This is a genomic window from Flavobacterium aquidurense, assembly GCF_001404985.1.
GTDB classification, from domain to species: domain Bacteria; phylum Bacteroidota; class Bacteroidia; order Flavobacteriales; family Flavobacteriaceae; genus Flavobacterium; species Flavobacterium aquidurense_B.
Genome location: NZ_JRLF01000004.1, coordinates 1 through 57,671, shown reverse-complemented (window position 1 = coordinate 57,671; position 57,671 = coordinate 1). Strand labels below are relative to the sequence as shown.

Genomic DNA, 57,671 nt, shown 5'->3' with positions numbered 1-57,671 from the left:
AATAAACAAATTGGCTCTTTAACCGGATCTTCTATCCCAAAAGCAGATACTTTTGATGTTGTAACCTATAACTTAGAGTTTTTTGGTACAGCTGTAAAAGGTACAGACGGAGTTGAATTTGGACCGACTGATAATGCGCTTCAAATTGAAAATGTAGCCAAAGTAATGAACAAACTAAATGCAGACGTTTATGTTGTTCAGGAAGTATCAGATGAACCTGCTTTAGATGCTTTAATTCAAAAGATAAGCATCAATGGAAAAACATTTGATAAAACAATTTCAACTTCATGGTCGTATTCATTTAATGCACCGGATCCTAATTTTCCTCCTCAAAAATTAGTAGTAATTTATAATACCCAAACAGCAACAGTAACAGATACACGTGTAATGTTTAAGGATTTATATGATGAGGTACGTGCCGGAACCACGACTTTACCAAATTATCCGGGTGGTAATGGCGCAAGCTTTTTCTCATCAGGCCGTTTGCCTTATATGGTACAAATAGAAACGAATCTGGGCGGAGTAAAAAAACTGCTTAACTTAGTAGATGTTCATGCACGTGCAAACAGCGGAACAGATATCGCCAGATACAATATGCGTAAATATGACTCGCAGGTATTAAAAGATAGTTTGGATCTTTATTATGCAAATTCTAATTTAATTATTTTAGGAGATTATAATGATGATGTAAAAGCATCTGTTATTACGCCAAATCCTTCTTCATATAAAATGTTTGTAGATGATACTGTAAATTATAATGCCCTTACTTTAGGAATTAGCCAGGCTGGAGCTTATAGTTATTTAAGTTCAAGTGGATTTCTGGATCACATTATGATTTCTAATGAATTAAATGATCAATACATACCAAATTCAATAGCAGTTTATGATCCTCGTAATGATATTGCAAATTATACCAATACAACGTCTGATCACGGACCTGTAATTGCGCGTTTTGAGTTAAAATCTTCAACATTGTCTACAATAGATTATGAAACCAAGAACGGTTATTTTGTTCAGGCATTTCCTAATCCAAGTACAGATGTTTTGAATATTGTTGTTAAGACAAATAATGATAAGAAACTAAAATTAAACCTGTATGATATTTCAGGTCATTTAGTTGCAAATCCTATTCAGATAAACGCAACACAAGAGGTGAGCACAACAGCAATTCCGGTAAATTATTTACAATCGGGTATCTATGTTTATACTTTGACAGAGAATAATAAGGTTGTTTATAAAAACAAGATTATAAAGAAATAATAATTATTACATGTTTTAAAAGAGGCATCCGTGTTTGTGGATGCCTCTTTTTTTATGTTTAAAATAATGCTTTAAACTTATTCAAATCAAGATCAGGAGATATTGCATAAAAATAGTCTAACTGCCATTGTTGGGTTTTCTGAGCCTGTTTACTCGTTGTTTCATCCCAAGGCGGATAAACTCTCGTAGCTCTTTTTCCTTCTTTTGTTGCAGTAGAAAAGATTGCTTTTTCCAGCAGAATATTTTTAGGAAAAATAAATTGTCCAAATAAATCATTTTTTCGAACACTGATAATGACAAAATCTATTGCGTCAGAAAAATCAAAAGGTTCTATGATTCCGTTTTTATTCCGTTTCCATAAGGTTACAAACTGACCTGTTTTTGTAGGCGTTATTTTTGCTGTTCTGTAGCAAATATAATTTCCGTTCTGGTAAAAATTGTAAGCATCATAATCATTACTTTCAGCTTCCTGTTGAGGTTCTGTAACTTCAAAATCGCAGTAATCATAAACTAATTCTTTGGCAATAATTAAATCTTCGGGTAATGATTTTTTATCATTCCAATTGTTTTTGATTGTCATTTTAATGGGATTTCTATTCAGTTATTTCGTAAAAATACCACAAAAAGAACTTTAAAAAGAAACATTTAACCCAAAATTTAATCCCCACTGAAACTGATTAAACGATTGATTACTCAATGGATTTATATAATAATTTACTGCAGGTTCAACAAAAACATTGGTCTTTTTATACACACGATATTGCAAAGTACTACTTAAGGTAGAACCATATACGTAATCATTTGCGTTTATATTCTGACCAAGCGAATTGCCATCTAAAGCTACATTGTTAGAAATCAATTTACCAACAAAACCTCCCGTATTTAAATTGATACTGGCTTTGTTTTTACTAAAAACAGAATACGAAACTTCTAACGGCATTTCGATATATCGTAAATTCTGATCCAGATTTCCGGTTTGAATATTGTTGCTTTGAATATCGTTTTCTTTTATCGCATTTGTAGTTGAGTTAGGAACAAATACATAATCTGCATTAGTCGTAATTTTTGGTGCGGCAGCTGTCGTATTTAAGTTAAAATAATCATTAGAACTAAAAAAGGCAGCATTTTTTGTACTCAAATAAGAAACATTTGCAACGCTCTGTCCTAATTCATTAATTTTAAAACCAGAACCCACAGCCCATTTTTTGTTGATTTTATATTTGGTTTTTACTCCGTAAGTACTGCTTTGTTTAGAATCATTTGTATTGCCAAAAGTTTTGTCATTTTTATAATTTTCAGAACTTGCAACACCGGCAAAAACTTCGACAGCCCATTTTTCACCTTTAGCAATCTTTTTGTCTTCCTTTTCGTTTTTTGTTTCAGGAGTTAAGATACCTTTTTCTAAATTTTGAAGCTCTGCTAATTGAACAGAGTCTTGTTTGCTCAGCGCATTATTAAATTTAGAATTGCTTTTTTGATTGCTCGCTAGTTCTTTACTCAGCAAAATGCGATCATTATCTTGTTTTACTACACTTTCATTAATAACACCAGTATTGTTTTTTGAAGCTGATTGCTCTTCAAAAATAGATTTCGATAATTGATTTTTTGTATTTGGATTAAATGGATTTGCATTTCCGGCAACAAAAGTTTTTTCGGATAAAATTTTATCAGAAGATTTTTTATCTGTAGTTATAAACTGATTTTTTGATGCTGAATTAAAAGAATTTGTTTTAGCAGAAACCATAGCTTTTTCAGCTAAAATTTGGCTGGAAACCTTTTTATCTGCATTTGCAATTTGATTTTTTGAAGTCGGATTAAGAGCATTTTCTTTACCGGAACTAATATTTTTTTCTGTTACAGTTTGGTTAGAAACTTTCTTATCCGTGTTTGTCATTTGACTTTGTGTGCCTGAATTAAATCCGTTTTTTTGTTCTGTAACTAATGTTTTTTCGGCTACAGCCTGATTGTTATTTTCCTTTACTTTATTTGGTTTTAAGTTTAAGTCATCAGTATTAGAATTATTGGAGCTTTTAGCATTTGTGTGAGCAACTGCCGTTTTTTGATTTTGATTTTTGGGAGAATGATTAAGTTGATCAGATGTGTTTTTTAAAGAAGAATTATCTTTAGAATTAACAGATTGATTTTCTAGTGTAATTTGCCCGGAATTATTGTCCTGAGTTGAGGTTGCTTTATTTGAGTTTAAATTATCTTTTTGTTCCTCAAGAACAACATTGTTTTTTTCCTGAGCATCACCTTTTATCGTTTTGATTCCTGAAGTAGAGCTAAAATGTAAAACAGAAGGAAGTAATAAGCCTAATAATAAGCATGCTGCAGCCGACCACCAAAGAATAGCTCTTTTTTTCTTTTTTGGTTTGTCTAATTTCTCCTCAATCTGACCCCATAATTCCGGAGGTGGAACACTTGAAAAGTTTTCCATTGATGAAAAAATATCTTCTATATCTTGCTTTTTCATGCTATTTTAAAATTTTTTATGCTCAGTATTCTTTTCTGCAAAATGTGCTTGGCCCTGTTTAAATTTGATTTTGATGTTCCTTCTGAAATCTTTAGTAATTCTGCGATTTCCTTGTGTTTCATTTTTTCAAAAACATATAAGTTAAAAACTGTTCGGTATTGGTCGGGTAAATCCCTTATATATTCCAATAGTTTTTCTTGTTCTATAGGCACAATATCCAGTTCTTCTTCCTCGACAAAATCAGTATCAGGATCAAAAACATCTAAAAAGAAACTTTCTTTCTTCTTTTTATTTAAGGTTTCAATTAGCTTATTGATGAAAATACGTTTTAGCCAGCCTTCAAAACTTCCTTCAAATTTATATTGGCTTATTTTTTGAAAAACGATTACAAATGCCTCCTGAAAAACATCTTTAGCATCGTCTTCATTTTTCATATACTTTAAGCAAATACCATATAAAACAGGAGAGAACAACTGATATATTTTCAGTTGTCCCTCCCTGTCATTTTTTATGCACAGCTTAATGTATTTTTCTAAATCGTCTTTCAAAAAAGTGGTATTGTTTGGTTTTGCAAAAATAGTTCTTAAATGCTTATAAAACTATCTTTTATAAATAGTACGGGTTGCATCCTGGTTGTTGCTAACAATTGTTAGGTTTTGATTGTCAAGCTTTTCTATGATATAAGTCTTGCCTTCAAAAGTAATCAGATCATTTTCTGACTGATCAAAAATACTAATGCCTTTTGCTATCTGATATGCACTATTTCTAATTTCTACATCATTTTTGTAAGTGATCACACGCCCTTCAGGAGTAAAAATCACCTTCTTTGTAAATCCAATAGTTTTTGGGGTTGCAGTATAAGGACTGCTGCCTCCTCCAATCGATTTTTCCCAAATCCAGGTATTCACAATAGAACCGGACTTTACGGCTGTTGATTCTAGTGAATATGCACTAGAAAACAGACAACACACAACAATAAAAAATAAGAATTGTTTTTTCATAATCTTAGATTATTTTAAAGCTGTAATTTTATCCTGAACCACTTTTTTGAAAGCTTTTACTTCTGCACTTTGATCTGCAGTATCTACATTGTCAATAATAACCTTTGTTGTTACGGTACCTTGACGAATTTCAAAATATACACCACCATGATTTGCTTCATCAGGAGTTCCGTAAGTTTTAGTTTGTCCTTTTAAGTTTAAAATTTCAGTTGGTATCTCTTTTAATAAAAGCGTATAATCGCCTTTTTTAGTCGTTGCAGTATATCTGTACTGATTAAAATCATAACCTCCGGCAACTACATTTTGGAATTTTAAAATATTGAAATCATTAATCTGAAAGAATTTTTGGCAATCAGCCCCAGTACATTGTTTGCTAAAAGTTCCCACAACAATATTATCTGTATTCTCTGTGACTTTGTTAAAAAGAACAGCTTTTGAACTTCTTGGGATTAAAATAAAATCTGACGGATAACTTGGTGCAGAAACAAGAGTTTCACCAGCCTGAGGTGCTTTTTCGTAATAGTTAATTAAAATTTCGCATTTGTTTTCTACAATTGTCGTTATTTTAATAGAGTATCCGTTTGTTGGTTTTAGACCTGCAAAAATACCAACCAGCATATCTTTAGTGAAATCTATAGGAGTGTCAGTAGCATTTGGACAAGAATTTTCATGCTTGGTAAAAAGAGTTTTCATTTTTTCTTCTGACCCAACTAAAATTGCATTTGGATTAGTAGGTAAAGTATTGATGCTGTATGAACATAAAAGTGGAAATCCTGTAAAAGCTTTGTCTTCACTAGCTCCACAATCGACTTTTAAATCGTCATTATTAAGAGAGCAGGCACTGAATCCAAAAGCTATAAACAAGCTTAACATTAATTTTTTCATGATAATTTTTTAATAGGTTTATATACTGTAGATGAGCATCTTTTGAAATGGTTGCGTGAAAAAAAATATTTTTTAGTTAATTTTAAAGCAGAAGAGCTACTCAAAATGGTTATTAAATTTTGAATAAATGTTAATTCGTGAAATTTTGATTTTAAAATTAAGTACTACGTATTATTGCTTACTTTTACTTTAAAAATAAAATTTAATTATGTTTGATTTTCTTCCCTGGTTACTGGCTTTTGTTGTGGCACTGATCTTAGGTGTATACTTAGGTAAGTTGTTGTTTGTGACGAGATCTCAGTCAGAGAAAGTAAGTTTAGAAGAGCGATTGAATGCTAATATCAATCAATTGCAATTGCAAAAAGAGCAATTTGAAAGAGAACGGATTAATTTTGAAAAACAGCTTCATTTTATTGCTTCTGAAAAAGAAAATATCAGAACTGAGAAAGATAGTCTTGCCATCCAGCTTTCTAAGAAAGAAGTTGACTTTGAGAATTTATGGGAACGCCATAAAGAACAAAAAATTGAAGTAACCGAATTACAGGAAAAATTTACCAGAGAATTTGAGAATTTAGCCAATAAAATCCTGGAAGAGAAATCAGCAAAATTTACAGAGCAAAATAGTGTAAACATGAAAAATATCTTGCTGCCTTTGCAGGATAAAATTCAGGGTTTTGAACAAAAAGTAGAACAAACACACAAAGAGAGTATTGATTATCATGCGGCACTTCGTCAGCAAATTCTTGGGTTAAGCGAAATGAACGCACAGATGAGCAAAGAAACACTGAACCTTACTAAAGCTTTAAAAGGCGATAATAAAATGCAGGGAAACTGGGGAGAACTGGTTTTGGAACGTGTTCTGGAAAAATCAGGTTTAGAAAAAGGACGTGAATACGAAGTACAGCAAAGTTTTACCAATAATGAAGGCAACCGGGTTTTTCCGGATGTTGTAATCAATTTGCCTGATGGTAAAAAAATGATTGTCGATTCTAAAGTTTCTTTGGTAGCATATGAAAAATGGATCAATGAAGAATCAGAAATTCTTAAAGTTGATTACCTGAAAGAGCACGTAAATTCTATTAAAAGACACGTAGAACAACTCGGGAATAAAAATTACCATGATCTGTATCAAATAGAAAGTCCTGATTTTGTATTGCTTTTTATCCCTATAGAACCGGCATTTGCGATAGCATTAAATGAAGATTCGGCCCTTTATAACAAAGCGTTCGATCGTAATATTGTAATTGTTACACCAAGTACTTTACTGGCTACTTTAAGAACAATTGATAGTATGTGGGCAAACCAAAAACAACAGGAAAATGCTTTTGAAATTGCCAGACAGGCAGGAGCATTATACGATAAATTTGAAGGTTTTGTGACAGACCTGGTACGAATTGGAAATAAAATTAAAGACACAAAAACCGAATATGAAAGTGCTATGAGCAAACTCGTAGATGGTAGGGGAAATTTAATTTCAAGTGTCGAAAAATTGAAGAAAATGGGAGCTAAGGCAAAAAAGTCACTCCCTGAAAATATCGTTGCAAGAGCATCGAATACAGATGATGATAATACGTTATTGAATTAAATTTTCATCTTAATAATATAATCAATAACACCAAAAATAAAAACATGACTACAGATTTTAAACCGGTTTCATCATCAAAAATTAGTATTTCCGAATTAATGCTGCCTTCGCATACCAACTTTAGTGGTAAAATTCACGGTGGTTATATCCTGCAATTACTGGATCAGATTGCTTTTGCTTCGGCATCAAAATTTTGCGGAAATTATTGTGTAACAGCTTCTGTTGATACAGTAAATTTCCTGAAACCTATAGAAGTTGGAGAATTGGTTACGATGAAAGCCTCTGTAAATTACGTGGGAAGAAGTTCTATGATTGTGGGAATTCGCGTTGAGGCCGAAAATATACAAACCGGTGCAATTAAACATTGTAACTCCTCTTATTTTACAATGGTTGCCAAAGACAAAGAAGGAAAAAGTGTTCAAGTGCCGGGATTAATTTTATCTAATTTAGATGAAGTTCGTCGTTTTAGAAAAGCAATCAAACATATTGAACTTCGTAAAGAAGTTGAAGAACACGAAAAAATTACCAATGTAAACTCCATTGAAGATTTAGCAAGCTTAGATAAGTATAATGTGTTATTAGAGATTAGTTAAAATAGTTATCAAATTAAAAATTTAGAATTATGGTAAAGTTTGGATACACCATTTTATATGTTGAAGATGTAGAAAAATCAATTTCATTTTATGAAAATGCATTTGGATTTTCCAGAAAGTTTGTAACACCAGAAAACGATTATGGAGAATTAATCAGTGGTGAAACAACTATTTCATTTGCTTCAAAAAAATTAGCAGCTCAAAATTTAAGTGAAGGTTTTATCGAAAGCAGTTTAGAAGATAAACCTTTTGCGATCGAGTTGGGTTTTATTACAGATAATGTTGGCGAATTAGTACAAAAAGCCACTTCATTTGGTGCAATACTAATAAAAGAACCTACACAAAAACCGTGGGGTCAGATTGTAGCATATGTACGTGATCTTGACGGTTTTTTAATTGAGATCTGTACAGAAGTGCAGGGGTAATTTTTTTTAATACGGATGTTTAATTCCTAACGGAATTTTAAAGCAATAAGTGATTAGTAGTATTTGTTAATTAATATTTTAATTTAGAATATCTCGGATAGATTATATTGGCATAATTTTGTGTAGTCCCTATGGGACATCTTTTGGTATCCTTTTTTTTTACTTTTTCTACCAATATTTAATTCCTAACGGAATTTAATAGTATTTGTCAATTAATATTTTTAATTTAGAATATCTCGTAGAGATTATATATTGGTAGAATTGGTAGCATAGAATTATAAATAACAAATTGTCCCGTAGGGGACAAAATATTCTATAAACAAAAATCATTGTTACAAATAACATTTTACATTTTACAGCCAAAAAACATTTCACAAATATTTAGGATATATAAGTAACTGTGTCCGTGAAAATTTCGTAACTTTAAGTATAATGATTGAGTTATTATTTTTTCACGGAATACTGCCATTCTATTTTTAAATGTATTATTAAGTCCAGTTTTTTTCTCTTCTTAAAATAAAAAATCGAATGACATAATTGTTTAATTGCTGACGATTATGAAAAAAATTACTGTATTAATTTTACTTTTTACTGCCTTTCCAATACTTGCCCAGGATAAATTTAAAACAGCTGCGGCAATCGTAAATTTTGAAGCTTCTGTTCCTTTTTTTGAAGAGGTAAAAGCAGTAAATAAGCTCGGGACTATAGTTCTTGAACCTTTAAGCAGCACCTTAATATGTGCTGTTACTATAAAAGATTTTCGTTTTAAAATGGATTTAATGGAAACACATTTCAACGAAAATTATTTAGAAAGTAATCGATATCCAAAAGCTGTTTTTAAAGGCAAAATCGAAAAATTTGATTTGAAAAATGTCGATGCCGTCGAAAAAGAATATGATGTAAAAGGGAAGCTTTATCTTCATGGAAAATTTAAGATCATAGATTTTAAAGCTTTGATAAAAAGAGTTCCTGAAGGTTTACAGATTATTTGTAATTATCCAATATCCATCGCTGATTTTAATATTGCAATACCAAGTGTGGTGGCAAGTAAAATTTCGCAAACTGCCAATACTACTTTAATTGGAGTTGTGCGAAGTGAGGAAATAATGTATCTTACATTAAAATAAAGTTTATTTCAAGCAGCTTACCAACGTGCGTTCTAAATCTGTAAATTGAAATTCAAAACCCGTTTTCTGCATTTTTTCAGATGAAACTCTTTGTCCTTCTAAAACGGCAACACTCATTTCGCCCAAAACAATTTTAAGAATGAATTTGGGTGCTTTAGGAAGCCAGATAGTGTATCCAAATATGTTTGCCAATGTTTTTGATAAACTGGCATTTGTAGTATTATCAGTTATGCAGGCATTATAAGGACCATGCATTTCGGAGTTTACTATTGCTTTTAAATAAATGTTACATAAGTCTGAAATATGGATCCAGGGAACATATTGTTTACCGGTACCTAAAATTGCACCAAAACCAGATTTAAAACTTGGAACAATTTTTTTTAGGAAACCTTCGTCTCGGCCTAAAACGATTCCTGTTCGCACTTTGACAGTTCTAATTCCTAATGTATTTATTTTGTCGACAGCTTTTTCCCATTCCTGGCACGTTTGTCCTAAAAAGTCATTGGCTGGGGGCATATTTTCAATACAAATTTTATGAGTAGTAAAAGCACCGTAAATTCCAACTGCTGAGGCAGAAACGAATGCATCTAAAGGTTTATTGTTTTTTTCTAAAACAGAAAAAATAAGATCGATAGGTTTTATGCGACTTTCAAGAATCGCTTCTTTCCGTTTTTTTGTCCATCGTTTCTCTACAATTCCTTCGCCGGATAAATGAATGATATAATCTGCTTTTAAGACAGCTTGTTCATCAATATAATTGTGGTCCGGGTCCCATTTATAATATTGGATTGCAGAAGTGTTTTCTTTAGGAGAACGCGTAAAAACAGAGACAGAAAAACCATTCTCGATAAGCAAATCAGTTAAGTTTTTGCCTATAAAGCCAGTTCCTCCGGTTAGTAGTATATTTTTAGCCATGATAGTTTATAATATATTTAACAGCGTATTCTGTTTAACGATAAGTAAAGATACTTAAACATTGCTTACCTTTAAGGCAAAATTTAAATTTTAATAAGATGGCAGCTAAAAATAAGATTATCAGCAAAGAAGACATCGTTTCGATATATATGGAAGAGGTTTTGGAAAAAGGACAAAAACCAAAATCAGTTTATCATTTTGCAAAAGAAAATGATTTTACCGAGGCGGAATTTTATGCTTTTTTTGGAACATTAGAAGGTTTGGAAAAAGAAATATTCAGATTGTTTTTTGTCAACACAATCGATTTGTTGCATAAAAACACAGATTACTTAGAATATGATATGAAAAACAAAATGCTGAGTTTTTATTTCACTTTTTTTGAAAACTTAACTGCCAACAGAAGTTATGTTTTGCAAGCATTAAAATTTGACAGGAATCCGCTAAAAAACCTTGTGCAGCTTAGTTCTCTTCGAAATAGTTTTAAGGAATATGTTTCAGAAATCCTCACTGACGATTATAGATTAGAACAAGAAAAGTTACAGAAATTTCAGGAAAAAGGAATTCAGGAATCGGCCTGGCTGCAATTAATGTTAACGATAAAATTCTGGGTTGACGATGAGTCACCTGCATTTGAAAAAACAGATATTTTTATCGAAAAATCAGTAAATGCTTCATTCGAGTTAATGAATGTTGCACCACTGAATCATCTTATAGATTTGGGCAAATTTTTGTTCAAAGAAAAAATATACAGCAAACAATGAAAACGATCGATTATATCCCAACATCAAAAATAGAAAGAGCCAGTAAATTGGTACAGACAGGAGCAAAAATAGGCGTAAACTATGTTAAGCATTATGCTGAAAAAATGGTTAATCCTGATTTAACTCGTGATAAACTCAACGAAAATAATGCTGAGGATATTTACGACGGCTTAAAAAGCCTGAAAGGAAGTGCCTTAAAAGTAGCTCAAATGCTTAGTATGGACAAGAATTTCTTGCCTCAGGCATATGTCGAGAAATTTTCTTTGTCACAGTTTTCTGTTCCGCCACTTTCGGCTCCATTGGTTTTAAAAACTTTTAAAACTAATTTTGGAAAAACACCTTATGAAATTTTTGATGAATTCAATGCCAACTCTGTAAATGCTGCCAGTATTGGTCAGGTGCATCTTGCTGTAAAAGAGGGTAAAAAATTAGCCGTAAAAATTCAATATCCCGGAGTTGCCAACAGTATTTCATCTGATTTAGCTTTGGTAAAACCAATTGCAATTAGAATGTTTAATCTTCAGGGAAAAGACTCTGATAAATATTTTAAGGAAGTTGAAGATAAACTCATCGAAGAAACCAATTATTTACTGGAATTAAAACAAAGCCAGGAAGTAGTTGAAGCCTGCGATAAGATCGAAAATTTACTTTTTCCAAGATATTATCCTGAATTTTCGTCAGAGAAAATTATCACAATGGACTGGATGACTGGAATTCATCTTTCTGAGTTCACAGCAATAAACACAGATAAGGAAGTTGGCGATAAATTAGGACAGGCGCTTTGGGATTTTTATATGTACCAAATTCATATCCTTAGAAAAGTACACGCAGATCCACATCCCGGAAACTTTTTGGTAGACGATCAAAAACGTTTGATTGCACTTGACTTTGGATGCATGAAGATAATTCCCGAAGAGTTTTATGTGCCTTATTTTGAGCTAATCAATAAAAATGTGATTACAGATAAAGCACTTTTTAATCAAAAGTTATTCGAATTAGAAATTCTTCGTCCGGATGATTCACCTCAAGAAATTGAATATTTTACAGAGATGTTTCATGATTTATTATCACTTTTTACAAAGCCATTCCAGAACGAAACTTTCGATTTTGCCGATGAGACTTTCTTTGATAGCATTGCGAAATTAGGAGAACGTTTTTCTAAAGATACCAATCTTAAAAAAATGAACGGAAATCGTGGTTCAAAACATTTCATCTACATGAACCGTACTTTCTTTGGTTTGTATAATTTAATGTTTGATCTAAAAGCGAAGATTGTCGTTAGTAATTATTTGAAGTATTAGGAGCTATTTCCTGCTATCCGCTATATCTTTTGTGGCGAACCACGCCACAAAAGGATACCGCTTCTATCAGGGCTAGGGATTTAGTCTTTATAAGAAATATTTTTATTCATAAAGCAGCACAAAGTATTTATCCTGACCAAGGAAAGATTGATTGTTTTAAATTTCTCTTTATTAAAATAACAAACCCGACAAGTTTTAAAAACCTGTCGGGTTTAATTTTATAATGGAGTTTCTGGTGTGATTCTTCTTTAGTTAGGAAAAGATTGTGCAGGAAACTTTAATAAAGGTTTTTAAAGATTGCGAAACTTTAAATGTGAAACAAAAAGAATTATTTCAAAATTCCCTTTTTATAAGTTTCAATCGCACGATCTCTCGCAAAAGCATGATTTATCATTGGTTCGTTATATCCCAAGTCAAATTCAGGAATCCATTTGCGAATGTAAATTCCTTTTTCGTCGAATTTTTTTTGTTGAATTTCCGGATTAAAAACCCTGAAGTATGGCGCAGCATCACAGCCAGTTCCCGCGGCCCATTGCCAGTTTCCTACGTTTGATGCTAGTTCAAAATCCAGTAATTTCTCAGCGAAATAAGCTTCGCCCCATTGCCAGTTAATGAGCAAATGTTTGCATAGAAAACTTGCAACAACCATTCGTACGCGATTGTGCATATATCCGGTTTCATTAAGTTGGCGCATTCCTGCATCGACCATAGGGTAACCTGTAGTTCCGGAACACCAGCGTTTAAAATCGTCTTCGTTGTTTCGCCACTGAATGCCGTCGTAAGCCGACTTGAAATTGTGATTTACACAATTTGGGAAGTTAAACAGAATCTGGATAAAGAATTCTCTCCAGATTAATTCACTCAAAAAAGTTTGGTTTTTCTTATTGGCCCAATTCACTAATTTACGAATACTAACCGTACCAAAACGTAAATGCGGCGAAAGATAAGAGGTTCCGTCCAAGGCTGGAAAATCTCTTGTTTCTTTATAATTGCCAATTTGTGTTAAGTTATAAGGAAGTACTTTTATGATGCTTCTTTCAAAACCAATTTTTGATAATTCTGGAAAAGTGAAATTGTTTTTGGAAAAATTTACAAACAAAGGTTTTGTGTCATATTCATGAGCTTGTCCGGAAAGTTGGTATTTTTCCAGCCATTTATTTTTGTATGGCGTATATATTGTATACGGAAGTCCATCTGCCTTTGTGATTTCTTTTTCTTCAAAAATTACGTGATCTTTAAAGGACGATACTTCGATATTATTTTGCTTTAATAAGTTCAAAACGGCGATATCGCGTTTTATAGCGTACGGTTCATAATCTTTATTAAAGAAAGTCTGCTGAATATCAAACTCTTCTAAAAGTGATTTCCAAACGTCAAAAGTTTTTCCTTTTTTGATTAATATAGAAGAATCAATTGCCTGAAGTTGTTTATTTATAGCTTCGAGCGAATCGTATATAAAACTAACGCGCGCATCATCTTTAGGAAGATTTTCTAGGATATCTTCATCAAAAATAAATAACGGAATCACTGGAAAATCAGATTGCAGCGCATTGAATAACCCAATATTATCATCCAGACGTAAATCACGTCGAAACCAGAAAAAAGTAACTTTTTGTTTTGTCATTATATTAAATTCCGTTTTGCGGGTATTTTTTATGCCACAGATTAAAAAGATTTTGAATCGGTATTAATCTGAAACGTGTATCAAAATATTTTTATAATAATTATGGTTTTAAATTGAATATTTCTTCGATTTTATTACGACGATATTCAAAAATGGATTTCAGTTTGTTTTTGACCATTATTTTATTTGCGATTTGTCCTAAAAAGCCAAATGGCAAAGCATAATGTACCACGTCGGTCATTTTTGTACCGTTTTCTGTAGGTTCAAAAAAATGTTTGTGATGCCATAATGCGTATGGGCCAAAACGTTGCTCATCTACAAAATATTGGTTTTCTGAAGAAACGGTTATGATCGTCATCCAATTGATTGTAATGCCTAAAAGTGGTTTTAAAGTATAAGTAATCACTTGTCCGGGATACATGCGTTTGCCATCAAAATCCTGAATAACAAAACTCATATCGTCAGGTGTTATCGTTTTAAGGTTTTGCGGACTCGAAAAAAACTCCCAACATTTTTCGATACTGGTGTTTAAGTGTTGTACGGTTTCTAACTTATATACTTTCATAAAATCGATTATTACAGATGGTTCTTTAAATACGTTTGCGTTAGGGGTTGAAGTGGAGCTCTCCCGATTTTTCATCGGGAAGCGGGAACGGAAAGCCCGACCCTTGGGTAACGCCCAAATACTGCTACATTTTATAATATTTAAAAGGAACGAATAACATTCCGAAACATTCTCCGTGTTCTTTTCCTAAATGTTTGTGGTGTATTTTATGCGCTTTTCTAAGACCAATTAAATATTTGTTTTTGGTGTTTTTGAACCATTTAAAACGCTGATGAATTAAAACATCGTGAATTAAAAAATAACAAGCGCCGTAACAAGTAACTCCGCAAGCAATAAAAAACAAATAATTGAATCCGCCCTGAACACCAAAATAAAAAAGTAAAATACTAGGAATGGCAAAAATGGCAAAGAATATGTCGTTACGCTCAAAAGTATGTTCGTATTTTGGCTGATGGTGATCTGCATGAAAATACCACATAAGCCCGTGCATAATGTACTTGTGCGTAAGCCAGGTAACACATTCCATGAAGAGAAAAACGCCTAAAAAGATTAAGAAAGAAATCATTTTTTATGTTTTGAATTGTTAAATTATATTTGTTTTCAATCTTGTCATTTCTAGTTACAATAAATCTTCGTTGTTATATCGACAAAGTTTATTGCTTTGCTTTGCGGAATTTCTTGCAGAGATTTTTCGTCCTCGAAATGACAAAGATTGCGGGTAAAGCTAGACTACTAGTTTTAATTTGTATGTTACAAATGATTGCGCTAAAAGCCCGGCTTTTGTGTAATTTGAAACTCTGATTCTGGAGCTTCCAATTTCATAATAAGGAGTGTTCTTTAGTTTTTTTAGTAGTTTTTTGTAATAGATGTACGCTGTGTAAACTCCAAATTTTGCTTCTATAGGCAATTTTACAATTCCTTGATAAGCAACTTTAAAATCTTCTTCGATTTCATTGATGATCGTGTTTTTAGCATTTTCATCGAAAGAATTTAAATCGACTCCGGGAAAATAGTTTCTGTTTAAAACTAAATTATCATCTTTTAAATCTCTCAGGAAATTTACCTTCTGAAAAGCTGATCCCAATCGCATCGCTTCATTTTTTAGCTGCTGGTATTTTTGCTCGTTTCCTTTTACAAAAACCTTGAGGCACATTAAACCTACAACATCTGCAGATCCATATATGTAATCCTCATATTCAGTTTGGGAATTGTATGTTGATTTAATGAGATCCAGTTTCATGCTCTTTAGAAAAGCCTGAATCTGATCATCTGTAATGTTATATTGTTTTACGGTATGTTGAAATGAGTTGAGAATAGGGTTGAGGCTAATCCCGAATTCAATGGCTTTGTAATATTCTTTTTCAAAATCATTGATAAGGTTTTCTTTGTCGTACTCATGAAATGAATCGACAATCTCGTCAGCAAAGCGAACGAATCCGTAAATGCTGTAAATTGCTTCGCGAATGCTTGGTGACAGCATTTTTACAGCCATCGAAAAGGAAGTACTGTAGTGTTGGGTGACCAATTTGCTACATTTGAAAGAAACGGTATCGAATAGTGATTTCATTTTTTTTAAGATCTAAAAGATTTTTGAATTAACCCGGCTACTAGTTTTCCTGAAATTAAAGCAGGCGGAACACCTGGACCAGGAACAGTCAATTGTCCTGTGAAATATAGATTACGGACTTTTTTACTTTTTAGTTTTGGTCTTAAAAAAGCCGTTTGCAATAATGTATTAGCCATTCCGTAAGCATTTCCTTTGTAAGCATTATAATCTGTTACAAAGTCGTTTTTACAAAATGATCTTTTAAATATAATATTTTTTTTAATTTTTTGCTGTGTAATCTGCTCAAAACGAGTAATAATTTTTTCAAAATATTCTTCTCTAAGTGCTTCACTATCATTTATTCCCGGTGCTAAAGGAATTAGAAAAAAGCCGCTTTCCATACCTTCCGGTGCTGCTGTTTTATCTGTCTTTGAAGGGAAATTGGCATAAAATAAAGGAGCATCAGGCCATTTTGGATTGTCGTAAATATCAATCGCATGCTGATCAAAATCTACATCAAAAAATAAAGCATGATGAGAAATATTTTCTATTTTTTTATCGAATCCAATAAAGAATAGAAGTGAGGATGGAGCGAAAACTCTGCTTTCCCAATATTTTTCAGAATAAGCGCGATATTCTTTGTCCAATAAGGTTTCGGTATGATGGTAATCTGCACCGCTTAAAATAATATCTGCCTGAATTGTTTTTCCGTTAATTACAATTCCGGTTGCGGTTTTATTTTCTACGATTATTTTTTCTATTGCACAATTGGTTTCAATGGTAACTCCTAGTTCTAATGCCAGTTTTTCGATTCCGCGAACAACATCGAACATTCCGTTTTTTGGATGCCATGTTCCTAAGCCAAAATCGGCGTAATTCATGAAATTATAGAAAGATGGAGTTTTGGATGGTTTTGCGCCTAAAAATAAAACGGGAAATTCCAGAATCTGGATAAGTTTTTTGTTTTTGAATTTTTTACGGATATCGTTACTTACCGTGCTTAAAAACTGATTGAGTTTTAAAGTCGTTTCAAGCGTTATTAACTCAAGAGGAGAAACTCCGGGACGATAGACCAAATCTTTTATAGCAATATCATAATTGCTTTTAGCTTGTTTGATAAAAGCTTCGAGTTGTTGACCGCTTCCTTTTTCAATGGTTTCAAAAGTGGTTTTTATTTCTTCGAGATTATCATAAATATTGATAAAATCATCTGCTCCAAAATAAACCCTATAAGCAGGATTTAGTTTTATAAGCTCGTAATAATCGGTTGTTTTTTTATCAAAATCCAGAAAGAAACGTTCAAAAACATCTGGCATCCAGTACCAACTTGGTCCCATATCAAAGGTGAAACCTTCTTTTTTAAATTGTCTGGCCCGCCCGCCAATAGAATCATTTTTTTCATAAATAGTCACCTTGTTGCCTTGCTTTGCAAGGTAACATGAAGCGGCTAAAGATGAGAAGCCTGACCCTATTATTGCTATTGTTTTTTTCATTTGTTTAACAAATGTACAAAAACTTTAAACAAAATAATATTATAGCATACTAATTGTTTCTTCCATAGAATTGAAAATTTGTATTCTTTCAGATAATATTTTCGGATCAATGTGTTCGACCATGTTACCCATAAGCCAAATTTCATTATTTTTTTGAAGTAATTTTTGTCCCATAGTTTTTACATACTGGTTGATAACGCTTCTGTCCGGCTGAATTGTCATGAAAGATACAAACGTAATGTTCTCAAAATGTTTGGTCAGATCATGTAGGTTTTCTATTGGCATGCTTTCTCCCAGATATATGGTTTTATACCCGTGAGACAAAATTTCGTATTGCAGGTATAATAATCCTATTTGGTGAATTTCATTTAGAGGCAGCGAAAGCACAAAAATTCTATTGGTTTTTGTTGGTTTTTGTATTTGAAGGCTTTCTGTGTAAATTAATATTTTTTGTTTGATCAAATGACTCATAAAGTGTTCATTTGCCGGAGTTATGGTTTCTGATTGCCATAATAGTCCCAGCTCTTTCAACAAAGGGAGAAAATGATCTTTGAAAACTTCTTTGAATGATTTTTCAGAAATAAGCCAGTCAAAAGTATTAAAGAATATTTCCTGATCAAAATTCATCATTGCCATCTTAAAAGAAGTTATAGCATAGTTTTGAGAATTTCTTTTTGAAATGATTTCACGAACTAACTGAGGGATTTTTTCTTCTGGATAGGTTGCTATTTTAGAGATTTTATAACCGTATTCGTGTAATAAAGTAATATTTAAAAGCTTCTGTAAGTTTTGCAGGTTATACAGCCTGATGTTGGTGTCAGTACGCATTGGCTCCAGGATGTTGTATCTTTTTTCCCAGATACGAATGGTATGTGCTTTTATTCCTGATAAGTTTTCGAGATCTTTTATGCTGAAAACAGTTTTAATATTGTTTATCATTTACTGGCTATTTGGTGAACAAAAATAGGATAAAATCCGAAAATACGTTTACAACTTGATTAAAATGATAGATTGCTAGAAGTTTACGGATTGATAATGGTTTAATTTGTCTAAATGCAGGATCGTTTTAGAGCCATCTTTACTACGATTATACATGGTTTCGAATTTTGCCCCATAAATAATTTCGCCAAAAGTATAAGATGTTCTCGCAGCAACTGTATTGCTGTACATATTGTCAAAAGTGGTAATGAATACGAGTATTTCGCCTTGTACTTTTTTTAAGTCTTCCTCGCTAAAATTGTACAAAGGGCTCTCTTCGGTAATGGGGTGTACTAAGGTCCAGCTTAATGTAAGGGCATTTATCTTGCCTAGTTCAAGGTCCAGGTTGTAAAACTTAATAGTATGTTCGCCGTTATCTTCTACGCTCATTCCTAACATGACTTTAGCGCTAGCATCTGTAAAGTTGGTGTTTTTAAAAGGAACAACGCGTATCATAAGTCCTTTTCCTTCTTTATAGGGTGAAATTAAGGCGTTGTCTGCAAATTTTAAAAATGCTGTAGGTTTGCTGAATCTTCCAAAGAATAAACCTGTTGCAATGGCAAAACTTAATAAACCAATTAATGCTTCGGCAGAGGAAAGGGCACTTGTCAAAAAACCGGTTGGACTAATATGTCCGTAACCCACAGTGGTAAAGGTTTGTGCACTAAAAAAATAAGCCTGGCCAAATTGGGTTAGTATACTTTGAGATTGTGCAATGCCGTCAAGATGTTCAATCCCGATTGCATAATAAATAACAGCAAAAATAAAATTAATGACAATGTAAAAAATAAACAAAATAGACATGAATTTCCAGTTTGGCATATCTATCATAGTGTGATACCAGCTAATGCGGCGAAACAAATGCATACCTCTTTTTTCTACATTAGCTGTTCCGTCTTTGTTTACAAATCTTCCTCCGTAACTGTTTGCATTAGTTCCAAAACCTGAATTTTTATCAGTTTGTGCCTTTTGGTTTATTGTTTTTATAAGTGCCATTAAGATTTGGTTTAAGGGACAAAGTTAAGGATAAGTATTAGATGAAATTATAGCTGATTCTAATAAAAAAAAGCAATCTGTAAAATAGATATTTACAAATTGCTTTCATATTTAATAGCTTTAATTTTGTTTATTTACAAAACGTGGCTCTATTTTTAATGGCGCTCTGACTGCCTAATTCTATCGCTTTAGAAAAGTCTTTACATGCATTTTTGTTGTCTCCCATTTTATTATAAGCTAAACCTCTCAGGTTGTAAGCAATATAATCTTTTGGGTTTAAACCCAGTGATGAGGTGCAATCTTGTACAGTTTCCTGAAAGTTGTTTAGTTTGTAGTTTACATTTGCTCTGCCTGTAAATGCATCTGCATTCATGCTGTCTAAATCGATTGTTTTGCTAAAATCTGCCTGAGCACCTTTTAGGTCGTTTAGTTTAAATTTTGCAACGCCGCGATTTTGATATGCCTCTACAAATTTAGAATTCATGCCAATTGCTTTTGTATAATCAGCAATAGCGCCTTTGGTGTTACCTGCTTCGGCTTTTTTCATGGCCGTGTCAAAATAACCAGTTGCAGATTGAGCCCATGTAGAGCAAGTTATCATAATAAATGATACGAGTAATAAATTTTTCATAAACCAATTTGGGATTAGTTAGTAGGTTGATTAATTATGAGACGAATTTAGTAAAGTTTTGTTTTGCAACTCCTATTCTTTTGTAAAATAATGGTTAGTAATTAATTTTTTTTATTGACTAGATCCGGTCTTTTATTTAATTCATTTTCGGGTATAATTTCTTTTCTGCTGTAATATTTTGTGTAAATTTGATAGTATCTGGTTGCAATACAATATTATAATCAGTTAATTAAAGTATTGAAAATGATGTTTTCCTGTAATGAAACTTTTTAGTTATTAACCCCAAATTATTCAAAGGAATGAAGAAAAATTTTGCGATCGCATTTGGAGCTTTATATATGTTGTTTTTTGCAATTCCTTTTCCAATGCTTATATATTATGCTGTAAATAGCGAATTTGATGTCAATACGCTAAAGGATAAAAATCCCTGGCTCGCTTTAAGCATCCTTTCCATATCGGTTGTTCTTTGGTTAATTGTTTTGATTGGATATTTCAGAAAATGGATTGTTCAAATTTTTATTTCAAAAAGAAACATTGAGCAGTTAAAATCAAAAGGAATTGTTAAGGAAGCAAAAATTTTAAGCGTTGTTAAAACTTCTAAACCAGATGCGAAGTTTTCTACTTATGAGCTTGAATTGTTGTTTAAAAATCTGGCAGATACTGAAATTACAAGCAAAACAAGTATTACCGATGCTAAACCTCATGAACGACGTTTTGAAGTTGAAAAAAAAATAAATCTAATACTTAACAGAGATGCAGAAAAAGCTCCTCACTTTATTATTTCAACTACAGAAGTAGGTATAAATGGAATAAGGGTTTTAGGAATAGTATTGGGATGGTTGCTGTTTGTTGCTGCCGTAATTGGATATTATGCGTATTCATATCAAACGGAAAGTTTTGGTATGGGCTGGCGTTTTATCAGTTTTGGACATCCGTTGTTTGTTTGTCCTTTGGTTCTTTTGTTTTTTAGATATATTTTGAAATTTATTTACAGTAAACTAACGGATCTAAGCGGAGGCTCATCGCTGATTAAATTTAAAGGTGTAAAAACCTGGGCAAAATTAATTAAGGTGAGTCAAACCGGAATTTATATTAATGACCAGCCAGAAGTTCGTTTTGAACTCGAATACACAGATAATAAACAGGATGTTCATCGTAATAGTTTAAAGAAAGTTATTGGTTTGCTTGAACTCGATATTACAAAGCAGGAACAAATAGAAATTTTTTATCTGCCGGAAAATCCAAGTCAAATTGCTTTTTTTAGTGATTTAGAAAATATAGAGTAACGATGAAAAACTATGATTTTTATTTTAAGATTGCCGGCAATAAGTAATCGTGAACTATTTTATCAGCCTGAGGATGTCCGTAAGGTTTATTAAAAGCTTTTGAGGTAATTATAATAACAAGAGGTAAATCTTTGAAAATTATAAATTCATTTCCTCCATTTCCTGCGCAATAATAAGTTTCGTAATTTTTGTTGTTATAAGTAACAGTTTTGTTCCAGAATAAATAGCTGTAAAATTGATTGTCTCTCTCTGGAATCTTAATTTGCTTTGTAAAAGTTTTTTCTATCCATAATTTTGGGACTATTTGTTTGCTGTTCCACACACCGTTGTTTTTGTATAATTGAGCATATTTTGCATAATCCAGTGAGGTCATTTGTAGGCTTCCTGCTGTATTTACTACTTTTTGTGGTGTATATTGCCACTGATAATTTGTAATATTTAATTGTTTAAAGAGTTTTTGATCCGCATATTTTTCTAATCCGTCTGGGACATTTTTATCCAGGATATCTCCTAAAAGGATAACGCCTGCTGTAAAGTAATCCCATTTACCTCCATTTGTTTTTGTTGGGTCTGTAGGGAGATCCAGCGTAAATTTTACCCAGTTATCTGTAGGATACATGTTCTCCTCATTTCCGGGTGAATCGCTACGTGCATCAGAACCTTCAAATGAAGAACTCATACTGAGCAGGTCTTTTATTTTTATACTGTCTTTTTTCGTATCGTAATTTGTATATTGGCGTAAGTTATAAAACGAACTAAGTGTTTGGTTTTCGTTTTTAATATATCCGTCATTTATAGCGATGCCCATAAGTGTAGATGCAAAAGATTTTCCTGCAGAGCGAGTATCATGCAAAGTATTTCTGCCGGCATCATTAAAATATTCCTCTATCAAAAGTTTACCATCATAAATGGCAACGACGCTTGTTATATCTTTTAGATTATAAGAGGCTATTTCCTTGTTTAACATTTCGATTTTCTGACGATTAATTTCAAGATTAGAAATCTCCCATCCGCTATTGGGTAATATAGTCTGTATTGCGATTTGCTCTGCAGTTACTACAGGTGTTTTTATTATGAGTTTAATTTCTCCTTTGGCAATTAGATCTCCGGTTTTAATATCATTAATTTGATTAGTAATGATATAAGGTCTGATTTCAATTCTTAAAGTATGTGTTCCGTTTGTTAATGCCGTTTCGCCACCATTAAGTTTAAAACGATCCCACATATGCAATGCCCAGAGATTTTCAGGTTTAGAACTGGTAAGCGGAATTCTTAATGTTGTTGAGGTGTTTTTGCTGCTGCCGGATCCAAAATTACATCCTGAATTAATGTTGTCTTTGTATATAAATTTATTATCAATATAAAAAGAAAACTGAAGATTGCCCATTTTTATAAGTTCTTCAGCTGATAAATTGGGTTCCAGTTGATGTAAATAGTTTGTTATTGAGTTATCAAGAAAAATCCTGATATTAAGATTTGATTTGTATGTGAGATTGAAAGATCGAAGAAAATCAGATTTTTTATATTGCTCTAACGGAATGTTTCCATCCATGAAAGTGACTTTTCCAATGTTTGATTTATGTAGTTCGTTCGTTATTTCCTGAGGTTTAAAAAGATTAGTGGTCTGACCTGAGGCAATCAAATAAAAAAGGTTGATTATTAATAGAGATAATGTTCGCATCATTTTTTGATTAATAAGATTAAAAAGCAAAATTATTTGATAACCGGGATTAAAAATTGTACAGGATTAACATTTACATTATTTCATTAAAAGTAATTTTAAATGCGCAGAAGGATTTAATCCGTTTACCTCCCTGAAGCATCTCGTAAAATGGCTTTGATCTGAGAATCCGCATTCATAAGCGATTTCTGTTAATGATTGCTTTTGTAAAGACAGGAGGGAAAGCGCTTTTTCTACTTTTAACTTTCTCCTGTATTCGCTTAAAGTACAGCCAAAGTATTTAGAAAAATCCCTTGACAGGTGAACAGGGTGTATTCCGGCTATTTTAGATAAATAATCCAAAGAGATTGTATCTCCGGTCTGATCATGAAGAATCTCATCAATAAGCTGTACCCATTTTGGGTTTTTATAAAGCGATGTATTATTTTGTGTATTTAGTTTTGATAATATTTCTATTAGCAAAGTTTGTGCTGAAAAATCTATTGCAGAACCTTCAATTTTAGCAGCCCTGAAGATTTTATACATTAAAAACTTAATTTCCGGTTTAGAGATGTTAATGCTGCCTTGTAAATTATCATCTTTTAATGCTATGATGTCGAACCAATGTTTTTCGATTTCGAGATGAAAACCTCTTGTGAATCCGTCTGGTTTAATGTTGTAATGAGGTTCCTGCCAATTATGAAAAAGTAAACTTCCGGGAGTACAATTGTAGATTTCTTTTTTATTGCCCTCGATAACATTGCCTTCAAGAATAAAAGTAAAATAGGCATTCTCATGATAATGCCAATCTACCTTGCTGTGTGTGTAGACAGTATCTGTCAAGGTAATTCCGTCGAGAATAATTGTCTGATTGGTTTGTCCGTAAAATGTACCTTTTTTTAAATGTTTCATACAATCGCATTGATTTCCTTTTTGTGGGCAAGGATATTAAGTTCATTGTATTCGTTATAATGAATACAATGAACTTAATAACTATTAGATGTAATAAAATGAAAAATGTTACAGGAAAGATATGGATTTAATTAGTTTCGATCAGGATCGATAAAACCATCGGTTCTTGTTATACGATTGTCTAAAATAATAGGAAATATGAAAAAAGATAAAAAACACATTTTGTATTCTAACTTTTTGTTATCAAAGTGTGATTTGAAACTAATAAAATGTAAAGAATTCTCTAAAGAAGTTAAGTCTGCTGGTTCTGTATATAGTTAAAATAAAAAAAGGTCAAGTAAATGAATACTTGACCTTTTTTGTGACCCGACTGGGGCTCGAACCCAGGACCCCATCATTAAAAGTGATGTGCTCTACCAACTGAGCTATCGAGTCATTATTATTTTTCTCTGGTGACCACGGTGGGATTTGAACCCACACGCCCTTACGAGCACCACCCCCTCAAGATGGCAAGTCTACCGTTTCTCCACGTGGCCTAAAATGAAAAAGGTCAAGTAAATAAATACTCGACCTTATGTGTGTGACCCGACTGGGGCTCGAACCCAGGACCCCATCATTAAAAGTGATGTGCTCTACCAACTGAGCTATCGAGTCTTGCTATCAAGGAAAGTATTTTGTTAATCACAAATTTTGTGACCCGACTGGGGCTCGAACCCAGGACCCCATCATTAAAAGTGATGTGCTCTACCAACTGAGCTATCGAGTCATATTCTTTCCTTGAATGCGGGTGCAAATATAAGGAGTTATTTTTGATATTTGCAAGCTTATTTATTATAAATTTGTCTTTTTTTAATCAAAATTTACAACGTCTTAATTTTTAGGCTATTATTAAAATGAAAAAAATCATATTATTAGGATATATGGGTTGCGGAAAGTCAACAATTGCCCAAAACTTGTCAAAAAATACAAATATTCCCTTTCTCGATTTGGATAAATGCATCGAAAAAAAAGCAAATTTGTCAATAAATGAGATTTTCGAACAATTTGGAGAGATCTATTTTAGAAAATTAGAACACGAAATGTTTGTAGAATTACTTCAATCTTCAGAAAATAGTATAATAGGTTTAGGAGGAGGGACACCTTGTTATGCTAATAACCATGAATTACTAAAAAGAGACGATGTTACTTCTATTTATTTAAAAGCTTCAATCGATACTTTATATAATAGATTAATACATAATAAAAGCAATCGTCCGCTAATTGCTAATATGAATGAAGAAGAAATGAAAGAGTTTATTGCAAAACATTTATTCGACAGAAGCTATTATTATAACCATGCGCAACATAAAGTTGTGGTTGATAATAAAGCAGTCGAAGAAACGGTGGAGGATATATTAGAAATTTTAGCTTAAAAAGGCGTAATCATCGCCTTCTTCATCAAAAACAACCTGAACATGCTCTAATAAAGATGTTGATAAAGAGATTCCTTTAAAATCTGCTTTTACAGGATATTTTTTGTGATTTCTGTCTACAAGTACTGCTGTTTTGAATTTCTTTAGAGGAACGTCTAAGAAATGACGAACAGCATATATTAATGTAGTGCCTGAATTTAATACATCATCAACAAGCACTAAACCTTTGTTTTCGTACTCTTCTTTTGTTAATGATGTTTGTATAGGTAATTGTGGGTTTTGTTTGTCAACTCTGACTTCGCAAAGCGAAACCTTAAGAGTAGAGATGGTACTTAATGCAAGTGCAATTTTTTGGGCAAAAATAGATCCGTTAGAAGCGATTCCGGCAATTACAACTTCTTCTTCGTCAACAAAGGTCTCGTATATTTGATATGCAATACGTTTTATTTTATGTTCGATTTCCTGATTTGTTAAGATGATGTTTTTGCTCATGATTTATTTTTTTGCTAATTTACAAATAAGAATTTTAGATTATAGTCTTTAGAATTTAGATTTTTTGAATTGGAATTTGAAAAATTGAATTTTAATTCTCGTCTTCTTCCTCAATAATATCCTCACCATATTCGTCAATATCTCTACGATCTTTTTTGGTAGGTCTTCCGGTACCGGTTTTACGATAATGCTCTTTTGATAGTTTTAGAAGTTCTAAATGCGCATAGGCTTCTGCGGGTGTTTCATTTTTTCTGTATATATCGACAAGTTTTGCTCCCACACGACTTTCCGGAATGTCGAGTACGGTTATGATTTGTGTAATCTGGTCTTTTCTAAAAGTAATTTTATCAGTAGGGAAAACCTCTTTTGATGGTTTTGCAACTTGCCCATTTACAGTAATATGATTTTTTTTGCACGCTTCTGTAACCATGTTTCTGGTTTTGTAATAGCGAACGCACCAGAGGTATTTATCTATTCTCATAATTTTTCTAAAATCAAAGTTAAATTCTTTACAAAAATAAATCAATATTGTATCTTGCGCACCTAAAAAATTAACAATAATGAATAAATTTAAATATTATTTTATTTTATTGCTTGCCGGCATTTCTTTGGTTTCTTGTAATAAAAGTGATGATGATAATGTGGTGACTGTTCCTTTAAGAGATTATGCAGTACAATATAAAGCAGATAATGATTCTATTGAAAAATATTTAAAGACTAATTATATCACCGTTACAAATAGTCCCGGTACTCCGCAAGATCAGGATGTAGTGATAAAAAAAATAGTTGCTGGTGATGGGAATGTTTCAATTTGGGACCAGGGAACTTATAAGTTGACCTCAAGAAACGTATATAGTAATGATATTACTTATAAAGTGTATTACTTAATTTTAAGAGAGGGAACAGGTAGTGCTCCAACTAATACAGATAAGATTGTAGCATCTTATACTGGAAATTTATTAAATAATACAGTTTTTGATAGTTCATATGGAATTGGAACTACATTTAATTTGTTTCCTTATTCTAATGAAGGATCAGTAATAGAAGGCTGGTCAGAAATTTTTCCTAAATTCAAAACAGGTTCTTCAACAACAGATCCTGGCAGTGGGGTTATTTCGTATAAGGATTTTGGTGCAGGGGTTATGTTTCTGCCTTCAGGTTTGGCGTATTATGCTGACTCAAAAGGAACTATCCCGTCTTACTCTCCAATAGTTTTTAGTTTTAAATTATTTGATCTTCAAAGAATGGATAATGAATATACTATTTCTGCCAGTACAGGCGGCAGAGTATTTCTTGGAGATGGCGTTCCTGATTATTTAGAAGATATAAATGGCGATGGTTATCTTTATGATTTTAGGGATAAAACCAAATATCCTAATCCACCGGCTGAATTAGTAGATGATACTGATAAAGATGGTGTTGCAGATTTTGTAGATTTTGATGATGACGGAGATGGTTTTACAACCAGATTTGAGCTTACTAAGCCAACAAGTGAAACTGGTATTGTAAATGGGTTTAATTATGGGGCAAGATTATATTATCCTTGGGAACCTTTAGTAGATAATCCTAATACTCCTAATACAGATGAGACAGAGCCTAGAGGAATTCCAAGAAGACCAACGGGAGCACTTGCAGATCCTACAAAACCGGAATCAGCTACTAATGTTAGGAAATATATAGAAACAGATTATACAGATAATCCAAGATTAAGAATTCATCTTGATAATACATATCCTATCAAACAGAATTAAAATTTGAATTGAAAATATAGAAAACCTCGAAAATAACTTTCGAGGTTTTTTTATGCTCTTTTTTAATAGCTTCTAGAGGAATTTATAGCAAATTGTAAAAAGACATGTTGTTAAGTAAAAGAACGTCAGGTCTGAATATAAAAAAACCTCGAAATTGCTTTCGAGGTTTTTTCTATAAAGTAAGAAAATCGTAAATTATTTTCTTTTGATAACTCTTTCTACAGCTTCAACAATCGCCTGATTGTTTAGTTTGTATTTTTCCATTAATTGTTCCGGAGTTCCAGATTCACCAAAACTATCATTTACAGCAACAAACTCTTGTGGCGCTGGATTGTTTAAAGCTAATACTCTTGAAACGCTTTCTCCAAGACCGCCAAGAATGTTATGCTCTTCTGCAGTTACAACACATTTAGTTTTTGCTAATGATTTTAGAATCGCTTCTTCGTCAAGAGGTTTAATAGTGTGAATGTTGATTACTTCGGCAGAAATTCCTTTTGCTTCAAGCGCTTCAGCAGCAATAAGAGCTTCCCAAACCAAGTGTCCTGTTGCTACGATTGTAACATCAGTTCCTTCGTTTAATAAAATTGCTTTTCCAATTACGAAAGGCTCGTCAGCAGGAGTAAAGTTAGGTACTACCGGACGGCCAAAACGTAAATAAGCCGGACCATGATGATCTGCTAATGCTAATGTAGCTGCTTTAGTCTGGTTGTAATCACAAGTATTGATTACGGTCATTCCAGGTAACATTTTCATTAAACCAATATCTTCAAGAATTTGGTGAGTTGCTCCGTCTTCTCCTAATGTTAAACCAGCGTGAGAAGCACAGATTTTCACGTTTTTATCAGAATAAGCAACAGATTGACGGATTTGATCGTAAACCCTTCCTGTAGAGAAGTTTGCGAAAGTTCCAGTAAAAGGAATTTTTCCTCCAATAGTTAAACCAGCAGCAATACCAATCATATTTGCTTCTGCAATACCAATTTGGAAAAAACGTTCAGGATGATTTTTTTTGAAATCATCAAATTTCAATGAACCAATTAAATCAGCACAAAGTGCTACTACTTTTTCGTTTTTTTGACCTAATTCAGTCATTCCTGCTCCAAAACCAGAACGGGTATCTTTACTTCCTGTATTTGTGTATTTTTTCATTTTTGTCTTTTATGAGATGCTGAGTTTCTAAGTGATCAGTTTTCTAAGCTGAATACTGAACGCTGAGACTGAACACTTTTTTAATAGTCGATTTGATCTGCAGAATAGTTTTGAGCTAAAGCACTTGCCAATTGATCATTGTTAGGTGCTTTACCGTGCCATGCATGAGTGTGCATCATGAAATCAACACCGTTACCCATTTCAGTATGTAATAAAATACAAACTGGTTTTCCTTTTCCTGTTCTTGATTTCGCATCATTTAATCCGGCTAAAATTGCATCGATATTATTTCCTTCAGCAATTTCTAAAACATCCCAGTCAAAAGCTTCAAATTTAGCACGAATACTTCCCATTGCTAAAACTTCGTCAGTTGTACCATCAATTTGTTTTCCGTTTACGTCTACAGTTGCAATAAGGTTGTCTACTTTTTTAGCAGAAGCATACATAATAGCTTCCCAGTTTTGACCTTCTTGTAATTCACCATCTCCGTGCAAAGTGTAAATTAAGTGATTATCACCATTTAATTTTTTTGCTTGTGCAGCACCAAGAGCTACAGATAAACCTTGTCCTAATGAACCAGAAGCCATACGAACTCCAGGCAATCCTTCATGAGTAGTTGGATGTCCTTGTAAACGTGAGTTTAATAATCTAAAAGTTGCAAGTTCTGAAACAGGGAAATAACCGCTACGTGCTAATACGCTATAAAATACGGGAGAAATATGACCATTTGAAAGGAAGAAAATATCTTCTCCAATTCCGTCCATATCAAAACCTTCTTTGCGCTCCATAATGTTTTGGTACAGAGTTACCAAAAATTCAGTACAACCTAGTGAACCACCTGGGTGACCTGAGTTGACAGCATGTACCATTCGAAGAATATCTCTTCTTACTTGGATAGTTAAATCGCTTAATTGTTGTGTGTTAGGCTTCATTTTATGTGTAAAAGTTAAACTGGTGCAAAAGTAATTTTTATTTTGCGGGCTGACAAATGATTTTTCGCTTTAGTTTGATGTAATTGTTAAATTATGCGCCTTTTTTTATTGGTTTAGAAAAAAAGTCTGAGGTCTTGTTGATAGTATATAAAAGTTTTGCCACAGATTAACGAATTAAAGTGATTTAAAAAATCATTCTAATCCCGTAATCTGTGGCAAAAAATAAATTTGTAAAAATTTGTGGCAAAAAGGGTTATTCAGTATCTCCTTCACTATAGAAGTTGTTTTCTTCGTCTTCTGAACCAATTTCTTCTTGTTCGTCATCAAGCTCTGAACCGGGAATGTCTAGATCGTTTCCAAGTTTGTCGCTATTTTGTTTCCATTCGTTATTGTTACTGTCAGGATTTATAATCCTTTCGCCTGATATTCCTTCAGGATCGATGTCTTCCAGTTTATCCTCATTATTATAGATGTCTTCTGATGCGGGATAATCTAGTTGTTCCAGATTTTTCTCGATTTGATCATCCTTAATCTGATCTAAATCTACAGGATTTTTTTCTTCTGAATTTATCATGGTTTCTAATTTTAAAGTGTTTGATAAAGTTAGTCAATCCAGGACTTTGCATTGTTACATTTTTAAAGTAAGGATATTGCAGTATTCACATTATTAACCTAAAACCGAATTTTTTAGATCTCAAATACCAAAGTTATTTCTTTCAGTTTTTTGTTTTTTTTAGGTCAGTTATCAGAATCATTATCTAATTTTCTAATTGACAAATTATCTAATTAAATTTTCCTCAAATTAGCCTATCTTTGCCGACTGAAAAAAGAAACAGATGAAGTTTGATTTATTAAAAAAAGATCCGCAATCTAAAGCGAGAGCGGGAAGTATTACTACAGATCACGGCGTAATCGAAACGCCTATTTTTATGCCTGTCGGGACGGTAGCATCTGTAAAAGGAGTACACCAGCGTGAACTTAAAGAAGATATTAATCCGGATATTATTCTGGGAAATACATATCATTTATATTTACGTCCGCAGACTGAAATTCTTGAGAAAGCCGGAGGATTACATAAATTTATGAATTGGGATCGTAATATTTTGACCGATTCTGGTGGATATCAGGTTTATTCTCTTTCAAATAATAGAAAAATTAAGGAAGAAGGAGTAAAGTTTAAATCTCATATTGACGGTTCATATCACTTTTTTTCACCGGAAAGTGTAATGGAAATTCAACGTACAATTGGTGCTGATATTATCATGGCTTTTGATGAATGTACGCCTTATCCTTGTGATTACAGATATGCACAACGATCAATGCACATGACTCACCGCTGGTTGGACCGTTGTATCAATCATCTTGATAAAGTACCTTATAAATATGGATATGAACAAACTTTTTTTCCAATTGTTCAGGGAAGTACTTATAAAGATTTGCGTCAGCAATCTGCTGAATATATTGCCAATTCAGGACAACAAGGTAATGCCATTGGAGGTTTGTCAGTAGGGGAACCTGCTGAAGAAATGTATGCAATGACCGAAGTTGTTTGTGAAATTTTACCAGAAGATAAACCGCGTTATTTAATGGGAGTAGGAACTCCTATAAACATTTTAGAAAATATCGCGCTGGGAATTGATATGTTCGATTGCGTTATGCCAACACGTAATGCCAGAAATGGTATGTTGTTTACCGCAAACGGAACAATAAATATCAAGAATAAAAAATGGGAAGCTGATTTTTCGCCAATAGATGAAATGGGACATACTTTTGTAGACACAGAATATACAAAAGCATATCTACGCCATTTATTTGCTGCCAATGAGTATTTAGGAAAACAAATTGCAACGATTCATAATCTTGGTTTTTATATGTGGTTGGTTCGTGAAGCCAGAAAACATATCTTAGCAGGAGATTTTAGACCATGGAAAGAAATGATGGTTAAAAATATGAGTCAAAGACTTTAAAATATAGTTTCAAGTTTGAGGTTTCAAGTTTCAAGTTCTCGACAGAACCTGAAACTTGAAACCTCAAACAAAACAAACAAAAGAAATATATGCTGACGATAATAGATAAGTATATTTTAAAAAGATATTTAGCCACTTTCTCGGTGATGATCTTATTATTTATTCCGATTGGAATTGTAATTGACGTCTCTGAAAAGGTGAATAAAATGTTAGAAAACAAGATTCCTTTTAGTGCAATTGCGATTTATTATTACAACTTTACCGTTTATTTTGCCAACTCATTGTTTCCGATATTCTTGTTTTTATCGGTGATATGGTTTACATCAAAACTGGCTAATAATACTGAAATTATTGCAATTTTAAGTTCGGGGATTTCATTTACCCGTTTTTTAAGACCTTATATTATTGGCGCTTCAATCGTTTCTGTATTCGTGCTTTTAATGGGATTTTTTATTGTTCCTGCTGCCAGTGAAGGTTTTAATAATTTTAGGTATACTTATTTAAAAGGAAATGGAAAACAGCTGATGCGCGGTGAAAACACTAACGTATACAGACAAATTAATGATAACGATTTTATCTTCGTGAATAGTTTTAATGAAGAGTCTAAAACAGCTTTTAATTTTACATTGGAACATTTTGAAAAAGATCAATTAACATATAAAATTACTGCAAGCCGTATCAAATGGGATCCTAAAAAGAAGATCTATATTTTGTATGATTATACAAAAAGAACACTTGGTGAACTAAATGATAAGATCGAGAAAGTTCCTGAAAAAAATGTGGCTTTCAAGTTTGAATTGGCAGATTTAACTCCTGTGGTTTATATTGCAGAAACACTTCCGTTAGGTAAATTGATCGATTTTATTGAAAAAGAGCGTAAAAGAGGTTCAGGAAATATTAATACCTATTTAGTGGTACTTTATAAAAAGTACAGTGTGCCGGTTTCCGCTTTTATTCTAACTATTATTGCCGTAGCAGTTTCTTCAATGAAACGTCGTGGAGGTATGGGAACCAATCTTGCTATTGGTATCGCAATTGCTTTTTCATTCGTGTTTTTTGATAAAATATTTGGTACTCTTGCCGAAAAATCTACTTTCTCACCTTTATTAGCTGTTTGGTTTCCGAATATTGTTTTCGGAATTTTAGCAGTGTACTTACTACGTAATGCGAAACGATAATTTAAAAAGTTATTTAAACCTTCATTTAATTGTGTTTATCTGGGGTTTCACTGCTATTCTTGGAGCTTTGATAACAATTGATGCCGAAAATTTAGTTTGGTTCAGGATGCTTCTTGCCGGAGTTTTTCTGGCTGCTTTTATAGTGTACAAAAAGAAATCTTTTATTATTTCTGCCACATCTTTTGCAAAATTAATTTTCGTGGGATTATTGATTGCATTGCATTGGATATTCTTTTTTAGGGCCATTCATGTTTCAAATGTTTCGATAACACTTTCTATATTTTCATTGGGGGCATTTTTTGCTTCTTTATTAGAGCCGCTTTTTTATGGAAGAAAGATATTGTGGTACGAAGTTTTTTTTGGACTTATTATTATAGCCGGTCTGGCATTAATTATGCAGGTAGAGGTAAAGTACCTGCATGGGATGTATTATGCATTAGCTTCGATCATTCTTGGTGTTTTGTTTACCTTAATGAATGGCAAACTGATTTCTGACCATGAACCGTCAGTTATTACCTTTTATGAGTTTGGAGCAGGAGTTTTCTTTATTTCGATTTATTTTTTAGTACAAGGAAAATTCAATGCAGATTTCTTTACCATGTCATTAAATAATTGGATTTTATTACTTGTATTAGCTTCGGTTTGTACTGCCTATGCATTTACAGCTTCGGTTAAAGTAATGCAAAAATTAACGCCTTATACGGTGATGTTAACGACTAATTTAGAGCCGGTTTACGGAATTATGCTGGCTTATTTTATACTGGGCGGAAAAGAAAAAATGAGTACTGAATTTTATATTGGCGCTTTGATAATTGTAATTACAGTTATCTTAAATGGCGTTTTTAAACATTATAAAAATAAGAAAGAAGTGTAATAATTTCCTTATTTTTAAATTACATTTTTATATTTTAAATACGATTTAATCACACCAATGATATAATATTTTTATATTTGCGGTTCGATTTACAAACAAAATTCAAAAATCCATGGAATATTTAGATTTTGAGCTTCCAATAAAAGAACTTGAAGAGCAATTACAAAAGTGTGTTATAATTGGACAAGAATCTGATGTTGATGTAACACCAACCTGCAAGGAAATCAACAAAAAATTAGAACAAACTAAGAAAGAAATATACAAAAACCTTACAGCTTGGCAACGAGTTCAGCTATCAAGGCATCCAAACAGACCTTATACTTTAGATTATATCAGAGCAATTTGCGGAGATACATTTTTAGAACTTCATGGAGACAGAAATTTTAAAGATGATAAAGCTATGGTTGGCGGACTAGGAAAAATAAACGGTCAGTCGTTTATGATCGTTGGTCAGCAAAAAGGCTTTAATACAAAAACACGTCAGTACCGTAATTTTGGTATGGCAAATCCTGAAGGATACCGTAAAGCTTTGCGTTTGATGAAAATGGCAGAGAAATTTGGAATTCCGGTTTTAACTTTAGTAGATACCCCGGGTGCATATCCAGGTCTTGAAGCCGAAGAAAGAGGACAGGGAGAAGCTATTGCCAGAAATATTTTTGAAATGGTTCGCTTGCAAGTACCAATTATCACGATTATCGTTGGTGAAGGTGCTTCTGGAGGAGCTTTAGGAATAGGTGTTGGTGATAAAGTATATATGTTAGAGAATACTTGGTATTCTGTAATTTCGCCAGAATCATGCTCTTCTATTTTATGGAAAAGCTGGGAGTACAAAGAACGTGCTGCTGATGCTTTAAAATTGACTTCATCTGATATGAAGAAACAAAAATTAGTTGATGATGTAATTCCGGAACCACTGGGCGGAGCACACTATGACCGTGAAACTACTTTTAAAACGGTTGCCGAATACATTACTAAAGGATATAACGAATTGAAAGACTTATCAACAGCCGACTTAATTGCCCAAAGAATGGACAAATACAGTAATATGGGCGAATATAAAGAGTAAATTCTTACAAGAGTAATTTAAAATCCGAAGCCTTATCGTTTCGGATTTTTTTTTGGTTATGAACAAACAGATCCTATTTATAAACAATTAATAGTTATAACTCGATAGCGATTTTTTTTTAAAATTTGCTACTTTCGCTATATGGAAAATTTCAAAAATATAAATCCTGTAAAGGTAGATAAAACCACAATCATTAGTTTAGAAAAAGGGAAACTTCCTCCGCAAGTACTTGATTTAGAAGAAGCTGTGCTTGGGGCAATGATGATTGATAAAAAAGGGGTAGATGATGTAATTGATATTTTGCAGGCTGATGCTTTTTACAAAGATGCACACAAATTTATTTTTGAAGCAATCGTTCAGCTTTTTACCGACACGCAGCCAATTGACTTGCTGACAGTTTCGGCCCAGTTGAAAAAGAATGGAAAATTAGATTTGGCAGGTGGAGATTTTTATTTAATTCAGCTTACACAAAAAATTGCGTCTTCAGCGCACATTGAATTTCACTCGCGTATTATTCTTCAGAAATTTATTCAAAGAAGTTTGATTCGTATTTCGTCTGAAATTATCGAAGCATCTTATGATGAAACCACAGATGTATTTGATTTGCTTGATCAGGCCGAGTCAAAATTATATGAAGTTACACAAGGAAATATAAAACGTAGTTCTGAAACTGCACAAAGTTTAGTTTTGCAGGCTAAGAAACGTATCGAAGAAATTTCTAAACAAGAAGGATTGAGCGGTGTTGAAACTGGGTTTACTAATTTAGACAAGCTGACTTCCGGATGGCAGCCTAGTGATTTAATTATCATTGCAGCAAGGCCGGCGATGGGAAAAACTGCGTTTGTACTTTCAATGGCGAGAAATATTGCCATTGATTTTGGACATGCGGTAGCGTTGTTCTCTCTGGAGATGGCTTCGGTTCAGTTGATTACGAGGTTGATTTCATCAGAAACAGGACTTTCATCAGAGAAATTACGTACTGGTAAGTTAGAACCTCATGAATGGACGATGCTGAGTACCAAAGTTAAAAACTTAGAAAAAGCACCTTTGTTTATTGATGATACACCATCACTTTCGATTTTCGATTTAAGAGCAAAATGTCGTCGTTTGGTTTCACAGCACGGTATTAAAATTATTATTGTAGATTATTTGCAGTTGATGACTGCAGGTGGAAATAGTAAAGGAGGAGGAAATCGTGAGCAGGAAATTTCTACAATTTCCCGAAACTTAAAAGCTTTGGCAAAAGAGTTAAACGTTCCGGTAATTGCACTGTCTCAGTTATCGCGTGCCGTTGAAACCCGTGGATCAAGTAAACGTCCATTACTGTCGGATCTTCGTGAATCCGGAGCAATCGAGCAGGATGCTGATATTGTTTCGTTTTTGTACCGACCGGAATATTACAAAATCGACGAATGGGATGATGATGAAGCTTCACCAACCGCAGGTCAGGCTGAAATTATGATTGCCAAACACCGTAATGGTGGTATCGAAAACGTTCGTTTAAAATTTCTTGGACATCTTGGTAAATTTGATAACCTTGATGATTTTTCAGGTAATTATGATGATTTGCCGTCTAAAATGAATCACGACGAAAATCCATTCATAACTAAAAATCTGCCTTCGGCAAATGAAGCCTTTGGAAGTAATTTAAATGATGACGATGACGATAGCGATGTCCCATTTTAATAAAATAATGAAAGCCTCTTTATGAGGCTTTTTTTTCTGCCTTTTTGTTAATATTTTCTGATAAAAATTCAGTAGTTTAGCAAAACAATTGTCTGATGGCAATTGAATATTAACGTAACCAAAAACAAATTTATATTATGGCAGAAGAAAAATTTCCAGGAAAAATTGAAATCGGATTATCAACAGGTGAAACATGGACGAGAAAATACAGAGACTCTAAAGATGAAGAATCCAAAAAGAAAATTGACTCTTATCTAATCCCTTTAGAAAGTTTAGAAGCAGTTTTAAGACTGAAAAAAACTTTAGAGATTGATGCAGTTCGTGCCTATATTGGACTAAACGAACTGGGAGAACAAAATCTTATATTTGTTGGAACCAAACTAGACGAAAAAACTGGAATTTATAAAGATGTTTTTGCAAAAGGTGAATCCGAAGAAAATGGTGGAGGAGATGTTGTTTACGACGGTTCTCGTCCTTGTCCTCCTTATGGTGATCCGGGTAGCCCGATGAGTGAATAGAGATGGATGATCTTTTAATATATTCAGGTTATTTTGTCCTCTTAATTAATCTGATTTTATATACATTTAGCTTTTTCCATCAGGAAAAAGCTAATGTTTTTTTTATGGTTTATTTAGTTTTCATTTTTATAATTCAATTTATAATGGAGATTATGTATTACCTGCATATGAATAATTTATTTGCAATTAATCTTTTTTTTGTTGGGCAAATGATTTTTTTGGGCTTGTTTTATGAATCTATTTTGAAAACTAAAAAGCAAAAATTTTTCGTAAAGCTTGTTATCACTTCCATTTTATTGGTTTTGTTTGTTCAGTATTTTATAGAGCCAGATCAATTTTTAAAATTTAATCTATTTGAAATTACACTTACTTCTTTGTCGATTGTAGTTTTTGCCTTGTTGCATTTTTATAATATGTTATCAGATAAAAAAGAATATTACTATTACACAATAGGAGTTGTTTTTTATCTGCTTACCAGTACAGTTTTGTATTTAGTTGGCAATCTTACTTCGAATTTAGGCGATGATTTAAAATATTTGAGTTGGAGACTAAATGCTTTTTTAATTCTTATGTATTATCTTTTTATTTTATATGAATGGAAAGTTAGTTTTAAATCCAAGAAAGAAATTAATACTTATCTATGAGTGTAAGCCCCGTTTATGAGAAAGAAATAGTCGCCATAATTTTATACACATCTTGTTTTTTTATGGTTGTGGCTGTTTTTTTAGTTGCTTTTTTTTATTTTTCCAGGAAAAAAATTATTCAGAAAGAATTAGAAAAACGGGATTTAGAGATTCAGTATCAAAAAGAACAATTACATGCCGTTATTTTTACGCAGGAAGAAGAGCGAAAACGAATTGCTCAGGACCTTCATGACGATATTAGTTCTAAGCTTAACATTGTTTCATTAAATTCTCATTTGCTCTCTTCTCCAAATTTAACAGAAGACGAAACAAAAGAGATCACAGAGAATATCATAAATCTAACAGCAAAAGCTTTAGAAAATTCGCGAAAAATTGCTCATAACTTATTGCCTCCTGTTTTTGAAAAATTTGGTTTGAATGCTGGTGTCGAAGAGTTATGTGAAGAATTTGAAAGCAGCAAATCAGTAAAAGTAAATTACGAAAACGAAATTGATTTTGATGAGCAGGACATTAATCGTCACTTACATGTTTTTAGGGTTCTGCAGGAACTAATGAATAACTCTTTACGTCACGGAAAAGCATCTGAAATTTGGATTAGTTTTAAAAATGAGAACGAAATCAATAGTTGTAATTACAGGGATAATGGAGTAGGTTTTGATAATCAAAATGCTGAAAATCAAAAAGGATTAGGGATGAAAAATATTGATAGCCGTATCTCTTTTTTGGATGGAACTATAAAAATAAACTCTGAAATTGGCAAAGGTATAGCTGTAATTTTTACTTTTTAAGTTAAAATACCAAATAAATGGTGTCTGAACCCAATATATTAGGATTCTTAGCTCTTTTTTTGCTTCATATTTTGTAATTTCGACAAACCAAACGACCAAAATCAAACTAAATGAGTGCCGCTATTAAAATTGCTTTAGTCGATGACGAAGTTTTATTCCGGAAAGGAATATCTTTTTTATTGCAAAGAGAAGATAATATCGATATTATTTTTGAAGCATCAAACGGAGAAGAACTTCTTTCAAATTTAGATAATATCGAAATTAAACCTGATATTATTGTAATGGATTTGAAAATGCCTGTTTTAAATGGCGTAGAAGCCACTAAAATTATCAGAAAATCATTTCCGGATATTAAAATAATAGCTTTAACAAGTTATGATACCAAATCATTTATTGCCAATATGATTCAGGTTGGGGCTGTTGCTTATTTAATAAAAAATACTACCCCAAAAGATTTGATCAATACCATTAATCAAGTTGCAAGAAAAGGATTTTATTACAATGAAAATGTTTTAAAAACAATACAGGAAACCATTATTTCGACTAAAAATTCTAAAGGAAACTTAGAAACAGGTTTTCTTTCTCAACGCGAAATAGAAATCCTGCAACTTATTTGCCAGCAAAAAACTACTTCAGAAATTGCTGAGCATCTCTATTTAAGTCCCAGGACCGTAGAAGGACACCGCAACAATTTATTGCTAAAAACAGAATCCAGGAATATTGCCGGATTAGTCGTATATGCAATTCAAAATGAAATTGCCGTATTGACAATTTAAAACTAGCTTGTTAAAAACTGAATTGATAATACATAATACAAAATAATAGTCAGTACAAGAACGCATAATCCTATTTTTCGCATCATATTTATTTCTTTTGGTTGGTTATTACTATTGTTAAACTTCATAGTTTTGGTTTGTAATTGATTAGTTTGATGATCAGGGGTAACAAATGTAAGAATAATAGGTTTTTATAAAGCACGTGTTTTTACGTGATTTTGATAAAAAAAATCTGTCAATAGATAATTCTTTATTTAACTTTTATCCCGCTATAAAAGAGATATATCTATTGTGTTTTTTCATGCTTCCTTTATATCTTTACTAAAATAATTTTCTAATGAATAAATGTTTAGTTTATATTTTCATATTGCTACTTTCATTAAATGCAAAAGCATCGTTTATCTTAATTCCGATGGACGAAACTACACAGCAAAATCATTTAAAAGCATACGGGATAACATATTGGTGTTTAAGTAAAGATTACAAGGCAAGTTGGTTGCTTAATTATCGTGGCGGTTCATTTTTGCTTCCGGATGCAGATGAAATTCGCAAAGAATGCAAGATTCGTGGTGTCAGTTTCGAAATACTTTCGGACAGTGAAGAAGCTTCTATTTTAAACGACATCTCAAGTCCATCTCAAAATATGGAATCTGTTATTCTTGAAAAAGCACCTAAAATTGCAGTTTATACTCCAAAAGGCAAACAACCTTGGGATGATGCTGTAACATTAGTCTTAACTTATGCCGAAATTCCTTTTACACCAATTTACGATGAAGAAGTTTTAAGCGATCAATTATTGCTTTACGATTGGTTACATCTACATCATGAGGATTTTACAGGGCAGTATGGTAAATTTTATGCCGCATATAAAAATACACCCTGGTATATAGATCAAAAAAGAGATGCTGAAGCTCTTGCTGCTAAATTAGGGTATAATAAAGTATCACAAGAAAAAGGTGCAGTAGCAAAAAAAATCAGAGATTTTGTTATTGGTGGAGGATTTATGTTTGCAATGTGTTCTGCAACAGATAGTTTTGATATTGCGCTTTCTGCTGATGGAATTGATATTTGTGAAGCTATGTTTGATGGTGATGCCAGTGAATCTAATTATCAGTCAAAATTAAATTACGGAAATTCATTTGCTTTTAAAGATTTTACATTAGAAAGAAGACCTGAAGTTTATGAGTTTTCTGATATTGATATGACTGCGAAACGCAGAGTACCCATGGAAAAAGATTATTTTTCGTTAATGGAATTCTCAGCAAAGTGGGATCCAATCCCTAGTATGCTATGTCAGAATCATACTCAATTAGTAAAAGGTTTTATGGGACAGACAACTTCGTTTGATACCGCACTAATAAAATCGAATGTGTTAATAATGGGAACGTGTGAACTTAATGGTGAATCAAGATACATTCATGGAGAAAAAGGAAAAGGGATGTTTACATTTTTTGGAGGCCATGATCCTGAAGATTTTCAACATCAGGTTGGAGATCCTCCTACGGTTTTAGATTTACATCCAAATTCTCCGGGATATCGTTTGATTTTGAATAATGTTTTGTTTCCTGCTGCAAGAAAGAAAAAATTAAAAACATAATTTATTTGAAAGAAAACTCAAACCAAATAGGAATATGGTCAGATATTTTTCGTGCTTCTTTTAATGAATTAAAATTTTTATAAAATGGCACTATGCCAGAATGAATATATTCCAGAGAACTTGTCTTGTAAAACATATTATCAAATTCAGACGCTAAACAATTATTGTCTATGCATTTTTGTTTTAACGTAGTTTTTTGATTTTGTAAAATAGGAGCATATCCCATTTTTTTCAGAGGATTGAATACAGTATGCGATTGAGGACAATTAAAATCACCAATAAATACCAAATTTAAATCAGGATATTCAGCTGGTAAAAACTTAAAATATTTGATTTCAGTTTCCGGTTGTTTGTTTTTTGTTATCGCATGAAAATTAACTAAAGTAATCGTCTTCTTGTTTATTTCGAATGTTGCAAAATAAGGCTCTCTGTCAATTTCTAAATTATATTTTTTTTCTAACCACGCATTTCCTTTCAGTTTTACTTTGCTGGTTTTCCAGATAAAAGCATAACGTTCTGTTTTATAACTGCTGCTGCTTGTAGGATTACTAATTGTATAATCCCATTTTGTGCCTTTGGTATTTAATATACCAGCTAATTTAGCCACTGCCTGGGCACCACCATATCCTGCAACCACTTCCTGAATGACTGCAATATCAAAATTGAGAATAGTATTTGCTATGAAATTTAATTCGGGCTCAGATTTCGATTTTCCAAGATTTTCTAAATTCCATGATAGAATTTTAGTTTGTGAAAAAGTAGTAAGTGTAGTAAAAAATAAAAGAAGAAAACTTAGAATATATTTCATGCTGTCTTTAAAAGATCAAATATAAGCATTTCAAAATTTTAGAATAATTGAAGTTATTCAATTTTAATATAAAAAAATAATCATTAGCATAAGTTGCTAAGCAAGATGTAATTAAGGTAGGCACAAATAAAGCTTACTGCAAAGTAATTTTTGCGGATAAATTTTATATTGTTTAGAGTACAGTAGGAAATTAATGCTTTTTATATCTGTTTTTTAATGCAGTTCCTATAATTATGATTTGTAAAACAAGAAGAGCTGGTATAAAGATGATTTTCCAGTCAACTTCTAACCATCCGGTTTTTTCTGAAACAAAAGCAAAGCTTAAGGATAGAAAAAGGCAAAGCAACATCGTTTTCATTATAATTTTATTTTGAGTTGTATTAATTTTTGAGAGCATCATTTGCTGTAAGTTCTTCTTAGAGCTAAGTATGTTTCTGGATTTCATTGGTTAGTTAATAAATTCTACACAAACTTAAATCTATAAAAAGTCATTTCCTTACGGGAATCCGTAAAAAAGTTATAAAATTTACACCATACCATAAAATTTATACCAATCCAAAATCTTTTGCAATCGCAATTAAATGAACATTGTTGTTTGCTTTAAAGTATATTTTTAATTTATTGATTCTTTTTTCGATACTGCTTGTACCATTTGGAGTTATTGAAGAAGATTTAAATTCACTTGAGATACTTTCTAATATATGGCCTTGAGCCAGAAGTTTTAAAATAGAAATATCATAAGACTCAATTTCAATCAGCGCTTTATCATTAAAACTAAAAGATAAATCTGAAGAAAGTATTTTTTCTTCATTTCTAAAAGTTCCTTCAATTGCTTTTCTTAATTCACTAATACTATTCCTTCCTTTAGAAACATAAGCGTTAATGCCTAAATCATAAAAAAGAGATTTTATACGATATGATTTGTCTTCGATAGAGAAAACTATTTTTTTCAATTTAGGCTGAACCCCGTTTGCAGCACCAATAAGTTCTTCTCCGCTTGATAAACTTATATTTCTGTGATCAGTTTTAAATGATAAGTCGGTTATAAGTAAATCATAAGGTTCATTTTCAAGTAATGCTTTTTTAATTTTCAATAAACCATCATCACAATATTTAACATGATCAATGGTAGGAATCTTTAAATCTTCAAGAACTTGAATAACCGCTATACTTATACTATCTAAATCTTCGGCAACTAAAACTTTTTTAAACATATCGTTGTATTTATAAAGGAAAAGAAAAATTTATTCTGAAGCCTTTTTCTGAATTTTTGTCAAAAATAATATTTCCATTTATAGTTTTAATACGGTTTTCCACATTTTGTAGTCCATTTTTGAAATTTGATGTACTATTTTTCGTTCCAACCCCATTGTCATTATAAATTATAGTCAGATTTTTATCAATAATTTTAATATTGTCGCTCACTAAACTTACCTTACTATATTTTTTAATAAAAATAAATCTATTTCTCATTCTTTTAGACAGGAAATTTAATGTAGACCTTAAAACCTTTTTCAGGAGAAGAATCAATATCAATTTTACCTTTTATACTTGAAATTCTATTTTTTATATTCTGCAATCCATTTGTAGCATCTAAATTTTCAAGATTAGCGCCATTACCATTATCTGTATAAGTTACAAGAAACTCTTTGCCTATAATTTTAAATAAAATACCTACTAATGACGCATGGGTATGTTTTTGCATATTAATAAGCAATTCATGTAAAATTCTATAAATAGTAATTTTTTTGTTTCTTTCAATTTTATCAAAAGGAATAGTTTCCAAACCATTTAGTATAATGTTTATTTCATGGGTTTTAAATCCGGAAATCATTTCTTTTAATGCAATACTATAATTTTCATCAGTCACAATTGGACTATTTTCTTTAGAAATATTTCTCGTTCGTGAATAAATAAGATCTAAATTGTTCAATAACTTTTCTTTATTTTCGTCTTTTTCCAGATCGATATTTTCTGCAAAAGTCAAGGTTTGATATATGTCATTAGTGAGTTCATCACTTAATTTTTTTGATATTCGCAATTCACTTTCAGTGATTGCTTTAGTTTTTTCTTTTGTTGCTTTTGATTTTAAATGAAAATAAAGAAATATGATAAAGCCCAGAATAAATACAATTGTAATATACAAAATGATGTTTCGGTTTTTTTGCCTTTCAAGCTCTAATTCATTTTCTGCTTTTTGAGCTTTGAGTTGTAAATTCTCTGTTTTGCTTTGCTTAGAGTCGTATTTAATTGTTAAAAACTGATTTTTAGCTTTTCTTCGGTTTATAATAAGACTGTCAATTATTTTTATATATTCTAAGGAATATTTTTTTAATTCACTGCCTTCACTTTTTTCTATTAATAAAGCGAGACCATTAGCTTTAAATGTTGCTGAATTTACCTTGCACGCACTCATGTATGATTTTTTTGCATACATTTTTGAAAGCTTAGGATTCGTTTTTTCATAAAATGAAGCAAAACAAGTGTAAGTTCCAATTAATTCGAAATCTTCCTTTAATTCAAGTTTTATTTTTAAACTTTCTTTTAAATAATCCAGAGCTTTAGGATTGCCAAGTTTATAATAACAAAAACCCAGGTTATCTAAAAGTACAGAGTAATTATTTATAGTACGCCTGGCATCAGTATCATGTTTGATTTTTTTTGAAAGTAAAGGCAAAATTATATCAACGGCTCTTTGATATTTGCCTTGTGAAGTGTAGATAATCACTATATCATTTAAAATCTCAGATCTCTTAAATGGTTTTTTTGCTAATTTTAAGGCTTTTACATGATAGTAAAGAGCCATATTATTATCATAAGTATTGAAGTAATTGTACGCAGTAAGAGTATAATAGTTTATTTCGTATTTAGGAGTCTTTAATTTTTTTAGATATGGAAGCGTTTTTGTTAATGTTTCTTCACTACCAGTGTAATCGCCAACATTTTGTTGAAGATTTGCTATTGAGATCAAAGAGTAAATATACTTGTTTAAATAATCTAATTTTGGCTCACAAAGTTCTATAGCTTTGTTGTAATAAAAATAAGAACTATCTGTTTGATGATCAAAAAGAAAATCAGCTTTTTCTATGAATTTATTTATTTCAGGTAATTTGTTTTTAGGTTTAGGTTTAGGACTGCTGTTGTTTCCATCAGAATATAATAAATACAAAGATCCTGTTAATGCTAGTAAAATTAGCATTAAGCAGGTAAGAATGACTTTATTTTTCAATGGATAACTAGTCTTTTTCATTTTTTACAAGGGAAATTCAAAAAAGACTTTAAATCCTTTTTTAGGAGCTGTATGAATATCAATCTTTCCTTTTATGGCTAGAATTCTGTTTTCTGCATTATGAAGTCCATTTCTAAATGTAATATTATTTAAATCAATACCCTTTCCGTTATCTGTATAATTGACAATAATACTTTTATATGTGGCTTTAAATGTAATAGAAACTAAAGTAGCATCACTGTGTTTTTTCATATTTACAAGTAATTCCTGTAGTACTCTGTAAACAGTTATTTTTTTATTCTTATCAATTTTATCCCATGATATAGTATCTATATTATTTACTAAAAGATAAAGATGCGGAGTATTAAATCCTGCAATCATTTCTTCTAAGTAAAATATATATTTTTCTGAAGTAATAATTGGGTTATTTTCTTTTGATATATCACGTGTTCTTGAATATATAGCATCAAGATTGTTTATTAAATGCTCTCTGTTTTCGACCAGAGAAAGGTTTTTGTTTTCTGCAAACGCCATCGTATGATAAATATCGTTCGCAAGTTCATCATGTAATTTTTTTGCAATGCGTGTTTCACTATTATAAGTAGCTTCAATTTTTTCTTTATTGCCTCTGGATGTTAAGTAAAAATAGAGAACTAAAATAAGGCTAAGAGTGAATATAATGATGATGTATGAAATAATATTTCTATTTTTTTGTTTTTCAATCTGAAGTTGATTTTCTACTTTGTGAGTTTTAAGTTTTAGATTTTCATCCCTGTCTTTTTTAGAATCGTATTTAATTTTAGCAAATTGATTTTTTGCTTTTTGTCGAACTTCAAATATACTATCGACTAGATTTACATAAATTACAGAATATTTTTTCAATTCTCGATCAGAACTATTTGTGATCAATAGTTTTAAGGACTCCATCCTTTCGTCTACACTATTACTAATGGTAAATTGCGTATAACTAGAAAGCATATATTTCTTTGCCAGCGAGGGATTTCTTTTTTCGTAATATTTTGCAAAGTGAAAATAACTTTTTCCTAAGTCGAAAGTTTTTTTTCCCTTTTGTCTTATTTCAAGACCTTTATTAAAATAACGAATTGCATTTTCTGAATCATTAATTTTAAAATAACAAAACCCTGTATTGTCAAGTACCTTAGAATGAAACTCATCATCACTGGTAACTTCTTTTTTTGATAATAACCGAAGAAAAATTTCAAGCGATTCATGATATTTTTCTTCCTCGATCAATATAATTGCAATATTATTTTCTGCAGCTAATTTTTGCCATGGTTTTGATTTTAACTCAAAAGCTTTTTGATTGTATAAGATTGCCTTTTTATAATCGTAGGTATTTAAAAAGTTTATACTTAAAGTGATATAAGTATTCCATGCATATTCCGGATTCTTTATATATTTTAAATAAGGGATTGCTTCAGTAACAGTAGATTCACTTCCAGTATAATCTCCTTGATTTTGTTGGATCTCAGCCATTCGGTTTACTGTGCTGACAAAATTTTCAGAATCTGTTATAGGATTACAAATGAACTTTACTTTATTGTAATAGTAAAATGCACTGTCAAAATTTTTATTGTTATAAAAACGATCGGCTACTATAATAAGTTTTTTAACTTCTGTTTTATTGTTTGGAATTATAATTATATCATCATTATTTTTTTGGCATGAAAGTAAAATAAAAATTGCAAAAATAATATATAGATAAATTTGTAATCTGTTTGGTATCATGCTCCAAAAGTATAGAATTTAAATATTTAAGAAAAGTAATAAATACACTAATTTGGTTATTTATTTTAGTTTTACAATCAAATCCTAATTTTAATTAAACACAAAGAAGCCCTTAAACTGTTTAAGGGCTTTTTTAATTATTAGTATTGTACTTGATCTTATACAGCTCTCATTCCTGTTGCTATTGCTAATCTGTTCCATGAATTTATGGTTATTATAAGCAAGATAATTTCAGCAAGGTATTTTTCATCAAATAAACGAGCTGCGTTTTCATATACCTCTTCAGATACATGATTACTAATCATCGTAATTTCTTCAGTCAAAGCTAAAATTGCTTTTTCTTCTTCAGTATAAACATCAGCTTCACGCCATGCACTCAATAAGTAAATGCGTTTTTCAGTCTCGCCATATTTTCTGGCATCAGCAGTATGCATGTTGATGCAAAAAGCACAACCATTTAATTGTGAAGCGCGAATTTTTATTAGTTCTTTCTGTATTGGAGTAACTGAAGTAGTTGCGTTATACTTTTCTAAATTCATTAAAGCTTCATAAGCTTCCGGAGCCACCTTTTGAATAACAATTCTTGATTTCATTTTATTTATTTTTAAAGTTTGATACAAAGGTCACGGATATCTGCTTTAAAAAACTTGAAGTACTTCAAGAAATTACACTAGATCTTGCCAGCTCTAATTTTACTCATAAACTCTGCCGAGAAATCCAGATAGGAGGCAAGCATGTATTGCGGAACACGTTGTACGAATTCGGGATGTAAACCATTAAAATGATGATATCTTTCTTCAGCCGACATTGTAAATAAAAATTTGATTCTCATTTGTGCTGCACCAAAAGATTTCTGGGCAACAATTCTAAAATAGCGTTCCAGTTTTGGAATTTGAATAAGTAGAGTTTCTAAAGTTGATTTTTCAATAGTAATAACTTCCGATTTCTCAACAGCCTGAATATAGAAATGAGATGGAATATCATTATGGTAACTTAGGTAATCTGTAATCCACCAGTTTTCAATGCCAAATTGAAGTGTTTGTTCAATTCCTTTATCGTTTATAATATATTGTCTCATGCAGCCTTCGATGATGAAATAAAGGATGTTACATATTTGACCTTCTTGTAATACAAGCTCTTTCTTTTTTATTGTAGAAACATTCAAGCATGATTCTAGTATTTCAATCTCGCAAGGTTCTAATGTGACAATCTTTTCAATATGTCTAAAAAGTGCTTTATACATGTTTGTATTTTTATTCATTTACAAATGTACTTTTTAAAATCAATTCTCAAAAGTAACAACTTGTAGAGACGCGTATAAAAACAAAAAACCATCCGCCGTGGCGAATGGTTTTTCTATGATAAGTAAGTAATCTAAATTTAGTTTATAAAACGTTTATTTTACTTTATTAAGTATTGCTTTGAAAGCTTCAGGGTGATTCATTGCTAAATCTGCAAGAACTTTACGGTTCAATTCGATTCCGTTAGCTTTTACTTTACCCATGAATTGAGAATAAGACATTCCTTCCAATCTAGCTCCAGCGTTGATACGTTGAATCCATAATGCACGGAAATTTCTTTTGTTTTGTTTTCTATCGCGGTAAGCGTAGCACATTGCTTTCTCTACTGCATTCTTAGCAACTGTCCAAACGTTTTTACGTCTACCAAAGAAACCTTTGGCTTGCTTCATTATTTTTTTTCTTCTTGCTCTTTTAGCAACTGAATTTACTGCTCTTGGCATAATTTTAATGTGTTTTTGTAGCAGGCGTCCTGAATTAAATCAAAGGAACTTAAAAGCCATACTCCAAGGTTATTTTTAAATAATTTTTTTAACCTAAAGAAAATCTTTAGTCAAAGGTTTGAAAGTCAAATGTCAAAAGTTTAAAACTTTGCAACCTTAAGACTTTACAACTTTAGACTTATATTAGATAATTCTTAATTGTTGTTTGATGCTTTTCATATCTGTAGAGTGAACTAGCGCTGAGTGTGTCAAAGCTAATTTACGTTTCTTAGATTTTTTAGTCAAGATGTGACTTTTAAAAGCATGCTTTCTTTTAATCTTTCCAGAACCAGTAACTTTAAAACGTTTCTTGGCGCTAGATTTTGTTTTCATTTTAGGCATTTTTCCTAGTGTTTTAATTTATTCTTACTTACTTATTTTTTTTGTTTCAAGTTTAAGGTTTCAAGTTCTTACTGAATACTTAAAACTGAACACTATTTCTTCTTCTTCGGAGCAATGAACATGATCATTCTCTTTCCTTCTAAAACTGGCATAGCTTCTACTTTACCATGCTCTTCTAAATCTGTAGCCAAACGTAATAATAAAATTTGTCCTTGATCTTTATAGATAATTGAACGTCCTTTAAAGAAAACGAATGCTTTTAATTTAGCACCTTCTTTCAGGAATTTCTCAGCATTCTTTCTTTTAAATTCGTAATCATGCTCATCCGTTTGAGGACCAAATCTAATTTCTTTTACGACAACCTGCGTAGACTTAGCTTTTAATACCTTATCACGTTTCTTTTGTTCGTAAACAAATTTCTTGTAATCCATGATTTTACAAACCGGCGGCTCAGCATTTGGCGAAATCTCAACTAAATCTAATTCGAATTGATCTGCTAAACGTAAAGCTTCAGCAAGCTTAAATACACCTGGTTCGATGTTCTCGCCTACTAATCTTACTTCTTGTACACCACGAATATTGTTATTTATTCTGTGTGCATCTTTTTTTTCTACTCGAGGTTGGTAACCTCTGTTGCTTCTTATTGCTATGACTTTATAATTTAAGTTAAACTGTAAAAACTTTTAATGTCTTTTTTATTTCTTCGTTTACAATAGCGACAAATTCATCAATTGTAACTGTAATATTCCCTTTTCCTTCTTGACCGTGACGACGGATAGAAATAGTTCCGTTTTTCTCCTCTTCCTCACCTACAATAAGCATAAATGGTATTTTCTGCATTTCAGCATCTCTAATTTTCTTACCAATAGTCTCACTTCGGTTGTCAATTAGGGCGCGAATTTCGTGATTTTCTAGCAAATCTAAAACTTTTTTAGCATATATTTCGTATTTCTCGCTCAAAGACAAGATTATAGCCTGTTCCGGCATTAGCCAAAGTGGGAAATTTCCCGCAGTGTGTTCTAGTAAAATTGCGATAAAACGTTCCATAGATCCAAAAGGAGCTCTGTGAATCATAACAGGGCGATGTAATTCATTATCAGCACCTTTGTAAGTCAATTCAAAACGTTCAGGAAGGTTGTAATCAACCTGAATAGTTCCCAATTGCCATTGTCTTCCTAGAGCATCTTTAACCATAAAGTCAAGCTTAGGACCATAGAAAGCAGCTTCGCCATATTCTACAACGGTATTAAGACCTTTATCGGCTGCGGCATTAATGATAGCATTCTCTGCTTTCTCCCAATTTTCGTCAGTACCAATATATTTATCTCTGTTCTCCTTATCTCTCAATGAAATTTGAGCTGTAAAGTCTTCGAAACCTAGCGAACCAAATACATAAAGTACCAGGTCAATTACCTTTTTGAATTCCTCATCTAATTGCTCCGGAGTACAAAAAATATGCGCATCATCCTGAGTAAACCCTCTAACACGAGTTAAACCATGTAACTCACCAGATTGCTCATATCTATATACAGTACCAAATTCAGCATAACGCTTAGGTAAATCTTTATACGACCAAGGTCTTACATTGTAAATCTCACAGTGATGAGGACAGTTCATAGGTTTCAATAAAAACTCTTCACCTTCAGCAGGAGTATGTATGGGCTGAAAACTATCAGCGCCATATTTTGCATAATGTCCAGAAGTAACATAAAGTTCTTTTTGGCCAATATGAGGAGTAACAACTTGTTCGTAACCGGCTTTCTTTTGGGCTTTCTTTAAAAATTGCTCTAAACGATCTCTAAGTGCAGCGCCTTTAGGTAACCATAAAGGTAGACCTTGTCCCACTTTCTGAGAGAAAGCAAATAATTCAAGTTCCTTACCTAATTTACGGTGATCGCGACGTTTAGCCTCTTCAAGAAGTTCAAGATATTCAGTTAAGTCTTTTTGTTTAGGGAAAGAAGTTCCGTAAACACGAGTCAACTGTTTGTTCTTCTCGTCACCTCTCCAGTAAGCACCAGCAACGCTCATGATTTTGAAAGCTTTGATGATTCCGGTATTTGGGATATGTCCACCTCTACATAAATCAGTAAAAGTAGCATGATCGCAAAAAGTAATAGTTCCGTCTTCAAGATTCGAAATCAATTCAGTCTTGTAAACATTGTCTTTGTATAATTCTAAAGCATCCGCTTTACTAACCGGGCGCATTTTAAACTCATGTTTTCCTCTCGAAATTTCAAGAACACGATCCTCAATCTTTTTAAAGTCAGCGTCAGTAATCTTTTGATCTTCAAAATCTACATCATAATAGAAACCGTTAGAAATTGCTGGTCCAAGAGTTAGCTTAATTCCGGGAAACAATTCCTCAAGCGCTTGAGCCATTACGTGCGAAGTCGAATGCCAGAAAGCTTTTTTTCCTTCTGCATCATTCCATGTATATAAAATAAGACTACCGTCGGTCGTCAATGGAGTTTCGGTTTCTATTGTTGTACCATTAAAAGAAGCAGAAATCACATTTCTTGCAAATCCTTCACTAATGCTCTTAGCAACCTCCATCGGAGTTACGCCTGAAGCAAACTCTCTAATTGACCCGTCGGGTAAAGTAATCTTAATCATTGTTTATAATTTTGTGAATGCAAATATAACGCATTACAAAAATACATACAATACATATATTCATGTTTATATTATAATATATAAGAAGAATTCAAATCTTAATATTCATGCTGATCTTTATACCTATATATAAGGATAGATTTCGGTTGCAATAGAAAGTGTGTTCTATTCGTCCGGCTAAGCAAATTAAAGCTTTTGGAATTTAAGGATTAGGAGCTATTTCCTGCTCCCGAAGCCTCTGGACCGGCATAAAAGGATTTCCACTACTATCAGGGCTAGGGAAGTTGTTCTTATAAGAATTGTATCTCTGTATAAGTATAAGGTATAACTTTTGTATTATTACCGAAAGCGCAAAACAATTCAAACCAATCAACCCAAATCCTGACATATGGTGTAAATAGGACAAAACAGTTAAAAGGATATAAAATTGATATTGAAAAGTAATCGTTAAAGGATGATAAAGCTGTGAAATCCCTAAAAGCGGGAGTTTTTAAAAGCGCTGGATTGCGAAAAAGCCATTTGGTTTAGGAAAATCCCTATAAAGTTAAAAAAAGAGTGTTTTGTAAGTTTGGTGTTATCAGTATGTTAAGGAAAAGTTTTAAAAAACATTGAAATTATACAATAAAAAAGCTTGTAAATGTAAATAAAGGGTCTACTTTTGCACCCGCAACAGCGATAGACGTTCACAGAAATACCGGCAAGCTAAAGAGATCAAAACGGGAATTTATTTTCAAAAAAAGATTAAAAAAAGCTTGTGGGAATTGAAAGAAAGTTTTAAGTTTGCACCCCGCAAAACACGGAAAGTTCATTGATAGGTTGGCAGATAAAGAGAAGAAAAACGAAATGAAAATTTTCAAAAAAAACTTCAAAAAACATTTGCCAGTTAGAAATAAGTTTTCTACTTTTGCACCCGCTTTGCAACACAAGCGAAACAAAAAAAAGAAACACGTTCGTAGACATATTGAATTGACAGCCGTTTTAACAGAGATGTTAAAACAAAAGAATAAAGAGTAAGATAATCGAGAGATTGAAAAGAACCGATAGAGACTGATTCGAATAACAATACGATCTTGAGTAATTAAGATCAACAATATACGATGAAGAGTTTGATCCTGGCTCAGGATGAACGCTAGCGGCAGGCTTAACACATGCAAGTCGAGGGGTATGCTTCTTCGGAAGTAGAGACCGGCGCACGGGTGCGTAACGCGTATGCAATCTACCTTTTACAGAGGGATAGCCCAGAGAAATTTGGATTAATACCTCATAGTATTATGAAATGGCATCATTTTATAATTAAAGTCACAACGGTAAAAGATGAGCATGCGTCCCATTAGCTAGTTGGTAAGGTAACGGCTTACCAAGGCTACGATGGGTAGGGGTCCTGAGAGGGAGATCCCCCACACTGGTACTGAGACACGGACCAGACTCCTACGGGAGGCAGCAGTGAGGAATATTGGACAATGGGCGCAAGCCTGATCCAGCCATGCCGCGTGCAGGATGACGGTCCTATGGATTGTAAACTGCTTTTATACGAGAAGAAACACTGCTACGTGTAGCAGCTTGACGGTATCGTAAGAATAAGGATCGGCTAACTCCGTGCCAGCAGCCGCGGTAATACGGAGGATCCAAGCGTTATCCGGAATCATTGGGTTTAAAGGGTCCGTAGGCGGTTTAATAAGTCAGTGGTGAAAGCCCATCGCTCAACGGTGGAACGGCCATTGATACTGTTAAACTTGAATTATTAGGAAGTAACTAGAATATGTAGTGTAGCGGTGAAATGCTTAGAGATTACATGGAATACCAATTGCGAAGGCAGGTTACTACTAATGGATTGACGCTGATGGACGAAAGCGTGGGTAGCGAACAGGATTAGATACCCTGGTAGTCCACGCCGTAAACGATGGATACTAGCTGTTGGGAGCAATCTCAGTGGCTAAGCGAAAGTGATAAGTATCCCACCTGGGGAGTACGTTCGCAAGAATGAAACTCAAAGGAATTGACGGGGGCCCGCACAAGCGGTGGAGCATGTGGTTTAATTCGATGATACGCGAGGAACCTTACCAAGGCTTAAATGTAGATTGACCGTTTTGGAAACAGAACTTTCGCAAGACAATTTACAAGGTGCTGCATGGTTGTCGTCAGCTCGTGCCGTGAGGTGTCAGGTTAAGTCCTATAACGAGCGCAACCCCTGTTGTTAGTTGCCAGCGAGTCATGTCGGGAACTCTAACAAGACTGCCAGTGCAAACTGTGAGGAAGGTGGGGATGACGTCAAATCATCACGGCCCTTACGCCTTGGGCTACACACGTGCTACAATGGCCGGTACAGAGAGCAGCCACTGGGCGACCAGGAGCGAATCTATAAAACCGGTCACAGTTCGGATCGGAGTCTGCAACTCGACTCCGTGAAGCTGGAATCGCTAGTAATCGGATATCAGCCATGATCCGGTGAATACGTTCCCGGGCCTTGTACACACCGCCCGTCAAGCCATGGAAGCTGGGGGTGCCTGAAGTCGGTGACCGCAAGGAGCTGCCTAGGGTAAAACTGGTAACTAGGGCTAAGTCGTAACAAGGTAGCCGTACCGGAAGGTGCGGCTGGAACACCTCCTTTCTAGAGCCCTGAGTGTTAGTGGAAACACACGCTGGGGAAAAAAGAAGAAGCTTTATGGGATTATAATTTTAAGGCTATTTTACTCTTGCTGTTAGTTCAAATAATAAATTTTAAGTAAAACAGAGTCTCGTAGCTCAGCTGGTTAGAGTACTACACTGATAATGTAGGGGTCGGCAGTTCGAGTCTGCCCGGGACTACTATTTAACTTAAAAAAAGGAAATTCTGGAAGTTGGAATTCACCAAAGAAATTAGAGAAGAATTAGAAATCTAAAATCTGAATTCTATAATCTAAGATTTAAGAAATGGGGGATTAGCTCAGCTGGCTAGAGCGCCTGCCTTGCACGCAGGAGGTCAACGGTTCGACTCCGTTATTCTCCACTGATTTACTATAAATATAGTAAATAAAAGTTCATTGACATATTGAGATAAGAAAATAATAAAAAGTAGAAAGCGTTTTTTGTTATAGTAGTAATACAAATAATAAAAGACAAAAAAAAACGGTCATAATTGATTTTATGATTGGTACAATAAGCAAAATAAGGGCGTATGGGGGATGCCTTGGCTCTCAGAGGCGATGAAAGGCGTGATAAGCTGCGAAAAGCTGCGGGGACGGGCACACACCGATTGATCCGCAGATACCTGAATGGGGCAACCCACTATGTTGAAGACATAGTACACCGATAGGTGGGCAAACCCGCTGAACTGAAACATCTAAGTAGGCGGAGGAGAAGAAAACAAAAGTGATTCCGTAAGTAGTGGCGAGCGAACGCGGATTAGCCCAAACCAATGTTGTTACGGCAATGTTGGGGTTGTAGGACCACGACATTTTATGTACAAGGAACCGGAAGTTACTGGAAAGTGACACCATAGAGGGTGATAGTCCCGTATGGGTAACGAGTATAATAGATAGTGGTATCCTGAGTAGGGCGGGGCACGTGAAACCCTGTCTGAATTTGGCGGGACCATCCGCTAAGGCTAAATACTCCTGAGAGACCGATAGTGAACCAGTACCGTGAGGGAAAGGTGAAAAGAACCGTGAATAACGGAGTGAAATAGATCCTGAAACCATACGCTTACAAGCGGTCGGAGCCCTTTCGTGGGGTGACGGCGTGCCTTTTGCATAATGAGCCTACGAGTTAACGTTGCTGGCAAGGTTAAGTGGTTAAGCCACGGATCCGTAGCGAAAGCGAGTCTGAATAGGGCGCTTTAGTCAGTAGTGTTAGACGCGAAACCGTGTGATCTACCCATGGGCAGGTTGAAGCTGTGGTAACACACAGTGGAGGACCGAACCGGTTGACGTTGAAAAGTCTTCGGATGACCTGTGGGTAGGGGTGAAAGGCCAATCAAACTCGGAAATAGCTCGTACTCCCCGAAATGCATTTAGGTGCAGCGCTGTGCATAAAGTTATATAGAGGTAGAGCTACTGATTGGATGCGGGGGCTTCACCGCCTACCAATTCCTGACAAACTCCGAATGCTATATAATGTTTCACAGCAGTGAGGGCTTGGGTGCTAAGGTCCAAGTCCGAGAGGGAAAGAACCCAGACCATCAGCTAAGGTCCCCAAATATATACTAAGTTGAAAGAACGAGGTTTGTCTGCCCAGACAGCTAGGATGTTGGCTTGGAAGCAGCCATTCATTTAAAGAGTGCGTAACAGCTCACTAGTCGAGCGGACGAGCATGGATAATAATCGGGCATAAGTATATTACCGAAGCTATGGATTTAGAGTTTACTCTAAGTGGTAGGGGAGCATTCTAACAGGGTTGAAGGTGTATCGTAAGGTATGCTGGACTGGTTAGAAAAGAAAATGTAGGCATAAGTAACGATAATGCGGGCGAGAAACCCGCACACCGAAAAACTAAGGTTTCCACAGCTATGCTAATCAGCTGTGGGTTAGTCTGGTCCTAAGGCGAACCCGAAAGGGACAGTCGATGGCTAACGGGTTAATATTCCCGTACTACTAATTACTGTGATGGGGTGACGGAGTGATGAAAGCGCCGCGAACTGACGGAATAGTTCGTTGAAGTACCTACCTATAAGATGCGCAGGCAAATCCACGCGTCTTGGGGAAATACGATAGTACTCGGAGTCTTCGGACAAAGAGATAGTGCGCCTAAGGGCTTCCAAGAAAAACCTCTAAACTTCAGGTAATTAGTACCAGTACCGTAAACCGACACAGGTAGTTGAGGAGAGAATCCTAAGGTGCTCGAGAGATTCATGGCTAAGGAATTAGGCAAAATAGACCTGTAACTTCGGGAGAAAGGTCGCCCCCAGCAATGGGGGCCGCAGTGAAGAGGTCCAGGCGACTGTTTATCAAAAACACAGGGCTCTGCAAAATCGTAAGATGAAGTATAGGGCCTGACACCTGCCCGGTGCTGGAAGGTTAAGAGGAGATGTTATCTTCGGAGAAGCATTGAATTGAAGCCCCAGTAAACGGCGGCCGTAACTATAACGGTCCTAAGGTAGCGAAATTCCTTGTCGGGTAAGTTCCGACCTGCACGAATGGTGTAACGATCTGGACACTGTCTCAGCCATGAGCTCGGTGAAATTGTAGTAACGGTGAAGATGCCGTTTACCCGCAGTGGGACGAAAAGACCCTGTGCACCTTTACTATAGCTTAGTATTGACCTTGGATAAATGATGTGTAGGATAGGTTGGAGACTGTGAAGTGGCGTCGCCAGGCGTTGTGGAGTCATTGTTGAAATACAACCCTTTGTTTATCTGAGGCCTAACCCCGAGTATCGGGGGACATTGCTTGGTGGGTAGTTTGACTGGGGTGGTCGCCTCCAAAAGAGTAACGGAGGCTTCTAAAGGTTCCCTCAGTACGCTTGGTAACCGTGCGTAGAGTGCAATGGCATAAGGGAGCTTGACTGAGAGACATACAGGTCGATCAGGTACGAAAGTAGAGCATAGTGATCCGGTGGTTCCGCATGGAAGGGCCATCGCTCAAAGGATAAAAGGTACGCCGGGGATAACAGGCTGATCTCCCCCAAGAGCTCATATCGACGGGGGGGTTTGGCACCTCGATGTCGGCTCGTCACATCCTGGGGCTGGAGAAGGTCCCAAGGGTTGGGCTGTTCGCCCATTAAAGTGGCACGCGAGCTGGGTTCAGAACGTCGTGAGACAGTTCGGTCTCTATCTACTGTGGGCGTTAGAAATTTGAGTGGATCTGATTCTAGTACGAGAGGACCGAATTGGACAAACCTCTAGTGTATCTGTTGTCCCGCCAGGGGCACCGCAGAGTAGCTACGTTTGGAAGGGATAAGCGCTGAAAGCATATAAGCGCGAAACCCACCACAAGATGAGATTTCTTTTAAGGATCGTGGAAGATGACCACGTTGATAGGCTATAGATGTAAAGGCAGTAATGTCATAGTCGAGTAGTACTAATAATCCGTAAGCTTATGTACACCCTTTTCTCCCCGATGCAAATCGGGGAGAAGAAACTTTCTAAAAATAATAAATAAAAATACTTTTCTTTATCTCAGTATGTTAAGATATTATGTAATGTTGATCAGTTAATCTGGTTACCCATTGCAAAAACGACCTTAAGGTGGTTATTGCGGCGGGGCTCACCTCTTCCCATCCCGAACAGAGTAGTTAAGCCCGCCTGCGCAGATGGTACTGCAGTTATGTGGGAGAGTATGTCGTCGCCTTTCTTTTTAAAACCCTGTTTCGAAAGAATCAGGGTTTTTT

52 protein-coding genes, 6 tRNA genes and 3 rRNA genes (1 of these 61 running past the window's edge) are annotated in these 57,671 nt (G+C 33.5%); 24 read left to right on the top strand and 37 right to left on the bottom strand.

The window, feature by feature from the left end:
- Window positions 1-1,260 carry the 3' portion of a T9SS-dependent choice-of-anchor J family protein gene (locus RC62_RS01230; protein WP_055091802.1) on the top strand. Its footprint begins 2,160 nt before the window's first position, so only the last 1,260 of its 3,420 coding nucleotides appear in the window; its start codon lies off the left edge, out of view; it ends in the stop codon at window positions 1,258-1,260.
- Window positions 1,261-1,318: 58 nt separating this feature from the next.
- Here RC62_RS01230 and RC62_RS01225 read toward each other — a convergent pair whose 3' ends face one another.
- The 5 genes from RC62_RS01225 to RC62_RS01205 all read right to left on the bottom strand — a co-directional run bounded on the left by RC62_RS01225 (window position 1,319) and on the right by RC62_RS01205 (window position 5,619).
- Window positions 1,319-1,840, bottom strand: a complete 522-nt coding sequence (locus RC62_RS01225) for a MepB family protein (protein ID WP_055091800.1) — start codon at window positions 1,838-1,840, stop codon at window positions 1,319-1,321.
- Between the two features lie 51 nt (window positions 1,841-1,891).
- Entirely contained in the window at window positions 1,892-3,733 is a 1,842-nt protein-coding gene (locus RC62_RS01220) for a hypothetical protein (protein WP_055091798.1), read from the bottom strand.
- The gene (locus RC62_RS01215; protein WP_262494055.1) at window positions 3,730-4,206 is read right to left on the bottom strand and encodes an RNA polymerase sigma factor; all 477 of its coding nucleotides are present in this window, start codon (window positions 4,204-4,206) and stop codon (window positions 3,730-3,732) included. Before RC62_RS01215 ends, RC62_RS01220 begins: the two co-directional genes overlap by 4 nt.
- Window positions 4,207-4,332: 126 nt before the next feature.
- Window positions 4,333-4,734, bottom strand: a complete 402-nt coding sequence (locus RC62_RS01210) for a hypothetical protein (protein ID WP_055091794.1) — start codon at window positions 4,732-4,734, stop codon at window positions 4,333-4,335.
- Window positions 4,735-4,743: 9 nt separating this feature from the next.
- Window positions 4,744-5,619, bottom strand: coding sequence for a protease complex subunit PrcB family protein (locus tag RC62_RS01205; RefSeq protein WP_055091791.1), 876 nt, complete (start codon window positions 5,617-5,619; stop codon window positions 4,744-4,746).
- Window positions 5,620-5,827: 208 nt separating this feature from the next.
- Between RC62_RS01205 and RC62_RS01200 the strand changes: the two genes are divergently transcribed.
- From RC62_RS01200 to RC62_RS01185, 4 genes are all read left to right on the top strand, one after another.
- The gene (locus RC62_RS01200; RefSeq protein ID WP_055091789.1) at window positions 5,828-7,204 is read left to right on the top strand and encodes a DNA recombination protein RmuC; all 1,377 of its coding nucleotides are present in this window, start codon (window positions 5,828-5,830) and stop codon (window positions 7,202-7,204) included.
- Window positions 7,205-7,248: 44 nt separating this feature from the next.
- Entirely contained in the window at window positions 7,249-7,797 is a 549-nt protein-coding gene (locus RC62_RS01195) for an acyl-CoA thioesterase (RefSeq protein ID WP_055091787.1), read from the top strand.
- Between the two features lie 29 nt (window positions 7,798-7,826).
- Window positions 7,827-8,222: a VOC family protein gene (locus RC62_RS01190; protein WP_055091785.1), complete on the top strand. Its 396-nt coding sequence runs from the start codon at window positions 7,827-7,829 to the stop codon at window positions 8,220-8,222.
- A gap of 557 nt (window positions 8,223-8,779) precedes the next feature.
- Window positions 8,780-9,349, top strand: a complete 570-nt coding sequence (locus RC62_RS01185) for a YceI family protein (RefSeq protein WP_055091783.1) — start codon at window positions 8,780-8,782, stop codon at window positions 9,347-9,349.
- A gap of 3 nt (window positions 9,350-9,352) precedes the next feature.
- On the opposite strand, the gene RC62_RS01180 is transcribed toward RC62_RS01185, so the two are convergent.
- Complete coding sequence (locus tag RC62_RS01180) at window positions 9,353-10,264, bottom strand: TIGR01777 family oxidoreductase (RefSeq protein ID WP_055091781.1); 912 nt, start codon at window positions 10,262-10,264, stop codon at window positions 9,353-9,355.
- 98 nt (window positions 10,265-10,362) lie between these two features.
- On the opposite strand from RC62_RS01180, the gene RC62_RS01175 reads away from it, so the two are divergent.
- Complete coding sequence (locus RC62_RS01175; protein WP_055091779.1) at window positions 10,363-11,025, top strand: TetR family transcriptional regulator C-terminal domain-containing protein; 663 nt, start codon at window positions 10,363-10,365, stop codon at window positions 11,023-11,025.
- Window positions 11,022-12,326: an ABC1 kinase family protein gene (locus RC62_RS01170; protein ID WP_055091776.1), complete on the top strand. Its 1,305-nt coding sequence runs from the start codon at window positions 11,022-11,024 to the stop codon at window positions 12,324-12,326. Before RC62_RS01175 ends, RC62_RS01170 begins: the two co-directional genes overlap by 4 nt.
- Before the next feature lie 328 nt (window positions 12,327-12,654).
- On the opposite strand, the gene RC62_RS01165 is transcribed toward RC62_RS01170, so the two are convergent.
- The 8 genes from RC62_RS01165 to RC62_RS01130 form a co-directional block, all read right to left on the bottom strand.
- A complete protein-coding gene (locus RC62_RS01165) occupies window positions 12,655-13,950 on the bottom strand; it encodes a cryptochrome/photolyase family protein (RefSeq protein ID WP_055091774.1) in 1,296 nt (431 codons plus the stop codon).
- 100 nt (window positions 13,951-14,050) lie between these two features.
- Entirely contained in the window at window positions 14,051-14,515 is a 465-nt protein-coding gene (locus tag RC62_RS01160; protein ID WP_055091772.1) for an SRPBCC family protein, read from the bottom strand.
- Window positions 14,516-14,639: 124 nt separating this feature from the next.
- On the bottom strand, window positions 14,640-15,080 hold the full coding sequence (locus tag RC62_RS01155) for a sterol desaturase family protein (RefSeq protein ID WP_055091770.1): 441 nt from the start codon (window positions 15,078-15,080) through the stop codon (window positions 14,640-14,642).
- A 159-nt stretch (window positions 15,081-15,239) separates the two neighbouring features.
- Complete coding sequence (locus tag RC62_RS01150; protein ID WP_055091767.1) at window positions 15,240-16,082, bottom strand: phytoene/squalene synthase family protein; 843 nt, start codon at window positions 16,080-16,082, stop codon at window positions 15,240-15,242.
- Window positions 16,083-16,087: 5 nt separating this feature from the next.
- Window positions 16,088-17,554 (bottom strand): phytoene desaturase family protein, encoded by a 1,467-nt coding sequence (locus tag RC62_RS01145; protein WP_055091765.1) that lies wholly within the window; start codon window positions 17,552-17,554, stop codon window positions 16,088-16,090.
- 39 nt (window positions 17,555-17,593) lie between these two features.
- A complete protein-coding gene (locus tag RC62_RS01140) occupies window positions 17,594-18,493 on the bottom strand; it encodes a MerR family transcriptional regulator (RefSeq protein WP_055091763.1) in 900 nt (299 codons plus the stop codon).
- A gap of 75 nt (window positions 18,494-18,568) precedes the next feature.
- The gene (locus RC62_RS01135; RefSeq protein ID WP_055091761.1) at window positions 18,569-19,528 is read right to left on the bottom strand and encodes an ion channel; all 960 of its coding nucleotides are present in this window, start codon (window positions 19,526-19,528) and stop codon (window positions 18,569-18,571) included.
- A 130-nt stretch (window positions 19,529-19,658) separates the two neighbouring features.
- Window positions 19,659-20,159, bottom strand: coding sequence for a tetratricopeptide repeat protein (locus RC62_RS01130; protein ID WP_245176757.1), 501 nt, complete (start codon window positions 20,157-20,159; stop codon window positions 19,659-19,661).
- Between the two features lie 299 nt (window positions 20,160-20,458).
- Here RC62_RS01130 and RC62_RS01125 point away from each other — a divergent pair, with 299 nt between their 5' ends.
- Window positions 20,459-21,445, top strand: a complete 987-nt coding sequence (locus RC62_RS01125) for a hypothetical protein (protein WP_055091758.1) — start codon at window positions 20,459-20,461, stop codon at window positions 21,443-21,445.
- Between the two features lie 19 nt (window positions 21,446-21,464).
- On the opposite strand, the gene RC62_RS01120 is transcribed toward RC62_RS01125, so the two are convergent.
- From RC62_RS01120 to RC62_RS01095, 6 genes are all read right to left on the bottom strand, one after another.
- Entirely contained in the window at window positions 21,465-23,129 is a 1,665-nt protein-coding gene (locus RC62_RS01120) for a serine hydrolase domain-containing protein (RefSeq protein WP_245176756.1), read from the bottom strand.
- A gap of 75 nt (window positions 23,130-23,204) precedes the next feature.
- The gene (locus RC62_RS01115) at window positions 23,205-24,017 is read right to left on the bottom strand and encodes a helix-turn-helix domain-containing protein (RefSeq protein ID WP_055091756.1); all 813 of its coding nucleotides are present in this window, start codon (window positions 24,015-24,017) and stop codon (window positions 23,205-23,207) included.
- Window positions 24,018-24,379: 362 nt separating this feature from the next.
- Window positions 24,380-24,452, bottom strand: a tRNA-Lys gene (locus RC62_RS01110).
- Between the two features lie 15 nt (window positions 24,453-24,467).
- A tRNA-Leu gene (locus RC62_RS01105) sits at window positions 24,468-24,553 on the bottom strand.
- Window positions 24,554-24,598: 45 nt separating this feature from the next.
- Window positions 24,599-24,671, bottom strand: a tRNA-Lys gene (locus RC62_RS01100).
- A 39-nt stretch (window positions 24,672-24,710) separates the two neighbouring features.
- Window positions 24,711-24,783: transfer RNA gene (locus RC62_RS01095), tRNA-Lys, on the bottom strand.
- 127 nt (window positions 24,784-24,910) lie between these two features.
- Between RC62_RS01095 and RC62_RS01090 the strand changes: the two genes are divergently transcribed.
- Window positions 24,911-25,429 carry a shikimate kinase gene (locus RC62_RS01090; RefSeq protein WP_055091754.1) on the top strand — a complete coding sequence of 173 codons (519 nt, stop codon included), beginning with the start codon at window positions 24,911-24,913 and terminating at the stop codon, window positions 25,427-25,429.
- On the opposite strand, the gene RC62_RS01085 is transcribed toward RC62_RS01090, so the two are convergent.
- Together RC62_RS01085 and RC62_RS01080 are read right to left on the bottom strand one after the other, a co-directional pair.
- Complete coding sequence (locus tag RC62_RS01085; protein WP_055091752.1) at window positions 25,421-25,921, bottom strand: phosphoribosyltransferase domain-containing protein; 501 nt, start codon at window positions 25,919-25,921, stop codon at window positions 25,421-25,423. The two genes, RC62_RS01090 and RC62_RS01085, sit on opposite strands and share 9 nt — an antisense overlap.
- A gap of 91 nt (window positions 25,922-26,012) precedes the next feature.
- Window positions 26,013-26,402: an RNA-binding S4 domain-containing protein gene (locus RC62_RS01080; protein ID WP_055091749.1), complete on the bottom strand. Its 390-nt coding sequence runs from the start codon at window positions 26,400-26,402 to the stop codon at window positions 26,013-26,015.
- A 79-nt stretch (window positions 26,403-26,481) separates the two neighbouring features.
- Here RC62_RS01080 and RC62_RS01075 point away from each other — a divergent pair, with 79 nt between their 5' ends.
- Window positions 26,482-27,672 carry an FKBP-type peptidyl-prolyl cis-trans isomerase gene (locus RC62_RS01075; RefSeq protein ID WP_055091747.1) on the top strand — a complete coding sequence of 397 codons (1,191 nt, stop codon included), beginning with the start codon at window positions 26,482-26,484 and terminating at the stop codon, window positions 27,670-27,672.
- A 195-nt stretch (window positions 27,673-27,867) separates the two neighbouring features.
- On the opposite strand, the gene RC62_RS01070 is transcribed toward RC62_RS01075, so the two are convergent.
- The 3 genes from RC62_RS01070 to RC62_RS01060 form a co-directional block, all read right to left on the bottom strand.
- Window positions 27,868-28,821 carry a transketolase family protein gene (locus RC62_RS01070; RefSeq protein WP_055091746.1) on the bottom strand — a complete coding sequence of 318 codons (954 nt, stop codon included), beginning with the start codon at window positions 28,819-28,821 and terminating at the stop codon, window positions 27,868-27,870.
- Between the two features lie 80 nt (window positions 28,822-28,901).
- On the bottom strand, window positions 28,902-29,753 hold the full coding sequence (locus RC62_RS01065) for a transketolase (RefSeq protein WP_055091744.1): 852 nt from the start codon (window positions 29,751-29,753) through the stop codon (window positions 28,902-28,904).
- Window positions 29,754-30,006: 253 nt separating this feature from the next.
- A complete protein-coding gene (locus RC62_RS01060) occupies window positions 30,007-30,327 on the bottom strand; it encodes a hypothetical protein (protein WP_055091742.1) in 321 nt (106 codons plus the stop codon).
- A 262-nt stretch (window positions 30,328-30,589) separates the two neighbouring features.
- Between RC62_RS01060 and tgt the strand changes: the two genes are divergently transcribed.
- The 9 genes from tgt to RC62_RS01010 all read left to right on the top strand — a co-directional run bounded on the left by tgt (window position 30,590) and on the right by RC62_RS01010 (window position 40,847).
- On the top strand, window positions 30,590-31,720 hold the full coding sequence (gene tgt, locus RC62_RS01055; protein WP_055091740.1) for a tRNA guanosine(34) transglycosylase Tgt: 1,131 nt from the start codon (window positions 30,590-30,592) through the stop codon (window positions 31,718-31,720).
- An 89-nt stretch (window positions 31,721-31,809) separates the two neighbouring features.
- Window positions 31,810-32,898 carry an LptF/LptG family permease gene (locus RC62_RS01050; RefSeq protein WP_055091738.1) on the top strand — a complete coding sequence of 363 codons (1,089 nt, stop codon included), beginning with the start codon at window positions 31,810-31,812 and terminating at the stop codon, window positions 32,896-32,898.
- Entirely contained in the window at window positions 32,885-33,772 is an 888-nt protein-coding gene (locus RC62_RS01045; RefSeq protein ID WP_055091736.1) for a DMT family transporter, read from the top strand. Before RC62_RS01050 ends, RC62_RS01045 begins: the two co-directional genes overlap by 14 nt.
- A gap of 112 nt (window positions 33,773-33,884) precedes the next feature.
- Window positions 33,885-34,838, top strand: a complete 954-nt coding sequence (locus RC62_RS01040) for an acetyl-CoA carboxylase carboxyltransferase subunit alpha (protein WP_055091735.1) — start codon at window positions 33,885-33,887, stop codon at window positions 34,836-34,838.
- 141 nt (window positions 34,839-34,979) lie between these two features.
- A complete protein-coding gene (gene dnaB / locus RC62_RS01035; protein WP_055091733.1) occupies window positions 34,980-36,524 on the top strand; it encodes a replicative DNA helicase in 1,545 nt (514 codons plus the stop codon).
- A 137-nt stretch (window positions 36,525-36,661) separates the two neighbouring features.
- Window positions 36,662-37,042 carry a hypothetical protein gene (locus tag RC62_RS01030; protein WP_055091730.1) on the top strand — a complete coding sequence of 127 codons (381 nt, stop codon included), beginning with the start codon at window positions 36,662-36,664 and terminating at the stop codon, window positions 37,040-37,042.
- A gap of 640 nt (window positions 37,043-37,682) precedes the next feature.
- Window positions 37,683-38,474: a sensor histidine kinase gene (locus RC62_RS01020; protein ID WP_055091726.1), complete on the top strand. Its 792-nt coding sequence runs from the start codon at window positions 37,683-37,685 to the stop codon at window positions 38,472-38,474.
- Between the two features lie 110 nt (window positions 38,475-38,584).
- Window positions 38,585-39,250 (top strand): response regulator transcription factor, encoded by a 666-nt coding sequence (locus tag RC62_RS01015; RefSeq protein WP_055091724.1) that lies wholly within the window; start codon window positions 38,585-38,587, stop codon window positions 39,248-39,250.
- A 337-nt stretch (window positions 39,251-39,587) separates the two neighbouring features.
- Window positions 39,588-40,847 carry a hypothetical protein gene (locus RC62_RS01010; RefSeq protein WP_055091722.1) on the top strand — a complete coding sequence of 420 codons (1,260 nt, stop codon included), beginning with the start codon at window positions 39,588-39,590 and terminating at the stop codon, window positions 40,845-40,847.
- Window position 40,848: 1 nt separating this feature from the next.
- On the opposite strand, the gene RC62_RS01005 is transcribed toward RC62_RS01010, so the two are convergent.
- The 12 genes from RC62_RS01005 to thrS form a co-directional block, all read right to left on the bottom strand.
- Window positions 40,849-41,655, bottom strand: a complete 807-nt coding sequence (locus tag RC62_RS01005; protein ID WP_055091720.1) for an endonuclease/exonuclease/phosphatase family protein — start codon at window positions 41,653-41,655, stop codon at window positions 40,849-40,851.
- A gap of 190 nt (window positions 41,656-41,845) precedes the next feature.
- Entirely contained in the window at window positions 41,846-42,100 is a 255-nt protein-coding gene (locus RC62_RS01000; RefSeq protein ID WP_055091717.1) for a hypothetical protein, read from the bottom strand.
- A gap of 100 nt (window positions 42,101-42,200) precedes the next feature.
- Window positions 42,201-42,869 (bottom strand): response regulator transcription factor, encoded by a 669-nt coding sequence (locus RC62_RS00995; RefSeq protein WP_055091714.1) that lies wholly within the window; start codon window positions 42,867-42,869, stop codon window positions 42,201-42,203.
- Window positions 42,870-42,879: 10 nt separating this feature from the next.
- Entirely contained in the window at window positions 42,880-43,128 is a 249-nt protein-coding gene (locus tag RC62_RS00990) for a hypothetical protein (RefSeq protein ID WP_055091712.1), read from the bottom strand.
- Between the two features lie 4 nt (window positions 43,129-43,132).
- Entirely contained in the window at window positions 43,133-44,905 is a 1,773-nt protein-coding gene (locus RC62_RS00985; RefSeq protein WP_055091710.1) for a tetratricopeptide repeat-containing sensor histidine kinase, read from the bottom strand.
- A 3-nt stretch (window positions 44,906-44,908) separates the two neighbouring features.
- Complete coding sequence (locus tag RC62_RS00980; protein ID WP_157472319.1) at window positions 44,909-46,633, bottom strand: tetratricopeptide repeat-containing sensor histidine kinase; 1,725 nt, start codon at window positions 46,631-46,633, stop codon at window positions 44,909-44,911.
- A 158-nt stretch (window positions 46,634-46,791) separates the two neighbouring features.
- Entirely contained in the window at window positions 46,792-47,226 is a 435-nt protein-coding gene (locus RC62_RS00975) for a carboxymuconolactone decarboxylase family protein (protein ID WP_055091708.1), read from the bottom strand.
- Window positions 47,227-47,303: 77 nt separating this feature from the next.
- Window positions 47,304-47,894, bottom strand: coding sequence for a Crp/Fnr family transcriptional regulator (locus tag RC62_RS00970; protein WP_245176755.1), 591 nt, complete (start codon window positions 47,892-47,894; stop codon window positions 47,304-47,306).
- A 135-nt stretch (window positions 47,895-48,029) separates the two neighbouring features.
- Complete coding sequence (rplT, locus tag RC62_RS00965; RefSeq protein WP_041515545.1) at window positions 48,030-48,374, bottom strand: 50S ribosomal protein L20; 345 nt, start codon at window positions 48,372-48,374, stop codon at window positions 48,030-48,032.
- 183 nt (window positions 48,375-48,557) lie between these two features.
- Window positions 48,558-48,755 carry a 50S ribosomal protein L35 gene (rpmI, locus tag RC62_RS00960; RefSeq protein ID WP_007810722.1) on the bottom strand — a complete coding sequence of 66 codons (198 nt, stop codon included), beginning with the start codon at window positions 48,753-48,755 and terminating at the stop codon, window positions 48,558-48,560.
- 92 nt (window positions 48,756-48,847) lie between these two features.
- A complete protein-coding gene (gene infC / locus RC62_RS22605) occupies window positions 48,848-49,399 on the bottom strand; it encodes a translation initiation factor IF-3 (RefSeq protein WP_072974136.1) in 552 nt (183 codons plus the stop codon).
- 22 nt (window positions 49,400-49,421) lie between these two features.
- The gene (thrS, locus tag RC62_RS00950) at window positions 49,422-51,368 is read right to left on the bottom strand and encodes a threonine--tRNA ligase (RefSeq protein WP_055091705.1); all 1,947 of its coding nucleotides are present in this window, start codon (window positions 51,366-51,368) and stop codon (window positions 49,422-49,424) included.
- Between the two features lie 1,094 nt (window positions 51,369-52,462).
- On the opposite strand from thrS, the gene RC62_RS00940 reads away from it, so the two are divergent.
- The 5 genes from RC62_RS00940 (at window position 52,463) to rrf (ending at window position 57,634) form a co-directional block, all read left to right on the top strand.
- A 16S ribosomal RNA gene (locus RC62_RS00940) occupies window positions 52,463-53,976 on the top strand.
- A gap of 123 nt (window positions 53,977-54,099) precedes the next feature.
- Window positions 54,100-54,173 (top strand) — tRNA-Ile (locus tag RC62_RS00935).
- A 107-nt stretch (window positions 54,174-54,280) separates the two neighbouring features.
- Window positions 54,281-54,354 (top strand) — tRNA-Ala (locus RC62_RS00930).
- Window positions 54,355-54,501: 147 nt separating this feature from the next.
- Window positions 54,502-57,385: ribosomal RNA gene (locus RC62_RS00925) — 23S ribosomal RNA — on the top strand.
- 139 nt (window positions 57,386-57,524) lie between these two features.
- Window positions 57,525-57,634, top strand: a 5S ribosomal RNA gene (gene rrf / locus RC62_RS00920).
- Together the 16S, 23S and 5S rRNA genes with 2 tRNA genes alongside form the textbook arrangement of a ribosomal RNA operon.
- Window positions 57,635-57,671 lie beyond the last annotated feature (37 nt).

Excerpts from the sequence above, each read along its gene's own strand:
- RC62_RS01225 (WP_055091800.1), bottom strand. The coding sequence starts at position 1,840 with ATGACAATCAAAAACAATTGGAATGATAAAAAATCATTACCCGAAGAT.
- RC62_RS01220 (WP_055091798.1), bottom strand. The coding sequence starts at position 3,733 with ATGAAAAAGCAAGATATAGAAGATATTTTTTCATCAATGGAAAACTTT.
- RC62_RS01210 (WP_055091794.1), bottom strand. The coding sequence starts at position 4,734 with ATGAAAAAACAATTCTTATTTTTTATTGTTGTGTGTTGTCTGTTTTCT.
- RC62_RS01205 (WP_055091791.1), bottom strand. The coding sequence starts at position 5,619 with ATGAAAAAATTAATGTTAAGCTTGTTTATAGCTTTTGGATTCAGTGCC.
- RC62_RS01200 (WP_055091789.1), top strand. The coding sequence starts at position 5,828 with ATGTTTGATTTTCTTCCCTGGTTACTGGCTTTTGTTGTGGCACTGATC.
- RC62_RS01195 (WP_055091787.1), top strand. The coding sequence starts at position 7,249 with ATGACTACAGATTTTAAACCGGTTTCATCATCAAAAATTAGTATTTCC.
- RC62_RS01190 (WP_055091785.1), top strand. The coding sequence starts at position 7,827 with ATGGTAAAGTTTGGATACACCATTTTATATGTTGAAGATGTAGAAAAA.
- RC62_RS01185 (WP_055091783.1), top strand. The coding sequence starts at position 8,780 with ATGAAAAAAATTACTGTATTAATTTTACTTTTTACTGCCTTTCCAATA.
- RC62_RS01180 (WP_055091781.1), bottom strand. The coding sequence starts at position 10,264 with ATGGCTAAAAATATACTACTAACCGGAGGAACTGGCTTTATAGGCAAA.
- RC62_RS01175 (WP_055091779.1), top strand. The coding sequence starts at position 10,363 with ATGGCAGCTAAAAATAAGATTATCAGCAAAGAAGACATCGTTTCGATA.
- RC62_RS01170 (WP_055091776.1), top strand. The coding sequence starts at position 11,022 with ATGAAAACGATCGATTATATCCCAACATCAAAAATAGAAAGAGCCAGT.
- RC62_RS01165 (WP_055091774.1), bottom strand. The coding sequence starts at position 13,950 with ATGACAAAACAAAAAGTTACTTTTTTCTGGTTTCGACGTGATTTACGT.
- RC62_RS01160 (WP_055091772.1), bottom strand. The coding sequence starts at position 14,515 with ATGAAAGTATATAAGTTAGAAACCGTACAACACTTAAACACCAGTATC.
- RC62_RS01155 (WP_055091770.1), bottom strand. The coding sequence starts at position 15,080 with ATGATTTCTTTCTTAATCTTTTTAGGCGTTTTTCTCTTCATGGAATGT.
- RC62_RS01150 (WP_055091767.1), bottom strand. The coding sequence starts at position 16,082 with ATGAAATCACTATTCGATACCGTTTCTTTCAAATGTAGCAAATTGGTC.
- RC62_RS01145 (WP_055091765.1), bottom strand. The coding sequence starts at position 17,554 with ATGAAAAAAACAATAGCAATAATAGGGTCAGGCTTCTCATCTTTAGCC.
- RC62_RS01140 (WP_055091763.1), bottom strand. The coding sequence starts at position 18,493 with ATGATAAACAATATTAAAACTGTTTTCAGCATAAAAGATCTCGAAAAC.
- RC62_RS01135 (WP_055091761.1), bottom strand. The coding sequence starts at position 19,528 with ATGGCACTTATAAAAACAATAAACCAAAAGGCACAAACTGATAAAAAT.
- RC62_RS01130 (WP_245176757.1), bottom strand. The coding sequence starts at position 20,159 with ATGAAAAATTTATTACTCGTATCATTTATTATGATAACTTGCTCTACA.
- RC62_RS01125 (WP_055091758.1), top strand. The coding sequence starts at position 20,459 with ATGAAGAAAAATTTTGCGATCGCATTTGGAGCTTTATATATGTTGTTT.
- RC62_RS01120 (WP_245176756.1), bottom strand. The coding sequence starts at position 23,129 with ATGATGCGAACATTATCTCTATTAATAATCAACCTTTTTTATTTGATT.
- RC62_RS01115 (WP_055091756.1), bottom strand. The coding sequence starts at position 24,017 with ATGAAACATTTAAAAAAAGGTACATTTTACGGACAAACCAATCAGACA.
- RC62_RS01090 (WP_055091754.1), top strand. The coding sequence starts at position 24,911 with ATGAAAAAAATCATATTATTAGGATATATGGGTTGCGGAAAGTCAACA.
- RC62_RS01085 (WP_055091752.1), bottom strand. The coding sequence starts at position 25,921 with ATGAGCAAAAACATCATCTTAACAAATCAGGAAATCGAACATAAAATA.
- RC62_RS01080 (WP_055091749.1), bottom strand. The coding sequence starts at position 26,402 with ATGAGAATAGATAAATACCTCTGGTGCGTTCGCTATTACAAAACCAGA.
- RC62_RS01075 (WP_055091747.1), top strand. The coding sequence starts at position 26,482 with ATGAATAAATTTAAATATTATTTTATTTTATTGCTTGCCGGCATTTCT.
- RC62_RS01070 (WP_055091746.1), bottom strand. The coding sequence starts at position 28,821 with ATGAAAAAATACACAAATACAGGAAGTAAAGATACCCGTTCTGGTTTT.
- RC62_RS01065 (WP_055091744.1), bottom strand. The coding sequence starts at position 29,753 with ATGAAGCCTAACACACAACAATTAAGCGATTTAACTATCCAAGTAAGA.
- RC62_RS01060 (WP_055091742.1), bottom strand. The coding sequence starts at position 30,327 with ATGATAAATTCAGAAGAAAAAAATCCTGTAGATTTAGATCAGATTAAG.
- tgt (WP_055091740.1), top strand. The coding sequence starts at position 30,590 with ATGAAGTTTGATTTATTAAAAAAAGATCCGCAATCTAAAGCGAGAGCG.
- RC62_RS01050 (WP_055091738.1), top strand. The coding sequence starts at position 31,810 with ATGCTGACGATAATAGATAAGTATATTTTAAAAAGATATTTAGCCACT.
- RC62_RS01045 (WP_055091736.1), top strand. The coding sequence starts at position 32,885 with ATGCGAAACGATAATTTAAAAAGTTATTTAAACCTTCATTTAATTGTG.
- RC62_RS01040 (WP_055091735.1), top strand. The coding sequence starts at position 33,885 with ATGGAATATTTAGATTTTGAGCTTCCAATAAAAGAACTTGAAGAGCAA.
- dnaB (WP_055091733.1), top strand. The coding sequence starts at position 34,980 with ATGGAAAATTTCAAAAATATAAATCCTGTAAAGGTAGATAAAACCACA.
- RC62_RS01030 (WP_055091730.1), top strand. The coding sequence starts at position 36,662 with ATGGCAGAAGAAAAATTTCCAGGAAAAATTGAAATCGGATTATCAACA.
- RC62_RS01020 (WP_055091726.1), top strand. The coding sequence starts at position 37,683 with ATGAGTGTAAGCCCCGTTTATGAGAAAGAAATAGTCGCCATAATTTTA.
- RC62_RS01015 (WP_055091724.1), top strand. The coding sequence starts at position 38,585 with ATGAGTGCCGCTATTAAAATTGCTTTAGTCGATGACGAAGTTTTATTC.
- RC62_RS01010 (WP_055091722.1), top strand. The coding sequence starts at position 39,588 with ATGAATAAATGTTTAGTTTATATTTTCATATTGCTACTTTCATTAAAT.
- RC62_RS01005 (WP_055091720.1), bottom strand. The coding sequence starts at position 41,655 with ATGAAATATATTCTAAGTTTTCTTCTTTTATTTTTTACTACACTTACT.
- RC62_RS01000 (WP_055091717.1), bottom strand. The coding sequence starts at position 42,100 with ATGAAATCCAGAAACATACTTAGCTCTAAGAAGAACTTACAGCAAATG.
- RC62_RS00995 (WP_055091714.1), bottom strand. The coding sequence starts at position 42,869 with ATGTTTAAAAAAGTTTTAGTTGCCGAAGATTTAGATAGTATAAGTATA.
- RC62_RS00990 (WP_055091712.1), bottom strand. The coding sequence starts at position 43,128 with ATGAGAAATAGATTTATTTTTATTAAAAAATATAGTAAGGTAAGTTTA.
- RC62_RS00985 (WP_055091710.1), bottom strand. The coding sequence starts at position 44,905 with ATGAAAAAGACTAGTTATCCATTGAAAAATAAAGTCATTCTTACCTGC.
- RC62_RS00980 (WP_157472319.1), bottom strand. The coding sequence starts at position 46,633 with ATGATACCAAACAGATTACAAATTTATCTATATATTATTTTTGCAATT.
- RC62_RS00975 (WP_055091708.1), bottom strand. The coding sequence starts at position 47,226 with ATGAAATCAAGAATTGTTATTCAAAAGGTGGCTCCGGAAGCTTATGAA.
- RC62_RS00970 (WP_245176755.1), bottom strand. The coding sequence starts at position 47,894 with ATGAATAAAAATACAAACATGTATAAAGCACTTTTTAGACATATTGAA.
- rplT (WP_041515545.1), bottom strand. The coding sequence starts at position 48,374 with ATGCCAAGAGCAGTAAATTCAGTTGCTAAAAGAGCAAGAAGAAAAAAA.
- rpmI (WP_007810722.1), bottom strand. The coding sequence starts at position 48,755 with ATGCCTAAAATGAAAACAAAATCTAGCGCCAAGAAACGTTTTAAAGTT.
- thrS (WP_055091705.1), bottom strand. The coding sequence starts at position 51,368 with ATGATTAAGATTACTTTACCCGACGGGTCAATTAGAGAGTTTGCTTCA.